The 56,763-nt window shown below is 32.2% G+C and carries 66 protein-coding genes, 1 tRNA gene, 1 pseudogene, 1 CRISPR repeat array and 1 riboswitch (2 of these 70 cut by a window edge); of the genes and pseudogenes, 37 read left to right on the top strand and 31 right to left on the bottom strand.

Going from position 1 to position 56,763, the window contains the following annotated elements:
• From bcp to U9966_RS07050, 10 genes are all read right to left on the bottom strand, one after another.
• On the bottom strand, positions 1–210 hold the beginning of the coding sequence (gene bcp / locus U9966_RS07095; protein WP_306346988.1) for a thioredoxin-dependent thiol peroxidase. 264 nt of this gene lie to the left of the window's left edge; only the first 210 of its 474 coding nucleotides appear in the window; its start codon is at positions 208–210; its stop codon lies off the left edge, out of view.
• Positions 211–391: 181 nt separating this feature from the next.
• Positions 392–1,051, bottom strand: coding sequence for a thiamine phosphate synthase (thiE, locus tag U9966_RS07090; RefSeq protein ID WP_306346987.1), 660 nt, complete (start codon positions 1,049–1,051; stop codon positions 392–394).
• On the bottom strand, positions 1,041–1,853 hold the full coding sequence (gene thiD, locus U9966_RS07085; protein WP_306346986.1) for a bifunctional hydroxymethylpyrimidine kinase/phosphomethylpyrimidine kinase: 813 nt from the start codon (positions 1,851–1,853) through the stop codon (positions 1,041–1,043). The genes thiE and thiD overlap by 11 nt, the downstream gene beginning before the upstream one ends.
• Positions 1,843–2,646 (bottom strand): hydroxyethylthiazole kinase, encoded by an 804-nt coding sequence (gene thiM / locus U9966_RS07080; protein WP_306346985.1) that lies wholly within the window; start codon positions 2,644–2,646, stop codon positions 1,843–1,845. The genes thiD and thiM overlap by 11 nt, the downstream gene beginning before the upstream one ends.
• Before the next feature lie 38 nt (positions 2,647–2,684).
• A complete protein-coding gene (locus U9966_RS07075; RefSeq protein ID WP_306346984.1) occupies positions 2,685–3,455 on the bottom strand; it encodes a 3-oxoacyl-ACP reductase in 771 nt (256 codons plus the stop codon).
• A gap of 228 nt (positions 3,456–3,683) precedes the next feature.
• A riboswitch (TPP riboswitch) is annotated at positions 3,684–3,774 on the bottom strand.
• A 246-nt stretch (positions 3,775–4,020) separates the two neighbouring features.
• Positions 4,021–4,215: a hypothetical protein gene (locus tag U9966_RS07070; RefSeq protein WP_306346983.1), complete on the bottom strand. Its 195-nt coding sequence runs from the start codon at positions 4,213–4,215 to the stop codon at positions 4,021–4,023.
• 31 nt (positions 4,216–4,246) lie between these two features.
• Positions 4,247–4,537 (bottom strand): YrhB domain-containing protein, encoded by a 291-nt coding sequence (locus U9966_RS07065; protein WP_306346982.1) that lies wholly within the window; start codon positions 4,535–4,537, stop codon positions 4,247–4,249.
• Positions 4,538–4,608: 71 nt separating this feature from the next.
• Entirely contained in the window at positions 4,609–4,830 is a 222-nt protein-coding gene (locus U9966_RS07060; protein WP_306346981.1) for a hypothetical protein, read from the bottom strand.
• Positions 4,830–5,018 (bottom strand): hypothetical protein, encoded by a 189-nt coding sequence (locus U9966_RS07055; protein ID WP_306346980.1) that lies wholly within the window; start codon positions 5,016–5,018, stop codon positions 4,830–4,832. The genes U9966_RS07060 and U9966_RS07055 overlap by 1 nt, the downstream gene beginning before the upstream one ends.
• A gap of 104 nt (positions 5,019–5,122) precedes the next feature.
• Positions 5,123–5,302 carry a hypothetical protein gene (locus tag U9966_RS07050; protein WP_306348167.1) on the bottom strand — a complete coding sequence of 60 codons (180 nt, stop codon included), beginning with the start codon at positions 5,300–5,302 and terminating at the stop codon, positions 5,123–5,125.
• A 256-nt stretch (positions 5,303–5,558) separates the two neighbouring features.
• Here U9966_RS07050 and U9966_RS07045 point away from each other — a divergent pair, with 256 nt between their 5' ends.
• Positions 5,559–6,278, top strand: coding sequence for an HAD family hydrolase (locus U9966_RS07045; protein ID WP_306346979.1), 720 nt, complete (start codon positions 5,559–5,561; stop codon positions 6,276–6,278).
• Between the two features lie 192 nt (positions 6,279–6,470).
• On the opposite strand, the gene hemW is transcribed toward U9966_RS07045, so the two are convergent.
• Complete coding sequence (gene hemW / locus U9966_RS07040) at positions 6,471–7,631, bottom strand: radical SAM family heme chaperone HemW (protein WP_306346978.1); 1,161 nt, start codon at positions 7,629–7,631, stop codon at positions 6,471–6,473.
• 257 nt (positions 7,632–7,888) lie between these two features.
• Here hemW and serC point away from each other — a divergent pair, with 257 nt between their 5' ends.
• The 11 genes and pseudogenes from serC to U9966_RS06985 all read left to right on the top strand — a co-directional run.
• Positions 7,889–8,971, top strand: coding sequence for a 3-phosphoserine/phosphohydroxythreonine transaminase (gene serC / locus U9966_RS07035; RefSeq protein WP_306346977.1), 1,083 nt, complete (start codon positions 7,889–7,891; stop codon positions 8,969–8,971).
• Positions 8,972–9,442: 471 nt separating this feature from the next.
• Positions 9,443–9,973 carry a hypothetical protein gene (locus tag U9966_RS07030; protein WP_306346976.1) on the top strand — a complete coding sequence of 177 codons (531 nt, stop codon included), beginning with the start codon at positions 9,443–9,445 and terminating at the stop codon, positions 9,971–9,973.
• Between the two features lie 20 nt (positions 9,974–9,993).
• A complete protein-coding gene (locus U9966_RS07025) occupies positions 9,994–10,614 on the top strand; it encodes a hypothetical protein (RefSeq protein WP_306346975.1) in 621 nt (206 codons plus the stop codon).
• Positions 10,615–10,617: 3 nt separating this feature from the next.
• On the top strand, positions 10,618–11,280 hold the full coding sequence (locus U9966_RS07020; RefSeq protein WP_306346974.1) for a hypothetical protein: 663 nt from the start codon (positions 10,618–10,620) through the stop codon (positions 11,278–11,280).
• A 20-nt stretch (positions 11,281–11,300) separates the two neighbouring features.
• Positions 11,301–12,260 carry a WG repeat-containing protein gene (locus U9966_RS07015; protein WP_306346973.1) on the top strand — a complete coding sequence of 320 codons (960 nt, stop codon included), beginning with the start codon at positions 11,301–11,303 and terminating at the stop codon, positions 12,258–12,260.
• Between the two features lie 180 nt (positions 12,261–12,440).
• The gene (locus U9966_RS07010; protein WP_306346972.1) at positions 12,441–13,319 is read left to right on the top strand and encodes a hypothetical protein; all 879 of its coding nucleotides are present in this window, start codon (positions 12,441–12,443) and stop codon (positions 13,317–13,319) included.
• A gap of 45 nt (positions 13,320–13,364) precedes the next feature.
• Positions 13,365–13,694, top strand: a complete 330-nt coding sequence (locus U9966_RS07005; RefSeq protein ID WP_090922632.1) for a hypothetical protein — start codon at positions 13,365–13,367, stop codon at positions 13,692–13,694.
• Between the two features lie 117 nt (positions 13,695–13,811).
• A complete protein-coding gene (locus tag U9966_RS07000) occupies positions 13,812–14,063 on the top strand; it encodes a hypothetical protein (protein WP_306346971.1) in 252 nt (83 codons plus the stop codon).
• Between the two features lie 33 nt (positions 14,064–14,096).
• On the top strand, positions 14,097–14,450 hold the full coding sequence (locus tag U9966_RS06995; RefSeq protein ID WP_306346970.1) for a hypothetical protein: 354 nt from the start codon (positions 14,097–14,099) through the stop codon (positions 14,448–14,450).
• A gap of 46 nt (positions 14,451–14,496) precedes the next feature.
• A complete protein-coding gene (locus U9966_RS06990; RefSeq protein WP_306346969.1) occupies positions 14,497–14,925 on the top strand; it encodes a hypothetical protein in 429 nt (142 codons plus the stop codon).
• A 33-nt stretch (positions 14,926–14,958) separates the two neighbouring features.
• Positions 14,959–15,384 (top strand): annotated as a pseudogene (locus U9966_RS06985) (Sir2 family NAD-dependent protein deacetylase); the annotation flags it as partial.
• Between the two features lie 171 nt (positions 15,385–15,555).
• On the opposite strand, the gene U9966_RS06980 reads toward U9966_RS06985, so the two are convergent.
• Together U9966_RS06980 and U9966_RS06975 are read right to left on the bottom strand one after the other, a co-directional pair.
• Positions 15,556–15,849 (bottom strand): single-stranded DNA-binding protein, encoded by a 294-nt coding sequence (locus tag U9966_RS06980; protein WP_090920831.1) that lies wholly within the window; start codon positions 15,847–15,849, stop codon positions 15,556–15,558.
• 14 nt (positions 15,850–15,863) lie between these two features.
• Positions 15,864–17,120 (bottom strand): phage/plasmid replication protein, II/X family, encoded by a 1,257-nt coding sequence (locus U9966_RS06975; RefSeq protein ID WP_090920833.1) that lies wholly within the window; start codon positions 17,118–17,120, stop codon positions 15,864–15,866.
• 87 nt (positions 17,121–17,207) lie between these two features.
• Between U9966_RS06975 and U9966_RS06970 the strand changes: the two genes are divergently transcribed.
• Entirely contained in the window at positions 17,208–17,597 is a 390-nt protein-coding gene (locus U9966_RS06970) for a helix-turn-helix domain-containing protein (protein ID WP_306346968.1), read from the top strand.
• 547 nt (positions 17,598–18,144) lie between these two features.
• On the opposite strand, the gene U9966_RS06965 is transcribed toward U9966_RS06970, so the two are convergent.
• From U9966_RS06965 to smrB, 5 genes are all read right to left on the bottom strand, one after another.
• Positions 18,145–18,792, bottom strand: coding sequence for a hypothetical protein (locus tag U9966_RS06965; RefSeq protein ID WP_306346967.1), 648 nt, complete (start codon positions 18,790–18,792; stop codon positions 18,145–18,147).
• A complete protein-coding gene (gene cysB / locus U9966_RS06960) occupies positions 18,793–19,776 on the bottom strand; it encodes an HTH-type transcriptional regulator CysB (protein WP_211596963.1) in 984 nt (327 codons plus the stop codon).
• 15 nt (positions 19,777–19,791) lie between these two features.
• On the bottom strand, positions 19,792–20,463 hold the full coding sequence (yjjG, locus tag U9966_RS06955) for a pyrimidine 5'-nucleotidase (protein WP_306346966.1): 672 nt from the start codon (positions 20,461–20,463) through the stop codon (positions 19,792–19,794).
• Positions 20,464–20,629: 166 nt separating this feature from the next.
• Complete coding sequence (locus U9966_RS06950) at positions 20,630–21,850, bottom strand: DUF711 family protein (protein ID WP_306346965.1); 1,221 nt, start codon at positions 21,848–21,850, stop codon at positions 20,630–20,632.
• Between the two features lie 59 nt (positions 21,851–21,909).
• The gene (smrB, locus tag U9966_RS06945) at positions 21,910–22,452 is read right to left on the bottom strand and encodes an endonuclease SmrB (protein ID WP_306346964.1); all 543 of its coding nucleotides are present in this window, start codon (positions 22,450–22,452) and stop codon (positions 21,910–21,912) included.
• A gap of 87 nt (positions 22,453–22,539) precedes the next feature.
• On the opposite strand from smrB, the gene prmB reads away from it, so the two are divergent.
• Genes prmB through U9966_RS06930 form a run of 3 tightly spaced genes read left to right on the top strand, consistent with a single transcriptional unit; the run spans position 22,540 to position 24,916 of the window.
• Positions 22,540–23,493, top strand: coding sequence for a 50S ribosomal protein L3 N(5)-glutamine methyltransferase (gene prmB, locus U9966_RS06940; protein ID WP_306346963.1), 954 nt, complete (start codon positions 22,540–22,542; stop codon positions 23,491–23,493).
• Between the two features lie 41 nt (positions 23,494–23,534).
• On the top strand, positions 23,535–24,098 hold the full coding sequence (locus U9966_RS06935) for a nitroreductase family protein (protein WP_306346962.1): 564 nt from the start codon (positions 23,535–23,537) through the stop codon (positions 24,096–24,098).
• Positions 24,098–24,916, top strand: a complete 819-nt coding sequence (locus U9966_RS06930) for an SDR family NAD(P)-dependent oxidoreductase (RefSeq protein WP_306347060.1) — start codon at positions 24,098–24,100, stop codon at positions 24,914–24,916. Before U9966_RS06935 ends, U9966_RS06930 begins: the two co-directional genes overlap by 1 nt.
• Positions 24,917–25,089: 173 nt before the next feature.
• On the opposite strand, the gene U9966_RS06925 is transcribed toward U9966_RS06930, so the two are convergent.
• The gene (locus U9966_RS06925; RefSeq protein ID WP_306346961.1) at positions 25,090–26,493 is read right to left on the bottom strand and encodes a DegQ family serine endoprotease; all 1,404 of its coding nucleotides are present in this window, start codon (positions 26,491–26,493) and stop codon (positions 25,090–25,092) included.
• A gap of 454 nt (positions 26,494–26,947) precedes the next feature.
• Here U9966_RS06925 and U9966_RS06920 point away from each other — a divergent pair, with 454 nt between their 5' ends.
• The 10 genes from U9966_RS06920 (at position 26,948) to U9966_RS06875 (ending at position 34,740) form a co-directional block, all read left to right on the top strand.
• Positions 26,948–28,111 carry an iron-containing alcohol dehydrogenase gene (locus U9966_RS06920; RefSeq protein ID WP_306346960.1) on the top strand — a complete coding sequence of 388 codons (1,164 nt, stop codon included), beginning with the start codon at positions 26,948–26,950 and terminating at the stop codon, positions 28,109–28,111.
• A 12-nt stretch (positions 28,112–28,123) separates the two neighbouring features.
• Positions 28,124–28,537 (top strand): organic hydroperoxide resistance protein, encoded by a 414-nt coding sequence (locus U9966_RS06915; RefSeq protein WP_306346959.1) that lies wholly within the window; start codon positions 28,124–28,126, stop codon positions 28,535–28,537.
• Between the two features lie 15 nt (positions 28,538–28,552).
• On the top strand, positions 28,553–28,966 hold the full coding sequence (locus U9966_RS06910; protein WP_306346958.1) for a COG4315 family predicted lipoprotein: 414 nt from the start codon (positions 28,553–28,555) through the stop codon (positions 28,964–28,966).
• 102 nt (positions 28,967–29,068) lie between these two features.
• The gene (locus U9966_RS06905) at positions 29,069–29,749 is read left to right on the top strand and encodes a type 1 glutamine amidotransferase domain-containing protein (RefSeq protein WP_306346957.1); all 681 of its coding nucleotides are present in this window, start codon (positions 29,069–29,071) and stop codon (positions 29,747–29,749) included.
• Positions 29,750–29,956: 207 nt separating this feature from the next.
• Positions 29,957–30,310, top strand: coding sequence for a hypothetical protein (locus U9966_RS06900; protein ID WP_306346956.1), 354 nt, complete (start codon positions 29,957–29,959; stop codon positions 30,308–30,310).
• Between the two features lie 28 nt (positions 30,311–30,338).
• Positions 30,339–30,977, top strand: coding sequence for an NAD-dependent epimerase/dehydratase family protein (locus U9966_RS06895; RefSeq protein ID WP_306346955.1), 639 nt, complete (start codon positions 30,339–30,341; stop codon positions 30,975–30,977).
• A gap of 227 nt (positions 30,978–31,204) precedes the next feature.
• Positions 31,205–32,065, top strand: coding sequence for a glyoxalase III HchA (gene hchA, locus U9966_RS06890; RefSeq protein WP_306346954.1), 861 nt, complete (start codon positions 31,205–31,207; stop codon positions 32,063–32,065).
• Between the two features lie 11 nt (positions 32,066–32,076).
• On the top strand, positions 32,077–32,703 hold the full coding sequence (locus U9966_RS06885) for a nitroreductase family protein (RefSeq protein ID WP_306346953.1): 627 nt from the start codon (positions 32,077–32,079) through the stop codon (positions 32,701–32,703).
• A gap of 110 nt (positions 32,704–32,813) precedes the next feature.
• A complete protein-coding gene (gene yghU / locus U9966_RS06880; protein WP_306346952.1) occupies positions 32,814–33,590 on the top strand; it encodes a glutathione-dependent disulfide-bond oxidoreductase in 777 nt (258 codons plus the stop codon).
• A gap of 964 nt (positions 33,591–34,554) precedes the next feature.
• Complete coding sequence (locus U9966_RS06875; protein ID WP_211596928.1) at positions 34,555–34,740, top strand: hypothetical protein; 186 nt, start codon at positions 34,555–34,557, stop codon at positions 34,738–34,740.
• A gap of 108 nt (positions 34,741–34,848) precedes the next feature.
• Here the strand turns inward: U9966_RS06875 and xseA are convergent, their stop codons facing one another.
• Complete coding sequence (gene xseA, locus U9966_RS06870; RefSeq protein WP_306346951.1) at positions 34,849–36,177, bottom strand: exodeoxyribonuclease VII large subunit; 1,329 nt, start codon at positions 36,175–36,177, stop codon at positions 34,849–34,851.
• Between the two features lie 100 nt (positions 36,178–36,277).
• Entirely contained in the window at positions 36,278–36,721 is a 444-nt protein-coding gene (locus U9966_RS06865; RefSeq protein WP_306346950.1) for a hypothetical protein, read from the bottom strand.
• Between the two features lie 194 nt (positions 36,722–36,915).
• Between U9966_RS06865 and U9966_RS06860 the strand changes: the two genes are divergently transcribed.
• From U9966_RS06860 to U9966_RS06840, 5 genes are all read left to right on the top strand, one after another.
• On the top strand, positions 36,916–37,554 hold the full coding sequence (locus U9966_RS06860; RefSeq protein WP_306346949.1) for a hypothetical protein: 639 nt from the start codon (positions 36,916–36,918) through the stop codon (positions 37,552–37,554).
• Between the two features lie 197 nt (positions 37,555–37,751).
• Positions 37,752–38,189, top strand: coding sequence for a hypothetical protein (locus U9966_RS06855; protein WP_306346948.1), 438 nt, complete (start codon positions 37,752–37,754; stop codon positions 38,187–38,189).
• 11 nt (positions 38,190–38,200) lie between these two features.
• Positions 38,201–39,262 (top strand): hypothetical protein, encoded by a 1,062-nt coding sequence (locus U9966_RS06850; RefSeq protein WP_306346947.1) that lies wholly within the window; start codon positions 38,201–38,203, stop codon positions 39,260–39,262.
• A gap of 295 nt (positions 39,263–39,557) precedes the next feature.
• A complete protein-coding gene (locus U9966_RS06845) occupies positions 39,558–39,914 on the top strand; it encodes a hypothetical protein (RefSeq protein ID WP_306346946.1) in 357 nt (118 codons plus the stop codon).
• A gap of 295 nt (positions 39,915–40,209) precedes the next feature.
• Positions 40,210–41,325, top strand: a complete 1,116-nt coding sequence (locus tag U9966_RS06840) for a hypothetical protein (RefSeq protein ID WP_306346945.1) — start codon at positions 40,210–40,212, stop codon at positions 41,323–41,325.
• 285 nt (positions 41,326–41,610) lie between these two features.
• Positions 41,611–42,000: a CRISPR direct-repeat array (repeat unit 28 nt; unit sequence GTGAACCATCGTGTAGATGGCTTAGAAA).
• A 133-nt stretch (positions 42,001–42,133) separates the two neighbouring features.
• On the opposite strand, the gene U9966_RS06835 is transcribed toward U9966_RS06840, so the two are convergent.
• Complete coding sequence (locus tag U9966_RS06835) at positions 42,134–43,141, bottom strand: lipoate--protein ligase (protein WP_306346944.1); 1,008 nt, start codon at positions 43,139–43,141, stop codon at positions 42,134–42,136.
• Positions 43,142–43,334: 193 nt separating this feature from the next.
• Here U9966_RS06835 and U9966_RS06830 point away from each other — a divergent pair, with 193 nt between their 5' ends.
• Positions 43,335–44,552, top strand: a complete 1,218-nt coding sequence (locus U9966_RS06830; protein ID WP_306346943.1) for a uracil-xanthine permease family protein — start codon at positions 43,335–43,337, stop codon at positions 44,550–44,552.
• A 452-nt stretch (positions 44,553–45,004) separates the two neighbouring features.
• Here U9966_RS06830 and U9966_RS06825 read toward each other — a convergent pair whose 3' ends face one another.
• From U9966_RS06825 to U9966_RS06815, 3 genes are all read right to left on the bottom strand, one after another.
• The gene (locus U9966_RS06825; RefSeq protein ID WP_306346942.1) at positions 45,005–45,271 is read right to left on the bottom strand and encodes a DksA/TraR family C4-type zinc finger protein; all 267 of its coding nucleotides are present in this window, start codon (positions 45,269–45,271) and stop codon (positions 45,005–45,007) included.
• A gap of 53 nt (positions 45,272–45,324) precedes the next feature.
• Positions 45,325–46,164, bottom strand: coding sequence for an S-formylglutathione hydrolase (fghA, locus tag U9966_RS06820; protein WP_306346941.1), 840 nt, complete (start codon positions 46,162–46,164; stop codon positions 45,325–45,327).
• 108 nt (positions 46,165–46,272) lie between these two features.
• The gene (locus U9966_RS06815; protein WP_306346940.1) at positions 46,273–47,382 is read right to left on the bottom strand and encodes an S-(hydroxymethyl)glutathione dehydrogenase/class III alcohol dehydrogenase; all 1,110 of its coding nucleotides are present in this window, start codon (positions 47,380–47,382) and stop codon (positions 46,273–46,275) included.
• A 187-nt stretch (positions 47,383–47,569) separates the two neighbouring features.
• On the opposite strand from U9966_RS06815, the gene U9966_RS06810 reads away from it, so the two are divergent.
• Complete coding sequence (locus tag U9966_RS06810) at positions 47,570–48,442, top strand: LysR family transcriptional regulator (RefSeq protein WP_306346939.1); 873 nt, start codon at positions 47,570–47,572, stop codon at positions 48,440–48,442.
• A 129-nt stretch (positions 48,443–48,571) separates the two neighbouring features.
• Here U9966_RS06810 and rlmM read toward each other — a convergent pair whose 3' ends face one another.
• From rlmM to U9966_RS06780, 6 genes are all read right to left on the bottom strand, one after another.
• Positions 48,572–49,687: a 23S rRNA (cytidine(2498)-2'-O)-methyltransferase RlmM gene (gene rlmM, locus U9966_RS06805; protein WP_306346938.1), complete on the bottom strand. Its 1,116-nt coding sequence runs from the start codon at positions 49,685–49,687 to the stop codon at positions 48,572–48,574.
• Between the two features lie 159 nt (positions 49,688–49,846).
• Entirely contained in the window at positions 49,847–50,074 is a 228-nt protein-coding gene (locus U9966_RS06800; RefSeq protein WP_306346937.1) for a hypothetical protein, read from the bottom strand.
• A 57-nt stretch (positions 50,075–50,131) separates the two neighbouring features.
• A complete protein-coding gene (gene tgt, locus U9966_RS06795) occupies positions 50,132–51,280 on the bottom strand; it encodes a tRNA guanosine(34) transglycosylase Tgt (protein WP_306346936.1) in 1,149 nt (382 codons plus the stop codon).
• Positions 51,281–51,338: 58 nt separating this feature from the next.
• Complete coding sequence (locus U9966_RS06790; RefSeq protein ID WP_306346935.1) at positions 51,339–51,479, bottom strand: hypothetical protein; 141 nt, start codon at positions 51,477–51,479, stop codon at positions 51,339–51,341.
• Between the two features lie 10 nt (positions 51,480–51,489).
• Entirely contained in the window at positions 51,490–52,359 is an 870-nt protein-coding gene (locus tag U9966_RS06785) for a VirK/YbjX family protein (protein WP_211596949.1), read from the bottom strand.
• Positions 52,360–52,563: 204 nt separating this feature from the next.
• Positions 52,564–52,640, bottom strand: a tRNA-Met gene (locus U9966_RS06780).
• Between the two features lie 173 nt (positions 52,641–52,813).
• Between U9966_RS06780 and U9966_RS06775 the strand changes: the two genes are divergently transcribed.
• The 4 genes from U9966_RS06775 to leuA form a co-directional block, all read left to right on the top strand.
• Entirely contained in the window at positions 52,814–53,920 is a 1,107-nt protein-coding gene (locus tag U9966_RS06775; protein WP_322631690.1) for an ISAs1 family transposase, read from the top strand.
• A 116-nt stretch (positions 53,921–54,036) separates the two neighbouring features.
• Positions 54,037–55,134 carry a murein transglycosylase A gene (gene mltA / locus U9966_RS06770; protein WP_211596950.1) on the top strand — a complete coding sequence of 366 codons (1,098 nt, stop codon included), beginning with the start codon at positions 54,037–54,039 and terminating at the stop codon, positions 55,132–55,134.
• A 172-nt stretch (positions 55,135–55,306) separates the two neighbouring features.
• Positions 55,307–55,978: a carbonate dehydratase gene (gene can / locus U9966_RS06765; RefSeq protein ID WP_306347142.1), complete on the top strand. Its 672-nt coding sequence runs from the start codon at positions 55,307–55,309 to the stop codon at positions 55,976–55,978.
• Between the two features lie 362 nt (positions 55,979–56,340).
• Positions 56,341–56,763: the start of a 2-isopropylmalate synthase gene (gene leuA, locus U9966_RS06760; protein ID WP_306347143.1), read on the top strand. The gene runs 1,140 nt beyond the window's last position; 423 of the gene's 1,563 nt are visible here — the first part of the coding sequence; the start codon lies at positions 56,341–56,343; the stop codon falls past the right edge of the window.

Genomic DNA, 56,763 nt, shown 5'->3' with positions numbered 1-56,763 from the left:
AATACCTAACACTGTCACGTTTAATTCATCTAATTCAGTTTTACTATCACGTAAACTACAGGCTTGTGTCGTGCAACCGGGTGTCATTGCTCGTGGATAGAAATAAACTAAGACTTTTTTACCTTTAAAATCTGTTAATGAGACTGCTTTTTCATTTTGATCTAAAAGTGTAAAAAGTGGGGCAGGGGAGTTGGGTTGTAGTATATTCATTTGGTTATCCTATAAATTAATTGTGCAATTTTACCACCTCCTAGCCTAGCTATATTCCCTCCTCCGTTTACGGGGGAGGGCTAGGGTGGGGGTAATAATTTTAATTCTACCACTATATTGTGATAAATTTAATGTTCTTTATAAAAAATCACTTTTTATGAACAATTATAGCTAGATTAATTTATTTTCCTTTTAATGCACAGACTGTTTTTTTACGATCAGTAGATGAAATCATCGAAGAGACAATAGCAATTCCATCAGTTTTTTTAAGTAAAACATCTGCTACATTTTGTTCATTTATACCTGCAATTGCAACCAATGGTTTAGTAATACCAGTTTCTTTAAGTTGATCTAAAAATTGTGTGCCTTTTGCTGAGCCTACATCTTTTTTGGTAAAGGTTTCATAAATAGGACCAACGCCTAAATAAGAAAGTCCATCTAAGTCATTAACACTTTGTGCAATTTCAAGGCTATTGCAAGATAAACCAATAAAACCAAGATGTGAAAAACGTTTAATGACACTTTTTATAGGTTCATCTTTTTGTCCTACGTGTACGCCATCAGCACCAACTTCAATCGCTAAATCTACATCATTATTCATTATAAAAGGAATCTGATAAGCTCGGCACAGATCACGACATTTTATTGCAAAAGACTTTATTTCTTCACGATCCTGTAACGAATATTTCCCTTTTTCTCGTAATTGAAAGCAAGTAATCCCTGCTTTTAGAGCGTCTTCTAAAATAGTGATTAAATTTCCAGTTGGATTGCCTTCAAGGTGGCGACAATCTTGTGTGCCAGCAACAAAATAAACTTGTAAAATGTCAGTATTAAATTTCATTTTCTTCTCCGTATGCCCAGTGATTAACAGGACCGTGTTGTGAACCTATATTAAGCGGATGACTAATTGCTGCACTAATAAATTGCTTCGCAGTTCGTACTGCATTTTCTATACTTTGTCCCTTAGCAAGTTCAGCGGTAATTGCAGCAGAAAGGGTACAACCAGTGCCGTGAGTATGTGGTGTGTCAAAACGTTTGGCTGTTAATGTTGTACAAGTACCATTATTAAAAAGCCAGTCATTTGATGTGCTTCCTGCAAAGTGTTCAGTATGCCCACCTTTAATTAAAACTGCTTTTACCCCCATATCTTGTAAAATTAAACTTGCTGTCAATGCTGTTTTTTCATCAACCACATCAATACCTGTAAGTACTTTGGTTTCAGGTAAATTTGGTGTAAGAACATCTGCAAAAGGTAATAATTTCTGTTTTAAGGCTGTAATTGCATTTTCTTGCAGTAGGGAAGTGCCACCTTTTGCAATCATCACAGGATCTAACACTAATTTTCCAAAATGATACTTTTGTAAAGCATTTGCTACACACTCAATCACATCAGCCGTACCAAGCATTCCTATTTTAAAGGCTTTAATATCAAAATCATCAGCAATTGCTTTTAGTTGTGATTCAATGGTTGTTAAAGGAATAGGATGAATATCAAAAACACCTGTTGTATTTTGAGCTGTAATTGCTGTAATAACAGACGTTCCAAACACTTTACGCATTTGAAAGGTTTTTAAATCAGCTTGAATACCTGCACCGCCGCCACTATCTGAACCTGCAATAGTTAAAACTTGATTAATTTTCATAACTTATCCTCGCATTTTTTCGTACCATTTCATCATTTAATGCACCAAGTGAGTTGATAAATTTCACATAAAAGTCACCTGTTTCTGTTAAATTTAGAGAAGTTGCAGCTATTTCACCTGCAATCGCATAAGCACAGCAACTATTGATAACAGCGGTAAAGTAATCTTTTTTATCTACAACACTTAAAAATGCACCACATACCGCACTTAATAAACAGCCAGAGCCTGTAATTTTAGGTAACATCGGTGTACCATTTTCAATTTTAGCCACTTGTTTACCATTACTGATATAATCAATTTCACCACTGATTGCGACAATACAATGATATTTTTGAGCAGCAATTTTGGCTATTTCACTTAAATCAGCGTCACCTTTCCCAGCATCAACTCCTTTGGCATTCCATTCAACACCAGCCAAATAGGCAATTTCACCTGCATTACCTCGAATAAGATCACATTTCACTTCATCAAGAATACGTTTAGCGGTATTTTTTCTAAATGATGTTGCACCTACCCCAACAGGATCAAAAACAACGAGAACATTTACTGAATTAGCCGTTTTTCCTGCCAAAATCATTGCCTGAATTTGTGGTTCACTCAATGTTCCCATATTGATAACCAAAGCATTAGATAAAGCAGGAAGTTCGTGCATTTCTTCTAATGAATCAGACATAATCGGTGAAGCACCTAATACCAACAAACCATTAGCAGAGAAGTTAGCCACCACAATGTTGATAATATTATGTATTAATGGATTTTGCTGACGTATTTTAGAGATTAATTGTGTTTCCATTCTATTTCCTTTTTAAAATTAATGTTTATAAGCACAAATTAACCAAAGACTAAGCCGCCATCAACAATCAGATTTTGTCCTGTTACGGCTCTTGCCCACGGACTTGCAAAGAATGAGACCGTATCTGCTAATTCATCAGGAGTAGTTACACTGCCTAAGGGAGTTGATTGAGCAATAAAATCAAATACTTCATCAGGTGTGCCTGAACTGGCATCTGTTGTTTTTAATAATCCCCCTGAAACCATATTGACACTAATACCTTTGCTACCCAAATCTTTGGTAGCAGTACGGGTAAGTGCCAATAATGCTCCTTTTGCTGATGTATAGTCGTGATACGGCACCACAGGATTTTGAAATAAGTTCGTACCAATTGTAATAATTCGACCAAAATGGGATTTTTCCATATATGGAACAACTGCTTGTATCATATTTAATGCGCCAACTACTGCTGTTTTATGTTGTTGCAGTAATCTTTCTTCAGTTAAACTTTCAATAGTGTCACGTAAATCACCATTAAAACGATAATCAGCAAGGGCGTTATGCACTAATGTTGTAGGCTCTCCCAATTTTTCTATCACTGTTTGTAACATTTGAGCAATACTTTCTCTATCTCTTACATCTCCTTGTACTGCAATAGCGTTATTGCCTAATTCGTCAGCAAGTAATTCAGCTTGTTCTTTACTATTACGGTAATTAATGGCTACTTTTGCCCCCTCTCGAGCAAAAGATTTTGCAATAGACGCACCTAAACCTCGCCCAGCACCAGTGATAATAACAACTTGTTCATTTAGTGTTTTTACATTTGACATAAATATTCCTCTCAGTCATTTAAAGTGTAATAAATTTAATTGAAAATAGCCGAGAGAGTAGTGTTTGAAAAACAGAAACAGAGCAGTGCTTGATCGAAATTAAGTATGAAGTAGTATAAGCTTGTAAGGTACAAGCCACTATATGAATAGAGAAAATGATAGACATATTAACCTACTAAATGTAAGTTAATAAGCATCATAACTATTTGAAAATAAAATTGAAAAGATAAGAATTTCATTCTAGTTTCCTACGTCAGTGCTAACTGTTTCAGGTTCAACGGGTATTTCTCAGCTTGTTACAGCACCCCGACTAAATTCTGCGTCATTATAGTGAATTAAAGTGTGATTGCAAGAGGTTTATTGTAAGGGAGTATATTTGTAAATTTTAAATGGGATGTGACCGCTATATTCTATTGGCTTTTAATATAAGTAATTGATATATAAATATATTATTGTGTAAGCAGGGCATAACCTGTCTATTATGAAATATTAAATTTGTAAATTTTTGATTTGATCTACCCGCTATATTCGAGACTGTCTCCTAAACTGTGTAACTGCACTTTAGTTAAAAATTGTCACAAAACTGATAGTATTCAGAAAATCCAGCAGACATACACGAATGCCAAAACATTATTGGATAAAAAATTTTCTCTTCCTTACTCCATTCTGATGGCGGTTTATGTCTTATATTTTCATCAATTAAATTAACCCAATCACTTTCATCATTTTCTTTTAGAAATTTCAAATCAAATTTATTCATTATTTACCTCCTTTTTATTACTTCTTTTATTTTATATTTTTGAACGTTTCATCTTATTTTCAAATATATCAATATAATGCGCTATATTATATGCTGTACCTGTTTCTTCAATAGCTCCATCTATTTTACTTACAATATAAGGTGCATTTCCTGCAAGCTGATATGAAAAATCTTGTGTTTCAATGTATTTTTTGGACTGATAAAAAAACACCCAACAAAATTTGCTTTCTATGGTAGCTTCTTCAAGAATAACAACTTGATCTTTAAAATCACTTTTTAATAATTTTTCTATTTTGTTTTGTGCGTATTGTTTCGTTATCATTTTATTCCTTCTTCTTTTTTACATTGACGAATAGCAGAGTAGAGTAGGATTAAACTTCCAAATATATGTATCTACATTGTTGTACATTTATTTTTAATTTCTTTCCATAATTCTCTTATATACAAAGTTATTTCCCAACAATCTGACTCTTTATAACCCCAAAAACACCAATAATAAATGGTGTATTCGTGAATATAAAAATCTTGGTTAATGATAGGTTTTAAAATACGCCAATTTTTGTCAAATTCTTCTTGATTTTCAATTTCATCCAACGCTTGAAGCATCATTTCCATTAAAACAAACTTTTTATCTTCATCTGTCTCTTCTTTATAAGAACTAAAAAATTTTCTATATCTTTTGGGTTAGCAACTTCATACGCCCAATCTTGCATACCTTTATGACAGGGATAATTAAACTTAATTGATAATTCTCTAATTGCCTTTTCTGTTCCATATCTAAATTGGGGTTCTATAGTGTTCATTCTTGTAAATCCTCATCAATTATTTGTTTGATATTTTTATTTTGCTTTGTTACAAAACAAATAGATAGCGGTTAGATTTTAATAAAAATTTGCAAATTATTTATTTACAAAAATCCCATTAATCTTTTCTTCTTAGGTTTATTTGGTTTATTAAATTGTACAAATTCTTCCACTTCATCATATTCGCCCGTTTCATTGGCATAATCTAGCACATTTTCGACCAATTTAAACCAATGGAGTACCGTTGAATTTGTGGTGGCAATCACTCCAAGTAAATCTTCCATCACAACGTCACGCTCTTTACCTGTTTCAAGAATTTCATCTAAAACGACTTCCGTTGTTTTATCGACAATCCCTTTTATATCTGCACCAGAATAGAAATTTGTTTCTTGGGCTAACTTGCCGTAATCAATATCTTTATGGGGAATGTTTTTTAAGAAAAAAACTCAAAAAATTTTGATAACACTGGCTCAGATAGATTTATAACAGAATTTAATTTGGTATATACTATGACTCAATATTATATAATTAAGGGGATTTATGTTTATTTTAGATATTGATGGTTGTATTACCGATGGAAAAGGACAACCTATTGATCTCATTTCTTTAAACCAATTAAAACAGCAAATACACAAAGCAGAGCGGGGAACAATGTTATGTACTGGACGTTCTGCACTTTATGTTGAAGCGATTGCACAAATGTTGGATTTAAAAACTTGGTGTATTTGTGAAAATGGGGCTTATATTTACCATACAGAAACGGAAGAGATTATTTATAATCCTAATATAACACCTGAAACAAAACAGCATTTAAAAGAAATTCAAGAAATTTTAACGATATCACCTGAGTTTACCAATATTTCTAAACTTGAATTAGGTAAAGAAATTTGTATCAGCTTAAATCCAATCGGCATAAGTATTGAACAACTATATAGCCTAATTTTAGATAAAATTGATCTGAAAGGAGTTAATATCGCACATTCAACAACCGCAGTAGATATTACGCCCCTTAATATTAACAAAGAAAATGCGTTGTTATGGCTAGCTGAAAAATTTAATATCAACCTTAAAGAGTCCGTTGGAGTAGGGGATTCAATGGGTGATTTTGGTTTTATATCACTTTGTGGGTATAAAGCTTGTCCGAATAATGCTAGTCAGCAAATAAAAGATATTGTTGATTTTGTTGCAGAGTCTTCAAGTACGAAGGGGTTGGTTGAGATTTATAAATACAATACATTGAATATATGGTTTTTAAGCTAATAAAATATTAGATTTGTAAATTTTGAATTTAATATCACCGCTATATTTCATAGTAAAATATAGCTCATTGATTAATAAATATATTGTGGGAGAGCTTTAGTAAACATAATTTGCGTATATGCTCCCGATCTTTAATTTATTACATTTTTATAGTCGGTTATTCCATTCGCTACATAGTACTAATCATAATTATCAATCTTTCAAAAAAATCGTTAAAAGCTCATTTAAAAATAATTTCCCCTTATGGGTAATTTGCCAGTGGTTAATGGTGTCTATTATATAGCCTTTTTCAATGGCTTTTTCAATTTCTAGCGTGACACTGTTTCGATTTAGTCCTGTATATTGTTCAAATTCTATTTTAGGTGTAGCTTCGAGCAAACGAAAGCGGTTCATAAAATATTCAAATGATCGGTCATCAATTTCTATTTGATTTTCTTCATATAAATAGTCACCACGCATATAGCCTTTAGGATGTTTGGTTTTGTTGAAACGATAAATCTCACCATTAGAATAACTGATTTTACCGTGAGAACCACAACCTATCGCAAGGTAATCACCAAATCGCCAGTAGTTTAAATTATGTTTACATTGAAACCCTTTTTTTGCATAAGCAGAGGTTTCATATTGCTCATAACCTGCATTCGTTAAAATTTGATGCCCTTGTTCAAAAATATCCCATAAATCATCGTCATCAGGTAACGTAGGTGGGCGATAATAATATAAGGTATTCGGTTCAATAGTCAGTTGATACCAAGATAAATGAGGCGGGGAGAGTTCAACGGCTTGTTTTAGATCGCTTAATGCTTGATCTACAGATTGATTGGGTAAACCGTGCATTAAATCCATATTAAAACTTTTTAAACCAAATTTTGCAGAATGTTGTGCAAATCGTACCGCTTGTTTTGCCTCATTACCATCGTGAATACGTCCCAATTTTAATAATTTTTCAGGCTCAAAGCTTTGAATACCCATAGAAAGACGATTAACACCTGCTTCTGCATAACCAATAAATTTTTCTGCTTCTGCCGTACCGGGATTTGCCTCTAAGGTAATTTCAATATTATCATCAAAATCAATTAACTGCTTAATTTCATTGAGTAAATAAGCAATAGATTGCGGTGAAAACAGACTTGGCGTTCCCCCTCCAATAAAGATAGAGTGTAGTTTACGTTGTTGTATTGCACTTTGATGACGGATTAGATCCTGATGTAAATCTTTTAACAAATGCTGAATATAATCCTCTTCGGGAATAATCCCTTTTTGAGCATGTGAGTTAAAATCACAATAAGGGCATTTTTGCACACACCAAGGGATATGGATATAGAGGCTTAAAGGAGGAAGAATAATGTTCATTAAAAAAGTTTATTTTATAAAAGGATAATTATACACAATACGGGGTATGACGTCCTAGTTTTATCCGTACTTAATTCAATGCCAGATATTTTTTATTCCTTCACATAATAATTTCTAAAATCAATAGGTAAAAGTTTGCGGTTGCCCTAAACTTGCTCTGTAATAAACTCAAAAAGGCATTGATTATCCCAGTCTAAGATGATAAAAATAGACTATCTTTTATAACAAAACATTTATAGAAAATAAAGAGAGCAAATATGGCACAAGTTTATAATTTTAGTGCAGGTCCTGCAATGATCCCTCAAGCGGTTTTACAACAAGCACAGCAAGAGTTGATGAATTGGAATAATTTAGGGGTTTCGGTAATGGAAGTGAGCCATCGAGGGAAACCTTTTATGGAGTTGGCAGAGCAGTCTGATAAAGATTTAAGAGCCTTATATGGTATTCCTGATAATTACTCAATTCTTTTTTTACAAGGTGGTGCAAAAGGGCAGTTCTCGGCTATTCCGATGAATTTAACCAAGAAAGGTAAGGCATTATATTTAACAAGTGGTCATTGGTCGAAAATGGCAGCAGCAGAAGGGCGTAAATATACCCAAGTCACAGAAGTTGATATCTTAGATCCTCAAAGTGAAAAAACAGCGGTAACAGAGTTAGATTTTGAAAATGTGGCAGAGCAGTATGACTATGTACATTATTGCCCGAATGAAACTATCAGTGGTGTAGAAATTTTTGACGTACCAAAAGTAGGGAATGGCGTGTTAGTGGCAGATATGTCTTCTACTATTCTTTCCCGTCAAATTGATATTTCTAAATTTGGGGTGATTTATGCAGGGGCGCAAAAGAATTTAGGTCCATCAGGCATTACCATTGTGATTATTCGCAATGATTTGATTAGCACAGCAATGCCAAACACTCCACAAGTTTGGGATTATGCGGTTCAACAAAAAGCGGATTCAATGATTAATACGCCACCGACTTTTGCGTGGTATCTCTGTTCATTAGTGTTTAAACATTTATTAGCCTTAGGTGGCGTAGGAGAAGTTGAAAAACAGAATATCGCTAAGGCTCAAAAGCTTTATGATTTTATTGATCAAAGTAAACTATTTTCAAATGTTGTTTCTCCTCAAAACCGTTCTAGAATGAACGTGACATTTGTCACAGGCAATCCTGAGTTAGACACAAAATTTGTGGCTGAAGCATTGGAAAATAACTTACAAGCGTTGAAAGGACATAAAGTACTGGGTGGAATGCGAGCCTCTATCTATAACGCAATGCCAATAGAGGGGGTTGATGCGTTGATTAGCTTTATGAAAGAGTTTGAAGAGCGTTATAGCTAATTCGCGTAGGGGCGTGATTAGCAAACGCAGTTTGCGTATATCCGCCCGTTGCTCGATATAAACTAAACGCCCATAAAAAGTCATTCTTGCTGATTCGGATAATGCGACATCTGGAGCATTATTATAAGCAAGTACCGATAGCATTCGAGTTTTATCGCCAACAGTAGGTATAACCCTATGTATTGAATTACGCCCACGAAATAGTATTAATGTGCCTGCTTCTGGCGAGATTGATTTTGCTGGAATTTTGCCATCAACAATTTTTTATTAACAATAGCTTGCAACCTTTTCATCATCATTATTACTCCTTTCACTTTACCTAGATGACCAAATTGGTATAACTTTCGAGCATAACGCAATCTTAACTAAATCACAATAAAATAAAATAGCAACAAGATTAACAATTTGGTAAGATGAAAGCAGTTAAATTTACAACAATAATAGTTTAAAGATAAACCAGTAGAGTATTAAATGAATAAAATTTATAAAAATATCTCAATAGTTTTAACAATATTGACAGCAGTCTATATGATGTCGATGATCTTTTTAGGGATTTCATTAATTGGCTTTTGGACGGATATCATCTGTTTAATGCTTCTTGTTTATTTCACCTTTAAAGAACGCTACAAAATTGAAACAGGTGTTGTTAAAGGCATTGTCTGTTTTATTAACACCTTGTATTCGCTGATTATTTTAGTTTATTTTATCGGTGCGATAATGAGTACTTTTTATAGAAATGATAGTTTTTATTTTATAAAAGTAGATGACAGACTATTTAATGCCTATGTGTATCGTCCATTTACCCTTCCTCCAAGCAGTGATACATTGATTATTAGTGAAACCTCTCTTTTCTATCCTTTTTTGGAAAGAAGAAAATGGTATAACAGAAAATTTATTAATTTTGAAGTCATAGAAACAGATGGAACGGGAACAAAAGAGGAAAAATTAGATAATTTAAAACGATATATTCAATATAAGATTAAGAATGAAAATACAGATTAATTCTACAAAAGAGTAATAAAATGAAAAAACTACTCATATTATCCACCACATTATTGTTATCAGGCTGTCAATTACTATTCAATGGCAGTGAGGTACGCGACATTCTGACAAAACAATTTTCGTATCATAGCATTGCAGTGGATAAGGAAGACCCACGCTATTTTAGGCTTACTTTTTGGTCAGATCGTGATTTACGCCAGCCTTTGTATAAGGATATTCGTAATATGCAGTGTTATGTAAAAGACAAGCCTAAAATCACAAAGCGAGATTGGACACATTCCCAAGAGGCAATGTACGCCTTGACGGATAAAAATTCTGTAAAACCCTATAATAATGGATTTCTTTATACTACAAGTTTTACTTATAACGAGGAGTTTATAATTCAGAGCAAAGAAGAAGAGGAGAAATTTATAGATGCTTGTGGTTGTTCTACCTATGAAGATCACTCATTACACGCCCAACATATACAAGAAAAAATTATCAAGCAATTACAACCTGCTGATAAGCAATTAACCTGTTCATTTATGCACGTGCCATTTTTCTCAATGTTTATTTATATTTCATCGCCGATGATTATCCCCAAAGATGATTTATTGCGAGTATTTGAGGAACAAAAACAATTGCACAGAGTAACGGAGTAAATAATGATAAAAAAATTTAAATTTAGCATAATTGGTTTAATGGTAGTTGCTTTTACTTTTTTGGCAATTTTTTATTTTCCTGAGGGAATTTTAAATATCAAACTTATTCCTGTTGAAATAAAAAATCAATTTTTCATCAAGTATTACACGGTTTTATATGGATATTATGTTTTGCTACTTGCTCTTATGAGCGTTTTATTTGGAATTTTATTTTTAGTTTTGATGTTTTTTAGAAATATTTGTAAGTGGCTTTTGGTCGTTTTTCTTATCTTACATATAGCTTTATTTTCACTCCAACTAACAAGTCCTTATCTGAGCAAAGAGTATTTAGATGGCAAGGTGTTTCGTTATACTGATGTTTTGGGAGAAAATCCTTCTCCAGATATGAAAAACTTTTCTATAAAACGAGTTTTTTATGTTAGATTTAGTAAAGGATTTGCTTACTTTTATGAACAATCAAGCGAAGAATATTTTGCTAAAAAATCCCATAAAAAGAATTTAAAATTTAAAGCAAAATACACTGTTGAAATCAAAGATAATGAGCAGTTTATTCATTTTGGCAATAAAGTATTAAAAGTAGCAAACCCAGAAAAGCTTTATTACCCAAATATAAAACCTAGTTTATTATTTTCTTCGTATGAGTTAATGAGTGAAAATAAAGAGTAAACCTAAAAGAGATTATCACAATGATTAAAAAACTAATAACATTTATCCTAATATGCTGTTCATTTTCAGCATTTGCACAAAATAAAGAAACGTTATTTTATTTTACTGACAATGCAAAAGATAAAATAGGCGTAAAAGATCAAAATGGTAATATTATTATTCCAGCGGAGTTTCTCAATTATAGTGGCACTGAAGATGGCACAGTGGTTGAAGATACCTTATTATCCTTTGTAGGCTGCCCTAAAAACATTAAACAAGAGCCACATACTTTTGGCTGTGTGTTTAATCGTAAAGGAGAGTATCTATACCAAACATTTTGGTACGATAATGGAGCAGATTATCGAGTGGAGGGCTATCAACGTATTGTTAAAAATGGCAAAATTGGTTTTGCAAATAGAGAGGGGGAAATTGTTATTCAACCTCAGTTTGATTTTTCCTCACCCTTTAATTATGGTTATGCCAGTGTTTGTGATGGCTGTTATTGGAAAAAAGCAGGAGAAGATCATAAAACAGTCGTGGATGGGAAATGGGGCTTTATTAATAAAAAAGGGGAAAAGGTTGCTCCCTTATCTAAACCAATTCAAGAGAAAGATGTAAAAATTCACGAAAATTATTACCCTTATCCTTTTAATTATTCAGAAAAAGAGCAGAAAATACTTAACGTCTTTCAACAAAAAATGAAACTATTGGCTGATATTTACTACGTTAATGTGTATTCATTAGCTAAACCAAAAGTTTTACACTTTGAAATTGTTGAACGACCGAGTAAATATTTTCCTTTTTATCTTGTGTATAGTTACGATAACCGCAAAATCCCTACTGATGGTGAGTTTTTAGTTTCACAAGATGGCAAATCAATTTTTGCTGTTGCATACAGCGGTAAGAAAATACCTTTTACAGAATGGTTACAAAAACAAACTCAAGCAGCAAGAGAATATCAACAAAAGCATAGCGATAACCCAAATAAATTTATTGAATGATTTAAGCGGGTAGATTAAGAGAAAAATTTGCAAATACTTGTAGATTTAAAGAGGATAGTTGAGTTTAATAAAAATGAACTTTTTAAGCATAAAAGACTAAAATACACTAACTCCAAATGAGAGTATTTTTTATTTACTATTTCATATACCTAAATTATTAGTAATCATTAAAGAGAAAAAATGAAAATATTTAAACAAGTAACAGCAAATAATATTGAATTAAAACCATACCCTTTCAAAAAAGAATTGGCAATGGAGGCTTATCTTATAGAAAATGAAGATATTTTAACGCTTGACCAAGAAAATTTTACAGAAGTAGCTATACTTGATGAAGAAATTGCTTTAAAAAAAGGAAGAAGAAATAGAGATGGGCGAATAGATATTCTAGCATCGTATGGTGCTGAATATTTAAGTATCGTCGAGCTTAAACTAAATGAAATTAATATTGAATCATTAAAGCAATTAGAAGATTATTTAGATGAAAGAAAGCAAATTCTTGAAATAGGAGAATATTGGGAAAATAATCAAGAACCAAAATGGATTGGTGTTTTAGTTGGAACATCAATAAGTGAAGAGTTACAAATAAAATTAAGAAATGGTTATAAATATAATGACGAGATACCAATAGCAGGAATAGTTTTGAGCAGATACAGGAGTGAAGATAATAATATATTTGTTATTTCAGATACCTATTTTTCTTTCAATTATTCAACAAAAGATTATTCAAGATTTATCTTTAAATCTAAAATTCTTAATAAAGCCCAGTTGGTTAATGAAGTTGTTAAGGCTTATGTTGAAGATAATCCTAATGTCACTTTTGCTGAATTAAAAAGTGTATTTCCAGATAAATATCAAAAAAATTATGGAATATTTGATAAATACGCTAAGGCTTATAATATTTATTCTGAATCAGGATATAAAAGGTATTATATAAAAGATGTTCAAACAATTAACTTAATTGATGAAAAGATAGCAACTTGTAATCAGTGGAATTCGCATAGCATTGCCAGTTTTATAAAGCTAGCAAAAGAGTTAGGTTATAGCATTGAATTGAAGTAAAAATTATATTTATTCAAGTGATTAACGTTTAAAAAGAAATAAGATATGAGCAGAGTAATCAAAAGAAAAATCAAAGTATTAGATAATGTTTATATTTGGACGTTAAAAAGACATTCTATTTATATTAAAAATGTATATATAAAAGTATTTAAGGAGAATTACCCAAATAGTATTTTATATATTGATCCTTACAGTTGGCATTTTGAAATTAGACCTAAAACAATTATGAATGCTATTATTTATGGTTTAGACAATGGTTGGCAACCTGAAATAAATAATTGTAGTTTATTTATCGGAATAAATGAGAATGGTTTTGTGAAATTAAAAGAGAATTCTTTTTATTTTGATGAAGGAAATCGAATTAATGAGGAATAAACTTAATTTAAAAAAGAAAAGTGTCATTAAAGCGGTATGATTTTAAATAAAATTTACAAAATGCCATAAAATATTTTAACGGTAAGTAAATATAACGAAACAAAAAGGACAATCAATATGAAAAGCAAGCTTATCACTCAATTAGAAAATGTATTGCCAAAGGATATGCGAATACCTGAAGAATTAAGATTACTTTATAAATGGATTGAGGAAAATAATTTTTATATTGATGATGAAAATGGTAAAAGAATTGGTTTCCTTTATTCTCCCCAAAGTGAACCTAAAGGGACTATTATTCGATTTACTTGTGATGAAAAAGATACTTGGTATTGGTTTGATGATAACCAAGATCTTGAATTTAAAGAGTGATTTTGTTGTTTTGCTACCAGTGCAGATGGTTCGATGTGTGGTTTATGGACATCAGATACTGATGAAATCAAGATAGTTCATATAGGCTCAGGTTCAGGATCTACATTGCTTTGTATTTTGGCAAATAATATGTTGGATTTTATTAGGTTTTTAGCAATCGGATATTCAGAGATTTGTTGGGAAGAGGAGTTTAGTATTTCACCTTATGAAGAAGACCCAAATTTAGAAAGAAATATATATTTTGAGAATTGGGTTACAAAGACGTTTAATATTGAAATACCACAAATAGCAATGGAAATCATTAAATATCCATCGACGATGGAGGATGATTACTCAAAGGATGGGTTTTTTAATTGGTGCAAGAGTAAATTTAGATTTTTAAAATAAAATTATGTATTGCAGGAATACTCAGTTAATAAGAGGTACGATAAAAATGAAAAAATACACACTCCCCATTATCTTATATATTGCATTAGGCTTAGTACTATCTAATCTCCTTGGTTTTTCTTATCAATCTATTGGTGATGAATGGTTGCCGACCTATTGGGCTAATCCTATTGTTTACAAAAAACAGGGGGCGGTATCTCTTGAAAATTATTATAGTGTTTATGGTGTAATCGTAAATGTACTTATCTGGAGTGTGATTTTATTCTTTATTGATAAAGTAGTTAAACAAATTAAATGTCCCTCAAAAGTTTATAAAATAGGGGTTATCTTCCTGTTAGTTTTTGCTTCTTTTTTTATTTTAGTAAATGGTTATTTTGTGGGTGATGGTTTTAGTACAGAACAAAATTATTGGCATTGGAATATTGACCAAGAAGCTAAAGATTGGGGTGGGGAGTATGGTGTATTTTTCAATTAAAAAGTATGAGTTAAAATATAATAAGGAAATAATATGAAAGTCGTTGTATTAACAGGTGCTGGAATTTCAGCAGAATCAGGTATTCAAACTTTTAGAGCCAGTGATGGGTTGTGGGAAAATCATCGTATAGATGATGTGGCAACCCCTGAGGGATTTTTGCGTGATCCTGAATTGGTGCAACAGTTTTATAATCAACGTCGTGAGAAGTTATTTGATCCTCAAATTCAACCTAATGCAGCCCATTTTTCACTGGCTAAATTAGAGCAGAGATTAGGTAAAGATTTTCTCTTAGTCACTCAAAATGTGGATAATTTACACGAACGAGCTGGCTCAAAAAACTTAATTCATATGCACGGTGAATTGTTAAAAGTGCGTTGTGTTAAATCAGGAAAGGTGTATCACAGGGAAAAGGCGATTACTTCTGACGATAAGTGCAGTTGTTGTAATACGCCACAAGTACCCATTCTGTTTTTAAACAAGGTTATTATGGATTAGCGAGCCAGATTGTGCCTGAGTTTGTTGATAAATTATGAACCAAAAATATAATGAAGATTAAATAATTATGAAAACACGACTTACTTGTTTAATTTGCCTATTTAACATAATATACATTATGCGAAGTTTAGGAGATTAATATTCATCAACAGGAATAAGTACAATATCATTAAGCTGTATATTATCTAAATAAGAACTTACTTTAAATGATAAAGGATGTAAATAATAAAATCCTTCAGGATAAGGCTCAGAGCCGTCAGGAACCTTTATCTTAAATTCTGAAGGGTAAGGTTTACCTAAATGAATATAAGCCTGCTGAGTCTTAATGTGCCACTCTTTGCCCGTTTTTTCACTTACCCCAGAACGCTCAACAACTTTTGAGTCAGGTAAAATTTCAACTTTTAACAAATAATTTGATAGATCTTTCATTAATTAACGCTCCTTTAAGCTGCTTTTAAATATGTGTAATTTGGTTCAATATACCAAGATGGTTTTTGATGGGTGAAATCAATTTCTACTAATTTCATAAACGGAATAATATTATTTTTTTCTTTAGATTTTAAATTTTGTAATTGTGCTTTTGTAAGACCGATCGCCATTAAATCATACAAATTACGTCTAAAAGTCTCACGAGACATAGAGCGATAAACGTTATCATAACCACGATCTAATAATCTCTCATAAAACCCATACAAACGATCTGCTTTTGAATAACTAACATTACCCTTAGGGGTGATTTTTAAATAATTTTTACGTAATAAATTAATAATTTTTTCTTCATTATAAACATTCATTTTTGTTTCTCCAATCGCATCAAATATATCTTTAAAAGCTTCTATCCATAAATCTTTTATTAAATCTTCACCATTTTTTTCATAAGCTTTTTGATAATTAATTAAATCAAACAAATTTCTTGGTATATGTTTATCATTTAAATAACGTTGTAATAATCTAGCTTCAAATCTAACACATTTCTTTGCAAATTCTTGTAATCTAATATCAGTTAAAATATTTAATGAGTTCATTAAATAAGGAGATTTACACTTCATCAATTGGTTTTGAAGCTCCCCTATTCTTCTATGTAATTCATAACCTTTTAAATAGGCTTTTAATGTTCTTCTACGGCTTCCTGTGTTCCAGCATACTGTTGTTTCATAATCACGGTTAAATCTAGTTTGTTTTGATTGACCTGAATGAATATTTTTTAAAAATGCAATTAACTGTTTTTGTAGGCTATCATTAGGAATATGAGCAGAATAAGTAACATCAATCCAATCAACTGTTGCAGAGGATATATCTAACATTTCATAAAGTTCAGGACGACCAACAGCAAGAGTATTCAACATTTCAAAAGCACAAAGTTCAATATTTGTCGAACCGAAAACATTATGACCCTGTAATAGTTTCGCTGGGCTTGCTTTTAATTCTAAAAAAGGCATTTTTGAAAGATTATCACTCCCCTGCCATATCTTTATTGCTAAAGTTGAAAAATGGCTTGGTAATTGTTCATAAGGATGGCGAAGTTCTGAAAGGTGTAAATCACCGTCAATTTCAAAAGAAACATTGCCAGCTGATAATTTTAATCCTGATTTTTTAGCAATAACTTCTAAAGACGTTTTTAAAAAAGCAGTCTCCCCATCATTAAGGATGAGCAATTCACTTTCTTTAAAACTAATAGAAATTTTCAAAAAATCAATCATTAAAATTCTTCATTTAGGAAACTTAATGTAAACAAGTATATTAGTAACATATTATAAATGCAAATTTTTGTATTAAAATAATAAAATATGAAAAAAAACTATAAAAAAACTATACTGAATAATACAAAAAAAAACATAAAAGAGAGTTATATGAAACATATCGGTGAAAATATCAAACATATTCGTAAATCAGCAGGAATAAGCCAACAAGATTTAGCAGATATGAGCGGAATATCAAAAGGGCAAATATCAAAATTAGAAAGCGGTGAACAAAATAACCCACAAATAAATACAGTAGTTTCAATAGCTGCTAATTTAGGAGTTGCAATAGAAGAAATTATCTATGGTGAAAAAACCGAAAGTTTCTCATATTTAGAAAAAGCATTAAAAGAATTACCTGAAGAAGATCAATACGCTATAAAACAGCTAATAAAAACTTGGTTAATAATGCGAAAATCTGAAAAGATAGAATTTTAGAATTGATTAAAAAAAAAGCTATTTTGTCTCAAAATGAGACAAGAGTCCACTTTTCACTTTTAAAGATAGTGGACGGAGCAAATTCAACTTAATTCTATAATTCAAACATTTTTTAAGATTATATATCGGAATTTGGTCTAATAGGGGGTGAGTATTTTCTTGTTTTCTGAAAAACATTTTTACGCACAACTAATTCATTTTTTCAAATAAATATCTAAGCTACGCTTACGCTATATCAAGGGGCAAGCCCCTTAATAATCCCCTTTATCATCAAAAATAAGTCATTTTTATACCGCTTTTGGCGTGCTGCGGCAAATCCGCTGCACGCTTAAAGCGGTATTTTTAACTATATTATTTATAAATATGGTTATATTTGGAAGGGAAAAAACATCGCATAATGCAGATTATGTATAAATTTTCGCACTATTAAAAAATGGTATAGCACTCAAATTCAACATAATCTTGATATACATTATGCGAAGTTATAGTTATAAATAAAAAAGGATGTATTTATATAATCATACATCCTTAAACTATATTTATAGCATTACTCAACAAAACCATCAAACTCTAATTTATAATTATCGCCATCTTTATTATAAGAAATATAACGAGGAAATTTCTCACCAAGATATTTTTTAACAGTAATATCTTTATGTCCTGTTTTAAATTTATAGGTAATTTGTTTATAAGCTTTCCCATCCTGTTTTACTGCTTTAACTATTTTCTTTACGGCAATATTTTTCATTAAATACATTTTTTTCCCATTTGTTATTTGAAAGTTTTTAGGTAACTTATCAAAATAACTTAATTGGTAAGCCATTGTAAATAAATCAAAAACAGGCATATTTATTTTCACCATTTCTAACTCTCTGCCTTTCTTTACTCGTCCATAAGTAATAATATTGTCATTCATTTCACTGATTGAATAGATTTTACCATTACGCAGATCTCGATAACTTGTCATATTAAAGCCATCTTTATGAGTTGTTCCCTGTGATGAAAAAATAATTTTATACAGTGGAATATTAATTTTGGCATTAATTTCATAGCTATGATCATCATTTTTAAAATGTACATACGCCGGCATTAAATAATTTGAACTATATTTTATATTAAAATCTTCTGCTGATACTGCACTACTTAATACCAAACTCCCCAGTACAACATATTTAATTTTTGTCCATAACTTCATCTATTTTTCCTCTAATTGAGTGTGTTCAAACAAACGAGCAATACTGTTATTATCACGTAATTGCTCTGCTGTTTCTACTAATGTTCGAGTTAAATGTGGTGCAAACTCCGTAATAAAATCATAAAGGTAATGCCGTAAAAACATTCCCTTTCTAAATGCTATTTGTGTCATACTTGATTGAAAAAGATGTCTAGCATCTATTCTAATCAAATCATCATCAAATTCAGTATAAGCCATTGATGCCATAATTCCTGCCCCCAGTCCTAAACGTACATAGGTTTTTATCACATCAGCATCTGTGGCACTAAAGACAACTTTAGGTAAAACTCCTGCTTGGCTAAAAGCATTATCAAGATCAGAATTTTCTGAAAAACCAAAAGTATAAGTAATTAAATCATACTTACTGAGTTCTTTGACTGTTAAAGCGGTAGGTTGGTTCACAAATTTTGCAAGTGGATGCTCTTTTTTTACAATAACTGATCTATTCCAAAGATAACAGGGTAATAAAATTGCACCTTCAAAAAGAGATTGTGCTTCAGTCACGATCACTAAATCTACCTCTCCTTCGAGCAATGCATTAGAAATCTGAGCAGGAGATCCTTGATGAAGATGAATACTAATATTGGGGTATTTCTTTTTAAATACGTCAATCACTTGTGGTAATACATAACGAGCTTGTGTGTTAGGTGCAGCAATACGAATTATCCCAATATCAGGTTGAGTTTGTTCTTCTGCAATCAACTTAATCCCCTGTGTTTTCACCAAGATTTCTCTGGCTATTTTCACAATTTTTTCACCTTCTTCGGTTAATCCTTTTAAATGTTTTCCATTACGTTCAAAAATATTCACACCAAGCTCTTGCTCAAGTTGTCGTACCTGTTTGCTAATACCAGGTTGAGAAGTATAAAGCACCTTAGCAGTATCTGAAATATTTAAATTTTGGTTCACAATTTCAACAATATACCGAAGCTGAATTAGTTTCATTTTTATGCTCTCTTATTACTTAATAATATCAATAAGTTGTCGCATATTATTGATTTCATAAGTAGCTTGAATTTGAGAATTGTTATCATCATTATGTGGATTAAACCAACAGGTATCAAACCCCGCATTATTCCCTCCTAAAATATCAGAGGCTAACGTATCGCCCACCATTAATACTTGCGATTTTTGAACATCATTCATTTTAGATAACGCATATTCAAATATTTTTCTATCAGGCTTTGCAATTCCCACTTCTTCTGAGACAACAAGTAAATCAAAAAAATGTTTAGTATTCGTATTCGTTAAGCGAGCATCTTGTATTTGCGTAAAACCATTGGTGACAATCCCCATTTTTACTTGTCCATAAAGATGATTAAGCATTTCGATAACATTTTCTAAAGGCTGACTCACTTTTGCCATCTCATTCATTAATTCTTTATTTAAGCTTAAAGGCGGTTGTCCTGTCTGCTCAGATAATTTTTGAAAGCGACGAATTTGAATATCTTCTGCTTGAATTTCTTTATTTTGATACGCCACCCATAATGGTTTATTGATTGCTTGAAATTCATCATAATCTTGCTGACTAAAATCAATATCATAATGCTTAAGCATTGCTTTTAATCCTAAATAAGAATTAAAAGAAAACAAGGTTTCATCTGCATCAAATAAAATCCATTTATATTTCATTGTTACCTCTTTGACGCCCCTCCCCTCTTAAGATCCCCTCCTCCGTTTTTACGGGGGAGGGTTAGGGTGGGGGCAATTAATATTTAAAAATTAATAGTTAAAAGTATATGGTCATTATACACTTTACAATAAAATGCAAAATTTTATTATAAAGTAACCGCTTGTTTTATGGTATTGCTAAAATTTTACTGTTACACAAATCATCACTTTCAAACTGAGTGCTATCGCCTGCTTTTGCATTGGGAATAGGAAACACTCGCACAGTGAGGGGCTTGTTTAAACGAAATGCCATTGTGCCAGTATCTCGCATTAAAGCACTAAGTTGTGGAATGGTCACATCTCCTGCAACAGGGACGGTATCTAATCCAATGCCACATACCGCACTATATGTAAGTAATGCTCGAATATCAAATTGTGCTAATTGTGAACCTTTAGCTAAACCTGTATCTTCTGTTAATGCGAGCATTAATCCAGAGAAACCAATAAGAGGCACATTTTTAACGGATTTAAACACTCGAGTAAGAAGGGCTGAGGCTTCTACTGTTCCTGCTGCACCAAAATAAGGTACGCCTAATAATTCATACACAGTTGCCATTGAGTTACAACTTTTAGACGGCGCTGCAGAACTGTCTATTCCTACAAATTTAAAACGTCCAGTAAGTTCAGTGGATGACACTGCATTTAAGACTTCATCAATATGATATTGCAATGCCTGTGACATTTTTTCATAAGCAGTATTAAAAAAATCATTATGTTCAGATTTTGATAAACTTTCTAATACTTCCACCAACAAATCAGGTGTTTCAAAACCAATCACAAAGCAATTTGGTAATTGACTAGAATGGTAACTAGCAGGAAAATAAGGGATAAATGGTTCACAGTTAAAATTAACCGTAAAATTAAAGTTGCCTTCACCTCGTTCAGTTATTTGGGCAATTTTTTTCACAGCCTGAGCTGATTGTTCTATTAAGTTGTTATCTAATACACCATTTTTATCCAATGGCACATTAACACAAGCATTGCATAAATCACCATAACTTTGGATAAGCTCAGGTAACAGGTTAATCTCTCGCTCTGTTTTTGCTTCTCCAATCGCAAATCGAATACGTAAACCACTGTCATTAAGTTGGTTTAACAGGTGTTTGAGATAACTTAAATCTGCTTTAGCAGTGTCAATGTTAGTGGTATCTAAATATTCACCAAAAGCATTAGTGACGATACGAATGGTTTGGATTTCATAACCTGCATTTTGAATACTTGGGATCAATAAATTAAATTCTTGTTTGGCTTCCTGTAAAGCCTGTTGCCATTGATTTTTATCTTGAGTTAAGGATAAAAATAACGTAATTGTCCGTACACGGCATAGTGATTTGTTTTTATAATTCATTAATTTTTATTTCCGTTATGATCCAAAAGAAACCAGTATAACATTTATACAGTAGCGGATCATTTCAAATCTTTTTTAAATGGTGAAAATTGATGGCTTTGCTCAACTAAAATCAAAATAGCTGCATCGCCACCCCATTCTCGTGGGGCTTGATGTAATGCCATTATTTTAGGGTGTTGCACTAACCAACGAGGAATTTGTCTTTTTAATGCAAAAGTGCCGTATCCTGTCATAATACTCGCACAAAACACCCCTTCTTTCTCACAGGCTAAAATAAGACTGGCCAATTCCATTTTAGCTTGTTTTCTGGTCAAACCGTGTAAATCTAAAAAAAGCTCAGGAGAAAAATCTCCACGGCGTAGTTGCTTTAACAAATAAGGATCAACATCTTCACGACGATATTTTACTTTTTCATTTTCTTCCGTTAACAAGGGTTCATATTCATCAGAAAAATAAAATAATGTATCCGCTTTCTCTTTTTGTTCTTTTAATTCAACTGCTTTTTGAGGTGTTTGTTTTTTTATTACTACTGTATCTTGTTTAATTTTTTTGATACCTTTTACGGCTTCTTTAAACAAAGATAACTCATCATCATTTAACATTTTATTTCCTTTTAAATTAACTATACCATTCTAACACAAAGCAAAATATGGTATAAATAGATTAAATTTCAAATTGGGAAAAAATTAATGTCAGAATATAAATACAATCTTGAACTTTTAGATGAAATTCAACAATCAAACGTTGCGGATGAACTACAAACTACATTAGATTTTATGCGTTGGGCATACAGTTGCTTTAATGCATCAGATCTTTATTATGGACACGGTTATGATAATGCTTGGGATGAAGCTCAACAACTTATTTTAGCAGCATTACATTTACCTTCTGATATACCAGAGAAACTATTTGATACTCGTTTAACATTAACGGAAAAATCACATATTATCAGTATGGTAAAACAGCGTTTAGGCTGGCGTAAACCTATTGCATATCTCACTCATTGTGCGTGGTTTGCTGGATTAGAATTTTATGTTGATGAACGAGTGATCGTGCCAAGATCCCCTATTGCAGAACTTATACAAAACCGTTTTGCAGGAATTCTTCATTCTGAACCTCTTCGTATTTTAGATATGTGTACAGGAAGTGGCTGCATTGCTATTGCTTGTGCAGAACAATTTCCAAATGCGGATATTGATGCCGTTGATTTATCTACAGAGGCATTAAATGTGGCAGAAATGAATATTGAATACCACAAAATGAGTGAACGTGTTATTCCTATTCAATCTGATTTGTTCGATAATGTACCTCAAGATCAATATAATCTTATTATCACCAATCCTCCTTATGTAGATAAAGAAGATTTAGAAGATATGCCAGAAGAATATCATCACGAACCAGAAATAGCATTAGGTTCTGGCGTTGATGGTTTAACATTGGTGAAACGTATCCTAGCCACGGCACCTAATTACCTAGCTGATCACGGTTCACTTGTTTGTGAAGTCGGAAATTCTATGGTTCATTTAATAGAACAATACCCAGAGGTTCCATTTAACTGGATTGAATTTGAACACGGTGGATTAGGTGTGTTTAGTTTAAATAAAGAGCAATTATTAGCTCACCAAGAAGCGTTCCAAAAATAGTTAGCACTACTATAGCGTTAAATTTTTAAAGGATATAGAATATGAATAGTACTTTACACTTACTTCAACATCGTCGCTCATCAAGAAAATTTAATGATGTTGCACCAAACCAAGCAGAACTTGACCATATTTTAAAAGCAGCCTTAAGAGCCCCTGATCACGGTCTATTAAAACCTTATCATTTTGTTGTGATTGATAAAAGTGGAATGCCTCAATTAAAACAGCATTTAATTGCAACGGTTAATGAGTTTGATATGGGAAGTAGTTGTTTAGATACAGCAGAAAGTATCACCAGTACAACACCGATGATTATTGGCGTTGTGTGTAAATATAGTGATAAGAAACCTATTCCAGAATGGGAACAAATGCTCACTGCTGGATGTGCAACTTATGCTATGCAACTTGCCGCTAATGCTCAAGGTTTTGAAACCTGCTGGATCACCAATAAATGGGTTGAAGGTTCTGCATTACGTCACGCATTTGGCTGTACCGAAAAAGATAAAATCATTGCATTAGTCAGAATAGGTAAGCCTGCTGAACAAGAGCAAATTTCGACCACTTCTCAAAGTGAAGCCATTGAATCTTTTGTGAGTTATATCAAATGATGAAAACAATTTTAATTACAGGCTGCTCTTCTGGTATCGGTTATGAAACAGCCAAACTACTCAAACAACAAGGCTGGAAAGTCTTTGCAAGTTGCCGTAAGCAAGAAGATGTTATTCGCCTACAACAAGAAGGGTTTGAGTCTTTATTACTGGATGTAAATAATTCTGAACAAATTCATAGCGCCTTTGAAAGCATTCAGACAAGCGGTCACTTAGATGCAGTTTTTTGCAATGCAGGTTACGGCTTGCCAAGTATGGTTGAAGATGTTTCACGTCAAGATTTACAAGCAATTTTTGAAACCAATGTATTTGGTGTTTGGGAAGTAATGAATGAAGCGTTAAAAATATTTCGCCAACAAAAGCAAGGTAAAATCATTATTACCAGCAGTATTTTAGGGTTTGCTGCAGTGCCTTTTCGAGGAGCATATAACAGCACGAAATTTGCCGTAGAAGGAATGGCGGATACATTACGTTTAGAATTAGCAAATACCGATATTTTTGTAAGCCTTATTGAACCCGGTCCTATACAAAGTAATTTCCGTTCAAATAGCAAAAAACAATTTGAAAAACTAGATGTTAGCGATTCAATACATCAAAAAACCTATCAAAAACATATCAAATATTTTAATACTAAAGAAAATAAAAATCCTTTTGCTTTGCCACCAAGTGCTTGTGCAGAAGTATGTTTAAAAATATTAAATACCAAGAAACCAAAAGCTCGCTATAGAGTGACTTTTCCAACAAAACTTTTTTGGATCTTAAAACGTATTTTACCTACATTTATATTTGATTTTATTTGTAGAAAATCAGCGGGTTAGAGATATTTACTTTTTCTGTTGCCCAATAATAAATGCTATTAGCTTGTTGATTAGTTAAAACCTGCTTTTGTTGGCGGGTTTGACTGGTTAAAGTTGTTGCGTATGAAATTGTACAGACAGTAAGAAAAAGCCCCCATTTCAGGAGGCATAAATAATTAAAAGTATGTCAAAAATTACTGAGTAATCACAAATAAATTAATATCACCACGCATAATATTTAGTGCAACTACTGATGGTTTTTTATCAAGAATTTTTCTTAATTCTCCCACATTTTTGACAGATTTACGGTTGATACCAATAATGATGTCACCTTTTTCTAACCCTCGCATTTCAGCCATTGATCCTTTTTCTACTTCTGAAATTTCGACACCTTTCGTACTGCCCTCACTATAGTTACTAAATTTAGCACCTTTTAATTCAGGTAATAAATCTTGTGATGCCGTTTGTGAATGTTCATCACTAGATTGTAATTTTACTTTCACAGTTTTACTTTCACTATTACGTAAATACGTAAGTTCAATCTCTTTACCTGCTCCAGAGGTTGCAATTTTGGCTCGCATTTCACTAAAGTTTGAGATTTTTTTACCGTTCATTTTTACGATAACATCCCCTGCTTTAATCCCTGCTTTTTCAGCGGCTGAATTTGGTAGTACTTCACTAACAAAGGCACCTTGTTGAGCGTCAACCCCAAATTCTTTGGCCAAATCAGCATTAAGTTCGCCCCCTTTAATACCAAGCATTCCACGTTTAACTTGACCAAATTCAATAATTTGATTTACCAAGTTGTGTGCCATATTACTTGGAATAGCGAAAGCAATACCAGCATTACCTCCACTTGGAGAAATAATGGCCGTATTGACACCAATTAGCTCACCTTTTAAGTTAATTAATGGTCCTCCAGAATTTCCTTGATTGACTGCTGCATCTGTTTGAATATAGTTTTCATAGCCTCGATCTAAATTACCCATCGAGCGACCTAACGCTGATACAATTCCAGACGTCACAGTTTGTCCTAATCCAAATGGATTACCAATTGCAATGGTGAAATCACCAACACGGGTTTTATCTGAATCTGCAAATTTAATTTCTACTAGGTTTTTAGGGTTTTCAATTTGAATTAACGCTACATCAGACATTGGATCTGCACCCACTAATTTTGCTTTAAATTTACGCCCATCTTCTAATAAAACAGTGATTTTTTCAGCTTTATCAATCACGTGATTATTGGTTAATACGTAGCCTTTTTCAGCGTTAATAATTGCACCAGAACCTAATCCTTTAAATTTGCGAGGAGCATTACTCCCTCTATGTCCAAAGAAATCATCACCAAAGAAAAATCGAAATTCATCAGGAATATTCTGCTGGAAAGATTGCTCTTTGGTTTTTCCTTCCACCTCAATACTCACTACTGCTGGTTTTACTTTCTCTAACATTGGTGCAAGGCTAACAGTTTGGGTATCATTCGAATTAGTTAAGGCATCTAAAATTGAGTTCGCATAGCTAACATTTGAAAAACTAAGAGCTGTCGTACCAATAATAATTGATGCTAACAATGATTTTCTTATTTTTTTATTCATATAAAATTCCTTATTATTTTTGTTTATATTTGAACACGTTTATTTACGGCAAAGTCGAACACTATGACTATAAGTTTTGTTAGTGGTTCAACATAATAGATTAAAGTGTCGATTATTTAGTCTTAAAATTGGGGCTTTATGATTTTTTTCAAGAAATAAGCGGTATGATATTTATCATTTTTTACATCTTTACTATTATGAACGCCCCTTCTGTTAGAGTAAAATCAACAGGATTTTTGTATGACTCCCCTACACTAATATAATTAATCTTCTTCCCACAACAAAGACATCATTGCGACATATTGTAAAAAATAACCCTTTTCTAAGATACTCTATTTCCATTGTTAAATTTTGTATAACAGAAAATATTTTGTACACAAAATACTTGCAAATAAATTTTTCCTCTATATAATTATTTGCATGCAAAATAAATTCAACTAATAGAGAGTATAAAATGAAAAATTTTCAATACAAAAATCCGACTAAAATCCTTTTTGGACAAGGACAAATAGCCAATTTATCTCAAGAGATCCCAGAAGATGCAAGAATCTTAATGCTTTATGGTGGGGGAAGTATTAAACGTAATGGTGTTTATGATCAAATTATCAATACATTAAAAGACTATACCCTTATTGAATTTAGTGGCGTGCCTGCTAATCCCGAATATGAAATTTTAATGGAAGCGGTTAAAACGATTAAAGAAAATCAGCTTGATTATATTCTTGCAGTAGGCGGTGGTTCAGTGATTGATGGTGCAAAATTTATTTCGGCTGCCACACACTATGAAGGCGATGCTTGGGATATTTTAGCCAAAAAAGCAGAAATAAAATTAGCCGTACCTTTTTCTGCCGTTTTAACACTGCCCGCCACAGGATCTGAAATGAATTCAGGTGCAGTTGTTTCTCGCCGAGCAACAAAAGAAAAATTATCTTTTGGTTCGCCACTATTGTTCCCTCAATGTTCTGTACTTGATCCTACGGTTATTCAATCCTTGCCTAAAAAACAATTGGTAAATGGGGTAATAGATGCTTTTACTCACGTTTTAGAACAATATATGACGTATCCAGCTGGTGGTTTACTCCAAGATCGTTTTGCTGAAAGTATTTTACAAACCTTGATCGAAGTGGGTGAAACTGTTTTGAATGATCCTAACGATTATCAAGCTGCCTCTAACTTTATGTGGTCGTGTACGATGGCATTAAATGGATTGATCAGTCAAGGCGTACCAAGTGATTGGGGCGTTCACGCCATTGGACACGAATTAACCGCATTGTTTGGTATTGATCACGCACGTACCTTAGCCATTGTTGCTCCACGCTATTATGAGCATTGTTTTGAAACTAAAAAAGAAAAATTAGCTCAATATGCTGAACGAGTTTGGCAAGTTACAGAAGGTAACCTTGAACAAAAAGCACAGCGAGGTATCTTAAAAACAGAACAATTTTTTAATTCATTAGGTATCGAAACGACGCTATCGGCTTATACGGAAGATTACAATGGTAGTGCCGAAATTATCGCTGAAAGATTTACTCAACGTGGTTGGTTAGGGCTTGGAGAACATCAAGCTATTACACCTAATGATGTACAACAAATTGTAAAAAATACTTATACAAAATAAAAGGAAAACAAAATGAAAACATTATATTCAACAACAGTAACTGCCACTGGTGGAAGAAATGGCAACATTAAATCGGATAATGGTGTATTAGATTTAGAAGTAAGAATGCCAAAAGCATTAGGTGGTCAAAATGATGACTTTACTAACCCTGAACAATTATTTGCTGGTGGCTATGCGGCGTGTTTTGATAGTGCGTTAAACCTAGTCGCTCAAAAATCCAAAGTGAAAATTGATAGTACCATTACAGCTACGGTAAGTATTTTACCAAATACAACAGGTGGTTTTGATTTAGCTGTTGATTTAGTGGCGGATATTCAAGGTGTAGAGAGAGAAACTGCTCAACAATTGCTTGAAAAAGCTCATCAAGTTTGTCCATATTCAAATGCCACACGTGGCAATATTGAAGTCAATATATCATTAAAATAAATTAGGAATAACACAATGAAAAAATTACTTTTAACCTCCGTTTTATTAGCTTCTGTTACTATGACAAGCTATGCCAACACCTCTGATAACGCATCATCAGTTAGCCAAAATAGTACTCAATCGGTGCCTGTCAGCACACTCAATGGCTTACTTACAGACAAAAATGGTATGACCCTTTATACTTTTGATAAAGACATTGCCAACAGTGGCAAAAGTGTTTGTAATGATGAATGTGCAATTTATTGGCCACCATTATTTGCTAAAGATAATGCAATCAATGATGGGGACTACTCCGTAATCATTCGTGATGACGGCAAAAAACAATGGGCATTTAAAGGTAAGCCCTTATATTATTGGATTAAAGATAAAAAAGTTGGCGACACCACTGGTGATGGATTTAGAAATATTTGGCGTATTGTTAAACCTTAATATTTAACCTTAGCGACTTTAAAGTATAGTAGTTGAAATAACTATTACTATTACTATTACTATTACTATTAAAAATTTACCATTTACAACAAGAGAAAAAATATGAAAAAAGTATTATTTGTACTAACAAGTCACGAAGATTTAGGAAATACTGGAGAAAAAACAGGATTCTGGATAGAAGAGTTTGCAACACCTTACTATGTATTGAAGGATAATGGCATTGAAATAACGCTTGCATCGCCTAACGGTGGACAACCACCGATTGATCCTAAAAGTGCATCTCCTGACTTTCAAACACCTGCAACAATCAGATTTAATGGAGATAAAGAAACACAAGCTATTTTAGCTCAAACCATTAAATTAGAAACGGTAAATCAAGCAGATTATGATGCGGTTTTTTATCCTGGTGGTCACGGACCTTTATGGGACTTGGCAGAAGATAAAAATTCAATTGCATTGATAGAAAGCTTTTATCAAAATAATAAACCTGTTGCTGCGGTTTGCCACGCACCATCAATTTTTAAATATACCAAAAATACAGATGGAACACCTTTAGTTAATGGTAAAAAAGTCACTGGTTTTACAAATGGTGAAGAAGAGGCTGTTCAATTAACTAATATTGTGCCATTTTTAGTAGAAGATATGTTAAAAAGTAATGGTGGTATTTACTCTAAGAAAGGCGATTGGGTTCCTTATGCAGTTGAAGATGATCTATTAATCACTGGGCAAAACCCTGCCTCATCAGAATTAGTTGCTGAACTTTTATTAAATAAATTGAAGTAAAAACTCAATCTTATAATATAAAAAATATAACAGTTTGAGTTTATACTCAGGCTGTTATTACGTTTAATAGCCCTTATTATATATTTAGTGATAATTGATATATCAGTAATTCCTTATAAAAAATTAAGTAATTTGGGTTAAAAACAGGATATAACAATGAGTAAAATAGATATAATTATTAGCAAAGGATTTATCCTATCAGGTATTATGAACCTGTCAGTACTTTTCTTTTCAAGATTTTTTACCAATGAAACAATCATTAAATACGATCCCATTGTAATGTCTAATTTTGGACTATTAATGATAATGGTATGGGGTGGTGTATTTTTATCCGTTTCCAAATCATTTCATCATCTAAAATGGCTAATTGGTATATTCGTTATTGAGAAATCTATTTATGGGTGTATGTGGATAAATTGGCTTATTCATCATAATCTTTCAGATGTATATCAAGAAGATATAATGGCAGGCATCTTTTACAGTATTTATGGAATAAATGACTGGCTATTTGGACTCTTCTTCTTTCTCGTATTTAGTTACTTAATCAAGTCTAAGAAATAACGAAATCAAAATGATAAAAGAGAAAAAAATGAAAAAAACTGCCATTCTACTTGGTGCAACAGGACTTACTGGTAGTTATTTGCTAGATTTATTACTAGCAAGTGATGACTACGAAAAAGTAAAAATATTTACTCGTCGCACAACAGGAAAAACACACCCTAAATTGGAAGAAATCGTTTGTAATATGTTAGAACTAGAGCAACAAACCGATAATTTCACTGCCGATAAAGTATTTTGCTGTATCGGAACAACAAAAGCCAAGACACCCGATAAAATCTTATATCGAGCTATTGATCACGGTATTCCTGTCACATCAGCAAAATTAGCAGAAAAAAACAATATACTAACGTTTAGCGTAATTTCAGCTATCGGTGCGAATACAAATAGTCGAGTATTTTATAGCCGAACTAAAGGCGAAATGGAACGAGATATTTTACAATACAATATTCCCAATATTCTGGTTTATCGTCCATCACTGATTTATGGTAATCGTTGCGAACAACGATTTGTAGAAAATATTGGTATTTTTTTAGTTAAAATTTTGAAATATATAATGAGAGGAAAATTTAAAAAATATGGTGCAATTACTGGTGAAAAGTTAGCAAAAGCTTTATTTTCAGGTGTTCATCGTAAAGGGAATCAAATTATTTTTAATGATAATTTCTAATAAAAAATAATTTGTACACAAACAACTTGCAAATATATTTTTACTCAATATAATATTTTGCATACAAGTTAATTGAGTACAAAAGAGTAAACAATGCCAACTTTAACCATAGCATTGAGTTATCACGCTGATGATGACTTTAATGCAAAATTACCCAAATCTCATTTTGAGTTAGACGAAATTTTTACACATTTCTAATACTCAATTATTACCTAAGGAAAAACATTATGTTAAAAAAACTACTCGGACTTGCACCACAACCTGCCAAAGACGGTGCATTTATTCCGTCAAAACTTGCTTTAAAGCTAGCAACATCAGACAAAACTGATTTTGACGGTTCAATTTATCCAAATACCTATCAAGGCACGAAAAAAATCTTAATGATCTGTACCGAACAGCAAAATATGACAATGGCAAACGGCACAAAATTTTCAACAGGAAACCACCCTGTCGAAATGCTATTGCCTATGTTACACCTTAAAAACGCAGGTTTTGATGTTGATATTTACACACCAACAGGAAAATCAGTAAAAATCGAAATGTGGGCAATGCCACAAAAAGATGAAAATGTTCAAAAAATCTATTCAGAATATCAATCACAATTTGAAAATCCAAAAAGTTTAGCTGATTTTGTACAACATAAAATGAATGATAATGATGATTATGTAGCTGTTTTTATTCCAGGGGGACACGGTGCAATGCTTGGATTACCCGAAGATAAAAATTTAAGCCAACTCATTCATTGGTCACACAAAAAAGATTTATATATGATGGCGATTTGTCACGCCCCTGCGGCTTTATTGGCTGCAAATTTAGACAATGATAAAGAGTTTATTTACAAAGGCTATAAAATGGCTGCCTTCCCTGATAGTGTTGATAAACAAACACCGATGATTGGCTATATGCCAGGGCATTTAACTTGGAAATTTGGTGAAACATTGGAAAATTTAGGTGTTACTTTTGTCAATAAAAAAGCCGATAAAACTTGTTATATCGACCGAAAATTGATTACTGGTGCAAGTCCACAAGCCGCTAATGATTTTGGGAAATTGTGTGCAGAAGAACTATTAAAATCAATCAACAAATAAAAGGAAAAAATATGAAAAATAATAATTTTGAAGATATTGTTTATAATCGAACGTCTATAAAAGTTTTTGATGAAAATATCAAAATAGATCGTGAAGAAATGCTAGAAATGCTTAATAAAGCAGTAAAAGCACCATCATCTGTGAATTTACAGCCTTGGCGATTTGTTGTCGTGGATACGCCGGAAGGAAAAGATATTTTAAGACCACTTATTCGCTTTAATACAAGACAAAATGATACATCCGCAGCAATGATTGTCCTTTTTGGCGATATGCAATGTTACCAAAAAGCGGAGGATATTTATTCAAGAGCAGTTGAAAAAGGGTTAATGCCTGAAAATATCAAGCAAGAGCTGATGGGAATGTTTATGCCATTTTATGAAAATGCTTCTAAACAAAAAATGAATGATATTGTTAAAATTGATACAAGTTTAATGGCAATGCAATTAATGTTAGTCGCTCGTGCTTATGGATACGATACCAACGCTATTGGTGGTTTTGAAGAAGATAAAATTGCCGAGTCATTAGGCGTTGATCCTGAAAGATATGTACCTGTAATGATCATTGCAATCGGCAAAGCAAATTATCAATCACACGGCAGTATTCGCCTTGATGCAGAAGAAATTACCACCTTTAAATAAATTTAGGACAAAATAAATACTTATCAGTTGATTTATTCCGTTAACGGGTTTGGTATTTTTACTTGTGACTTATTCTAAAACAAAGAAAGCAACAAAAAGAAGTAAATGTAATGACGACTTACACACCGCCAAAGGTTTGGAAAAATAAAGAAAATTCTCATCATTTTAACCGCCCCACTGCTGGGGCAAAATTTGAGCAAAGATTACCTCGTGGCGATAAGCCATTACAACTCTATTCATTAAATACGCCTAATGGCATAAAAATCAATATAATGCTTAAAGAGTTAGCACTTTTGAATGTAGCTGGTGCTGAATTTGATGCCTATCAGATCAATATTATGGAAGAACAACAATTTGGTTCAGATTTTGTGGCAATAAACCCTAATTCTAAAATTCCTGCCTTGATCGATCAGTCACTTGATGAACCGATAAAGTTATTTGAGTCAGGAGCGATTTTAATCTATCTAGCAGAAAAATATGGATACTTTTTACCAAAATCTGGCAAAGATCGAGCCGAATGTTTGTCGTGGTTGATGTGGCAAATGGGTTCTGCTCCGTATTTAGGTGGTGGTTTTGGGCATTTTTATCATTATGCACCAGAGCCGATAGAATATGCTATTGACCGCTTTACGATGGAAACAAAACGTCAATTAGATTTATTAAATAAGCATTTAGCGGATAATGAGTATATCTGCAAGTGTGGTTATAGCATTGCCGATATGGCGATTTGGGCGTGGTATGGACAATTAGCGTTGGGTAAGTTATACACAGGTTCAGATACATTTTTAGATATTAAATCCTATCAACACTTAATGCGTTGGGCTAAGCAAATTTCCGAGCGTGATGCCGTTCAAAAGGCAATGATTATGGAATTACAACCAATCTAAGATTAAACAAAGTGGTTTAAAAACCAAGTTTAGTTTGATGCCTTTTGATTTTGGACTTTTAAATAAATCTTGATAGCGGTAGCTTTCTGTTAAAAATTTGCAAATTTTTACAGTAATCATACCGCTTATTTAGAAATTCATACTATTTTTACGATTTTTCATTATTATATCTTAATTTATAATACTGAAGCATCATTTTGACGTCTCTGTTTTTTCTCCTCTAATTTTGCTTTATTCACTGCCTCAATAAAATTATTATGCAAGTAATCCAAATAAATTTGAAACCTCAGATGAGGTGCATTTAATATAATTTCAGATTTACTGCCTTTAAATCTAACAAATTTATCTCCAACAAAGGGAATTTTGAATATTATATAAATATTTAAACTTTTCAGATTTTTAGGTAGTACAGCACTTACTCCAACAAAATATCTTTTTCATTAAATTACCTTCAGCAATAGCAAGCTTCATTTTTAATATATACAAATCAAATATGTAAGTATTTACTTTCTTTTTATCCCTTCAGAAAATCAAAATTGGGCATTTGCACTAATTAGTTGTTTTTTGTTGTGGATAAGTGGATAACTTTATTTCCTTGTTTTTTGTTATTATTCTTCTATTTTTTTACTAAAAATAATCCAAGATCCACGCTTTAAATTTTTATATCTAATTAGTATAAAAAAGATCCTTTTAAAACAATCACGTGAGCAGATCTTTATTTTAACATTATTTTATAGATCTTTAAAAATCTATTTTTGCAAGTGGATGCTTACTTTATAACAAGAAAGGATCCTAAAAAAGTGAGTAGTTGCTCTCTTTAGCTCTATATTTCTAAGTTTATAATTTATTAGAAATGTTTATCAACTTATTTTCTCAGAAATTAGATGGATAAACCCTTTGTTTTTTATTAAAAAGTTGTTATTATTTCCTTTATTTATAATAAGTTATAGAAAGAGAGTTTAAGATGCCTACTAAACATATTGATAATTTAACTTGGGATCGTGTACAGAAAGAGCACGTAAAAGCCGTGATTTTAACTAAAACCAGTTTTAAAGATACGGAGATTTTAAAAATGTTAATTAATAAAGGATTGGAACATATCTCTGATAGTGACTACCAAAAATTTGCAGATCAAAAAGAAGGAAGATAACGATTTGTGGATCTCTATTAATGTTCTAGAAAAGGATCAAGCGGTAAGATCATTTTAGTTTTTTACAAATTGTTATTAGGATCTTACCGCTATAAAAATAAAAGGATCTTAATGATTTATCTTAATAACTTCACTGATTAATTCACCTTTTAATACTTTTGTTTTAATTTGATCGCCCATTTTAATTTGTTTTATTGATGTGATCACTTCATTATTCTCATTTCTAGTTACACTATAGCCTCTTGAAAGTACTTTTAAGGGGCTTAAACTGTCAAGCTGAGTACAATATTGTTGGAATAATTGTTGTTTTTGAGTGAATTTTTTTTCTATCGCATAGTTTAAACGTTGTGTTAAATAATCTTGCTTCTGCTGTTGTTTCATTAAATAAGAAGACAATGGATTTAGTTCTACCCTCTGATTTAGTTGTACAATGCTCTGCTTTTTAGTTTTAACAACCTGTTGAAATGCCTTTAATAACAATGTTTTTTGTTGTTCAAGCTGTGTTTTTTGATAGTCAACTTGACGCATAGGATGTTGAAAGCTTAAACGTTTTTGTAATTGTTCAAGCTGAGTGATCTTACTTCCCCATAAACGATCGAAAGCAAAATTGGATCTATCATAATATTGCTGTAATTGACGTAATAGATCTTGTTGATCTCGGCTCACTAATTCAGCGGCTGCTGAAGGTGTTGGAGCTCTTAGATCTGCCACAAAATCTGTAATGGTTACATCAATTTCGTGTCCTACTGCACTAATAATGGGAATATTCGAATTAAAAATGGCATAGGCAACGTCTTCTTCATTAAAACACCACAAATCTTCTAATGAGCCACCACCTCGCCCTACAATAAGTACATCACATTCTTTACGGCTATTTGCTACATTAATACTTGTGACAATGTCACGTTTTGCTTCACTCCCCTGCACCAAAGTTGGATAAATAATGATATTTAAACTAGGATCGCGACGTTGTAACACATTTAATATATCTTGTAATGCTGCACCTGTTGAAGATGTCACAATTCCCACTGTTTTTACAAATGATGGGATCGCTTTTTTATATTGTTGTGAAAATAACCCAGCCTCAGATAACTTTATTTTCAGCTGTTCGAATTGCTGTTGTAATAAACCATCCCCTGCCATCTGCATACTTTCAATAATAAGTTGATAATCCCCTCTTGGCTCATACAAACTGATTTTGGCACAAACCAATACTTGCATTCCATTTTGAGGCTGAAAATTAACGGATCGATTTTTCATTCTGAACATCGCACTACGAACCTGAGCCTTATCATCTTTTAAAGTAAGATACCAATGCCCTGAAACAGGTTGGCTAAAATTAGAAATTTCTCCTGTCAGCCAAATATGCCCCAGCTCCATTTCAAGTAGATTACGAACGGTATAGTTAAGTTGTGTAACAGTTAGAATATTACTCATTGCAAATATCGGTGATTAAAATAATAGGGTAAGTTTACTAAAATATGGAAATAAAGAAAGAGGTATTTAAAAATTACAAAAAAACGTGACAATGTCACAATTAAAGTATTGGAACAAGATTTTGAATATTTCTTTGACTGTTATAATAAAAACGATAACCAGAAGCTATTTGTTGGTATTTATTTACGACTAATCCATTCATAAAGATAATATATTCAGAGTTAACTTTTAAAGGAGCCGAAAGTTGCTCAGAAAAATTAGTACAAACTTCTTCACCTAAATATTGCGAATTATCATAAAATATAGTCCAAATATAACTTACAGAGTGTGATTGTTGACTTTCAGGCAGTTTTTGTAAAGTGAAACTTACATCTTTAACTATAAATTTTTTAGATATGCTAGGTTTAAAGCACAATTCCTGTTTTTTTGTATATATCAACATATCCGCCTTTATAGGAGACTTATGCGAAGGATTTCTTCCATCACAAGACATTAGTAAACTCATACATACAGTGAATAAACTAATTTTGTAAATATTTAACATCAAAATGCTCCACTAATAAGTTAAAACGTTATTTATATATCATTTTTCAGATGATAGACTATACACTTCTGAGCCATCATAACATATAAAAAACAATCAGCAATAATGTCTCCTTGTTATGGTTCAAAAAGAAATTGATAGTAATATAATGCAAATTGTTGTACAGATACACCATAATAATAATGGAGATTTTAATGAAACTTGCCATACCTAATATAATTACGCTGGTTTATAAATTATTATTATCTTTTGGAGCTCTCCTTTTAGGATTATTATTTTGTTATAGATTCTTGCCAGAGGGTGAGATCGTTTTAATAGTTGCAATTATCCTTTTAGTGACCTCTTTAGGTTTTTTCTTTTTATATAAGTCTAAAATTATTTGGGTTAATAAAAAAGGGATTTACTGTTTTCATCTATTAACAAGAAACTATAAGCAAATACTATGGGAAAAATCTCACCGTATTGATTGTTTGATACGTCGCTACAATGGTGGATTCTCTTATCGACATATTAAAATAACAAATAAAGATAATGTCGAAATAAGATTATCAGATGATGAATTTGAAAATTTTAATACTTTAATAACATACATAAAGAACGGACAAAAACAGCTTGATAAAATGAATATAGAATTTGCTCAGTTGATTAAAATGAGATCTATCCTAATAACATTATGTCTTCTTTCTTTTATCCTATTTTATTTTACTTTTTCATATCAATATATAACTTACAAAAGTTATTTTATTATTCCAACTGTTTGTTTTTTATTAAGTATTAGATCCTTTAATAAGGTGTTGTGGTGCTATAAAGTTATTAAGGATCAAAAACAATAGAAATCATTGATATTATGAAAAATACAAAAATTAAGTACTAAAATTAACCCTTATTTTGCAAATTTTAATTAGGATCTGACCGCTATAACATCGAATAACAATAGGAAAAATAGAAAATGAAAACAAAAATAACCTATACACTTATATTGACCTTGATTCTTTTCTTGACGAGTTGCAGGAATAACGACAATGAGATAATGATTAAAACTAAAGGTGGCTTGCAAATTGAAAAAGTAGCGATCAAATATGGATTTGTTTCTATAAACCGAGAAAATGACTCTGAACTCTTCTCAACAAAGATGAAAACGATATTTAATAGAAAAGAAAAACAGATCTTTTCAACAAACTTTGGAGAGAATGACTTTTTAATTGTTTATGATAACAAATATTATTATTCATTTAGACACTTTATCCCCTCTGATTTTGTAAATGATGATCCCACAGGACATAATTATAATTTTTTACTCTATAAACGAGATGGCAAAATATTCTGTGATATTGAGATTAAAGGTGAAATGCCAATGAAATTTACTCACGTTATGTCTGATGTTAAAACAGCAAAAAATAGACGTTGTAATACACCAAAAGAAAAAGCAGGTGTGATGTTTAATATGATAGAAATGGAAGAAAAATAAAAGGAATAATTATGCAAACAAAAAAATTATCAAAAATTTTTACGATGAAAAATATAGGAAATATTACATATATATCAGGTATTGTTGTATTAATTATAGCGTTAATTTTAATAAATCATAAAATCATTTCAAACGGTATAGATTTATATAATTCAGGATTAGTTATTATTACTTTTGGAGTTACTTTAAGTTATATTAAACTTACAAATAATGACAAACATTATACTAAATCGAGGCATAAATTTTTAATTATTTCACTAGGTGTTTTATCCACTTTAATCACTATTTTAATTTTTATTAATTTGTTCAAAAGTCGTGTGGAACTAGTAAGGGTTAACTTCTCTGAACTTCTACTTACGAATTTTCACTTATTATTTGGTATGTTAGTGTTAATTTTAATACTCATTTTAACGATATTTTTATTACTAAATGTAGTGTACATACTTTTATCATTTATAAAATTATTGAAAAATAAAAATCAACAAAACCCAAAAGTAATAATAAGCAATAAATCATATAATAAAAACTCACAAAAAAACAATCATTTTAAGACTATCTTATTTTTATTTATATCGTTAAGCATATTAATTGGGGTCATTACATTAACGGATATAAAATACATTCTAATTTATCAAATAAATAAATCAGATTTAGAATTTATTTATAAAGAAAGTATTAACTCTAAAATTAGTTATTTAAATACATCTTATGATGGTGTTCATTTTACTGATGCATCAGGAATATCAAATATTTATATTAAATTAAATAACGAAGTAGTTTTACCCACTAATTACAATATGACAACATTAGAAAAAAACAAATTGAAGAAAATTGATAATAAATTAAAAGATTTATATGCTCTTTCAGAATTTGAATCACGAGAAAAGTATGTTGAATTTAAACTGTCTCGAGGTTTTGTAAGAACACCTGATGGTCTCTATGGTTGTCGTAAAGGATATATTAAAATTGATAGTAATATAAAAATAGGCGACTGGATAGGACATTATAAAATCACTAAATTAATTGAATTTGGAAACGGATGGTATTTTTATGAAGGATTAGATTATAAATAAATATTTTATACCATTTTCCCGTTGCTCGATAATTCGGTGGATACAAACGTTAGCATCAAGGTATGCCTTGACAAATAAATATTTTGACTAATTGATAGTTGGAAATTATGAATAATGTAAATTGTAAAAACACATAGAAAACAGGACATTCCCTGATTCTAATATACTTACACATCATTGGTTATATGAAAAAATAAGCTCTGAATATTAACAACAATTTTATTAAGTATAAATTTAACAGATCAATTTGATAAAAATATCTAATATTTTTAGAATAGGAAAATATATAATAGTAATGAAAATAAATACGCAAAAAATACCAGAAAGTTTTATCTTTGTTTCAGAAACATTTGACGAGTTTGAAAAACGTTATGTTGGTTTTGGAAAGGAACTTTATTTAAATATTAAAGAGAAATTCCCCGATATTTTCAATCATCTTGTATTTTACAAGAGTATCAATTATCAATTAGAAGACAGCTATGCAGAATATAAAAATGACAAGTTTTCATTTAGTATTCAACTTGACCCATTATGTGAAGTAATAGTTTTATCTAATAGTACGAAACAAATTGAAATAGGATATTGGTCAAAAAATGAACTTGTTGAAGCAATTAACTTTATTCAATCAGAATTATTGAATAATAAAAAATAGTACATAAATAGTGTATAAATACAACGGATAAGCTACTTACTCAAAATTTTAAGGTGGCATATATAAAGAATTGATAACAAGAGTTATAATTAAATGAAAAATGACAAGGAATAGATTATGAACCAACGGTAGAAAAAATAGTTGAAAAATTGATGTAGATAATTAAAAACGAACACATATTAAAATTGATAATTTTAAAGGAGATTATTATTTTAAGTAGACAGCTACCAACATAGCAGGTAAAGGTTTTTGTTTTTTGAATCCTTTACTCCCTCATAATTCCATAGGAGAAAAAATGTACCAGAAGAAATTATTTATTATATTCTTATTGTTGATATCTTGTTCATCTAAAGCTGAAAAAGACACCTCCCTCGTTGAGGATATCATCAGTGAGGCACGTGAATTAATGAAAGATGAAGAAGACAAATACCCTGATATGCCCTTTTTTAAAGATATCATCAATCAGGAATATAAATTAACCAAAGTAGAAAACCAACCAATACCATTCGATTGTTTTAACGAGTTTTATCTCTCACAGCCTTATTACTATAATCACTATACCTTTTCGATTTACAAAAAAGATAAAGACACCAAAGAGGTGAAATTATTTAAAACGATCAAAAACGTAAAAGCCTACTCAGTGTCTGATACAGGTATAATTGTATTAGCTGTCAATAATGGTAAAACAGCTAATATTGATGAGGATTTCATCGGTTATGAGATGAGTTATCCCTATGACAAAATGAAAGAAATTCAACCCTTAAATTTAGAAGATTACTTTGAAAAAAATGTCTTAATACAAAAATTTAAAGATGAATTTAATCAAAAAGACATAAAAGATAATGAGGAAAAATTTAACAAATTAGTTGAAGAAAAGCAAAGACTTATGGTTAAACAACACTTCTCTGGGAAATTACAATGTATTAGAGAGATACAGTACGCAAACTCATACTACTTATTTGAATTCAATAAAAACAAAAGAATTGTTAAGGGACTTAGATACACCACAAATGACGGTAGTAGGATAGCATCATTTCTTCGCTCGCCAAATAATATTATGTTTTACGGTTCATCAGAAAAATTTCCTTTTTGTGATGATACCCATAGGGCATTTAGAGTTAGAGAAATAAAACCTGAGGATGAAAATGCCAAACCCAAAAATTGTGCGTTTTATAAAACAAAACCACAATATCAATTAAAGCTGACAGATAGAGTGAAACTTGGATACTATTTTAGCGGCAGTAATCATTTTGCGATAGGAATAGGTACTAAGGAACTTTACTATTATGAATTAACCTTTAAAAATAAAACAATAAAGTTTAAGAGCGTAGTTCCCGTTGTCGCACTCCCTGATAGCCCGAATTATAAAAATCTCATAGAGTACAATGGCAATACTTACCATTTAGAGTAAAGCAACTAAAAAATACTCCATAGAATTAACGTTACAGCATAACGATAAAATGGAAGAATATATCTAGTTTTTGGTAAGGTAATGAAAATTTAAAGGGATATTTGCAAATTTTTGATAACATCATACCGCTTGTATCCCCTATTTACTCAAAAAATACCCTTTATTTTTAGCTATTTTAAAATTACTTTATTATCAATAAGTTACAAATACACTCAAAAAAAGGGTATTTTTCATATTTTTTCACTTCAGATATTGCAAAATAAGGATTTATGAATAAAATCTCTAGTGAACCATCGTGTAGATGGCTTAGAAAACAAAGCACCAGTATTAGCTGTAACAGTTTCAGTGAACCATCGTGTAGATGGCTTAGAAATACCCATTGAGATTTATGAGTAATAAAATATAGTGAACCATCGTGTAGATGGCTTAGAAATTTTGTTGTATATTGCTGAAGCAAATATACAAGTGAACCATCGTGTAGATGGCTTAGAAATTCTACCTTCTCTAACGCTAAGGTAGATAGTTGTGAACCATCGTGTAGATGGCTTAGAAAAACAGGTAAATTCAGGCAATGTAACGACCACTGGTGAACCATCGTGTAGATGGCTTAGAAAAACAGGTAAATTCAGGCAATGTAACGACCACTGGTGAACCATCGTGTAGATGGCTTAGAAACTTTGCAGTGCCAAGCCATCTTTCATCAAATAGAAGTGAATTAATACGATAGTGTAGATCAGTTTAGAAACAATGCAAGAACAGGGCATGCCCTGTTCCTACGTAGGATGGTTATTTTTCAGCGATATAAAAATTAACGAACTTCATCACTTAACCATTCAATAAATTCTTTAATTGACTGCTCCCAATCATTATTTTTGTGAGAAGTTGAAATTAAAGCTTGTTTGATAGCTTCAATTTGGTAATTACAATTTATTAAGCTGGTTTTGATGGCTTCAATTAAATTTACATCTAGCGCATCAGAAAAAATAGTTACATCACTAATCATTGCATTTTTCACATTTAAATGTAGATCTACAATTCCCCAATCAAAACGAGTTTCCATTTGATGGGTAAATTCTGGTGTTTTACCAAATCGCCACTCCCAATCTGCCATCATCTCATAGTATTTATTAAGATGATTATTGGTCTCTAATTCATTTTTATCTAGAATTTCGACCTCTACTGTTTGTCCATAGTGTTGACAAAAACTCTCAATAATCGCATTACAAATTATTTGATGGTTAATGTGCGGATTATATTCAATTAAGTTTGCCACACGAGATCGAACAGATTTAATTCCTTTTGCAGCAAGTTTTAATGGATGAGGGTTCAGATAATCACTCAATTTTGTCATATTGGTATTAACCAGTAATGTACCGTGATGAAAACTACGATCAATTTTATGCTTAAAAGCACTACCTGATATTTTCTTATTATCAACTAAAATATCATTTCGTCCTGAACACTTCGCGTCAATACCTAGGGATTTTAATGCATTGATAATAATATTAAAATTAACCTGCTGATCATAATCTTGCTTAGGAGATAAGAACGTAAAATTAGTATTTCCTAGATCGTGAAAGACTGCTCCACCACCACTTTGACGCCGTGCAAGATACACGCTATCCTGCTCCATTTTATCTGTTCTACACTCTACCCAAGGATTTTGGTTACGCCCAATTACCACAGTTTCAGCATTTCTCCATAAAAATAAAGTATGGCAATCTGCATCTAATTCACTAAAAATCCAATCTTCAGTTGCAAGATTAAACCAAGGATCAGTGATATCTGAAATCATTATTCGCACTTTTTTAGTCATTATTTCATCTCATTATTTAGTATTAATTTAAGTTATTATAATAATTATCATTCGCATAGTAAAATATAAAATAACATTTTATACTCCAATAATTTTTTATAAATTTCATTTTTAAACAAATACGAAAACGTTTGCATTATTATTTCTATTCTGTATAATCCCTCAGATTTTTTAACTAAATGGAGTGTAAATTATGTCATCTTCTGAAAATATGAGCCCACCGAAACAGGCTTTTATGGGGCTCCAAATGCTCTTTGTCGCCTTTGGAGCATTGGTTTTAGTCCCCCTTCTGACAGGACTTAATCCCAATACTGCATTACTTACCGCTGGAATTGGTACTTTGTTATTTCAAGTTATTACGAAACGACAAGTACCAATTTTTTTGGCCTCTAGTTTTGCCTTTATTGCGCCTATTCAATATGGTGTACAAACTTGGGGAATACCTGTAACCTTAGGTGCACTTGCTTGTTCTGGATTAGTATATGTAGTTTTAAGTACTTTTGTAAAACTACGTGGCAATGATATATTGATGAAGCTCTTTCCTCCTGTAGTGGTTGGTCCTATCATTATTATTATTGGTTTGAGTTTAGCACCTGTCGCCGTAAATATGGCAACAGGAAAAGCAACAGGGACAGATTATAATACATCTATCATTATTTCAATGACTACCCTTCTCGTTACTTTGATTGTATCGGTGTTTGCAAAAGGAATTTTACGTTTAGTTCCTATTCTATGTGCTATTATTGTGGGTTATATTCTTTCCATTTTTATGGGAATTGTTGATTTTACTAAAATCATTGAAGCACCTTGGTTTTCTCTACCTCAAATTACGACACCTGAATTTAAGTTAGAAGCCATTTTATATATGCTCCCTATTGCTATTGCACCTGCTATCGAACATATCGGAGATATGATGGCGATTAGTCAAGTAACAGGTAAAGATTTCTTAAAGAAACCGGGACTAAATCGTACATTGTTAGGTGATGGTATCGCAACAATTACGGCCTCATTCTTAGGTGGACCACCTAATACCACTTATTCAGAAGTAACAGGTGCCGTAATGCTGACTAAAAACTTCAACCCTAAAATTATGACTTGGGCAGCTGTTTTTGCTATTTTAATGGCTTTTGTCGGAAAAATTGGTGCATTCTTACAAACTATTCCTGCAGTTGTGATGGGGGGAATTATGATGCTTGTCTTTGGTGCAATTGCTGTTGTTGGTATTAATTCTCTGATTAAAAACAACGTTGATTTAAATCAACCTCGTAATCTGTGTATTGTCTCAGTCGTTCTCACATTTGGTATTGGAGGAATGCTTATTGATGTTGGCTTCTTTGCCATTAAAGGAATTGCTCTTTGTTCCGTGATTGCTATTTTAATGAATCTGTTACTGCCAAAAGAAGAAAATTAATTTAATATTAACTTTTTAATCAACACCGCCTATTTTACAGACGGTGTTTGTGTTTTAAATGTTTGATAAAATTTGCAAAAAAGTAAAATGATCTTTCCGCTCCTAAACTATTTTGTAGTCGCACTATTTAATTTGGTGTTGGTAATTTATAAAATAAATAACAATTTTTAAGTATTGTAGCTGGTAATTTTTGACCCCCTTCATCAGGGCAATATCATACTTGAATAAAAAAATATACTTATTAGCAAAATGACTATTTATTTGAATTTGAAAATAAACTTTATTTATAACATTTAAGTATAGAACGACATTAATTAAACAGGTTTTGTTTGGTATTCAACCTTTTAAATAAGATAAATAATGAACATATTGTAAGTTTACAAGTATAATCTTGCCTTGTACCTTTACCTAAAATACCATCCCCCTGAACGAATAGTTTAAGAGATTTTTATTTATCGTAACTGACTATCTTTACTACCACGACGATTATAGGTACTAAGATCTCTTTGAACTATTTCCAACTCTTCTTGACAATGAATACACAAACGAACACCTTGTATCGCTTGACGACGAGCTTGAGGAATAGCATCACCACATTCATCACAAAACTCAGCACTTTCACCTTTAGGAAGCTGATTTAATGCACTTTTTATGGCATCATTAATGCTTGCATCAATTTGCTCTTGAACCGCACCATCTTGAGACCAACCTCCCGCCATCATTTACTCCTATTTTTTTAAACACTATTTCTTAAAATTACCGTTCTACTATTCTAAGAAAGCATTTTATGATGATAAGCTAAATGCTCTCCAATAAAACTTGCAATAAAATAATAGCTGTGATCGTACCCTTTACGACGATTAATTGTTACATCAGCTTTCATTAATTTAGCAACATTTTCTAGTAACTCTGGTTTAAGTTCTTTTTCTAAAAAACTATCATCTAATCCTTGATCAATTAACATTGGCAAAGGATTTTTTGCTTGTTCCAACAAAGCACAGGTATCCCATTGTTGCCAATTTTCATAATTTTCACCTAAATAAGCCGTCAATGCTTTTTTTCCCCACGGCACTTGGCTTGGTGCAACAATAGGAGAAAATGCCGATACACTACTATAGGTTTCAGGATTTTTTAATGCAATCATTAACGCACCGTGTCCACCCATTGAATGTCCACAAATACTTTGTTTACCATTCGTTGGAAAGTGATTATTAATTAAATCAGGTAACTCTTGGACTATATAATCGTACATCTGATAATGCTTATCCCAAGGTGATTGAGTAGCATTAAGATAAAACCCGGCTCCCTGTCCCAAATCATAACTTTCATCATCAAAAACACTTTCACCTCGTGGGGAAGTATCAGGTGCAACAATAATTAAGCCAAGTTCAGCAGCATAGCGTTGAAATCCTGATTTTTCTATAAAGTTGCGTTCAGTACAAGTTAAACCTGATAACCAATAAATAACAGGACAAGCCTGAGGATTTTCCTTGTTAAGTACTTGTGGGGGTAAATAAACTGCCACATTCATTGCACAATTTAGCGTTTCACTATTATGTTGCCAAATTTGTTGTTTGCCCCCAAAACTAAAAAAACTTTCTATTTTTTGCATTTTTATATCCTCTAAAATAACACGATAAATTCTTGGAAATAAAAAACTTGTGATAACAGCTATTTTAACGCCATTATCACAAGTTTCAATTTTTACTTGTAAATCATCTTAAAAATGCATTACTGTACGAATAGACTCACCTTTTTCAAGTAATTCAAAAGCATAATTAATCTCTTCAAATGGCATCGTATGGGTCACATAAGGATCTAAATCTAGTTTACCATTCATATATTCTTCAACCATTTTTGGTAATTCACTACGTCCTTTCACACCACCAAATGCTGTACCACGCCATACACGCCCTGTCACCAACTGAAATGGTCGAGTAGAAATTTCTTCACCACCAGCAGCAACACCAATAATCACACTTTCTCCCCAACCTTTATGACAACATTCTAAAGCTTGACGCATTACATTCGTATTACCCACACAAGCAAAACTGTATTCCACTCCCCCATCCGTCATTTCAATAATTGCTTGTTCTGTTGGTTTATCAAGTTCTAATGGATTAATAAAATCCGTTGCACCCATTTGTTTTGCAAGTTCAAATTTATCCGCATTCACATCAACCGCAATAATTTTATTCGCACCAGCTTTAACTGCACCTTGAATAACACCCAAGCCGATTGCACCTAATCCAAATACAGCAATATTATCGCCTTTTTCAACTTTTGCAGCATTTTTTACTGAACCTAACCCTGTCGTTACACCACAACCTAATAAACAGGTTTTCTCTGGATTCGCATTTTCAGAGATTTTTGCAACTGAATACTCAGATAAAACTGTATATTCTGAAAAAGTACTTGTTCCCATATAGTGATAAATCGGTTTTCCTTGATAAGAAAAACGAGTAGTTCCATCTGGCATTAAGCCTCTTCCTTGTGTTTCACGCACCGATGAACATAAATTCGTTTTGCCTGATTTACAAAATTTACATTTACCACACTCAGCAGTGTAAAGAGGAATTACGTGATCACCTTCTTTAACACTGGTTACTCCTTCCCCAACTTTAACCACAATTCCAGCCCCTTCATGTCCTAAAACTGCAGGAAATATACCTTCTGGATCAATACCAGATAAAGTATAAGCATCAGTATGGCAAAGAGCAGTATGCGTAATACGCACCATTACTTCACCAGCTTTTGGATCTTCAACATCAATTTCGACAATTTGTAAAGGTTTGTTCGGCTCAAAAGCCACGGCTGCGCGAGATTTCATAATAATGTCCTCAAATAATAAATAATTTAACCTAAAACATATTCTATATTGCAATGATTTTACTCACTCAGTATAGGTTAAGTTTCTGAAAAAATAAGCACATTGTAACTACTTTATAATGAAACAAAAGTGATTTATAAGAAAAACAGTGTTACCATACAGAAACAATTAATTAGGAGCGTTTATTATGCAATCATTAGAAGGGTTGATTATTTTTATCCACGTTGTTGAGCAAAAAAGTTTTTCTTCTGCAGCTAAGATGATGAAAACATCCAAAGCAAATGTAAGCCGACAAATTGCAAGATTAGAAGAGCGTTTAGGCGTGCAATTATTTCAACGTAATACTCGAAGTGTACACCTTACAGAAGTGGGGGATACCCTATATCAAAGTACTAAAGATAATATCTATAATCTAGATGAAACTCTCTGTAATATTATGAAAATGCAAGCGATACCTCGTGGTACACTACGAATTTCAACTGCGGGATTATTCGGTGAAACTAAAGTCACTCACGCTGCCGCTCGTTATATGCAAACTTATCAAGATGTGAAAATAGAACTACATTTTTCTGACCGTAATATTGATATTATTAATGAAGGGTATGACCTAGCCATTCGTACTGGTACATTAAAAGATTCTGCTTTATTTGCAAAACGAATTAGCTCAAGACGTCTCATTTTATGTGCTAGCCCAAATTATCTTTCACAAAATGGTACGCCACAAACAATAAACGAATTAAAAAATCATCTCTGTTTAAAAAGTGCATCGTCCACTTGGACTTTTTCTGATAAACGTAGCAAAAAGCTACAATATAAAGTCAATGCAAACTGGGTAAGTAACAATGCTCGAGCAACATTACAAGCCTGCATACAAGGATTAGGTATTGCTCAACTGCCTGAATATTATGTTCAAGATGCTATCAATCAAGGACAACTTATTCCCTTATTAACCGAGTATGAACCTGCCGATGAAGGTATTTGGGCGGTCTATTCAAATAAATACCATCTATCAACAAAAGTACGGACATTTATTAATTTATTAATAAAAGAAGTCAATTAATTCATTAAGCTCTTGATATTTTAGCAATTGAAGTATTTAAAAAATTACCTAGCAAAATAGCTATACGATAAAAGTAAAGCCATACTGACTACTTATTCAATATGGCTTTACCTATTTGCAAAAAACTCGCTACATCTCACCGCTTCCAAATTGTTTTTTCACCTTAATAAAAACCGTGATCTCTTCCCTATCGTGATACAAATGTTTAGCTTGAATGGTGAATTGAAACCCTTTTTTAGTTAACGTTTCTGTAATAAAATTTAAGCAACGTTGCACTTCTTGATAGCGTTTTTTCATCGGTAATTTAAGATTAAAAATACTCTCTTTACACCATCCATTCACGAACCATTTTGTGATCAATTCACTAATTCGCATTGGTTGTTCCACCATATCACAGACCAATAAGTCAATGGTAGTGCGTTTTGGTGGTTTAAACTTAAAACCGTCTTCAGGACAATGATCAATACGCCCTGTATTATGTAAACTGTCTGCCATTTTTCCGTGATCGACACAATAAACAAACACATCTCGTTTGACTAATTGATATGTCCAACCTCCAGGGCAAGCGCCGAGATCTACTGCTTTTACATTTTCATTAAAATGCCAACTTTCTTCGGATTTTGGAATAAAGGTTAAAATCGCTTCTTCTAATTTTAAGGTTGAACGACTAGGGGCTTCCATAGGGAATTTTAATCGCATAATGCCCATAGGATTTGATGATCGGTTATCATTATAGGCATAGCCTACATAACAACAGCCTGAGCCAACAAAGAGAACTTGTAATGTAATGCTATTTTGACGTTTTGAGCCACTATGTAACCAACCTTGTTTTTTTAAGGTATTACGCAATGGGACAGTAAACTTACGGCAAAATTTAGAAAGTTCTTTTGCTTCATTGGTATCTGGTGTTTCTACTACAAGATCACTGCTCTTTTTAAAATCAATACCTTGATCTTGTTGAGCAAGATATTGTTCTAAAATAGGGGTAATACGGTCATTTTCAGGTAAATTTTCTAGCAACTTCCCTACTACAATCATTTGACGAACGAAGATCAATTCAGAAAGTGGTAGTTCTTGTGCTAATCTATCTGCATCTCCCTGCTGATAGCATTCAAAAATGACATAGCCCGTATTTTCTTTTAATTTTGTAAAACCATAAACACCGAGTTCAACGGCTTTATCTGAGATTTCACCCGCCACTTCTTTTTCAAATCCAGCTCGGCAATAAAGAGCAAGTTTATTCATATTATTCCTTTTCTGTGTAATAAAAAACCACTTGTATTGCTACAAGCGGTTAGTTTCTGTTAATTTTTTGCACATTTTAGTCTTTAGTTAGGTAATTTGCACCAAATAAAAAAACTAGACCTATTAATACAAATACAATTAAAGGTAATGTAAATTGACTCATAATGCTATCTCCTTAAACTTCTTCCTGAAAATTCTCCCCATTGCTAAAAATATATAAATTAAGCTTAGCAATAATAAAATATCCATAGTTTTAGATAAAATGGTACCAGCTCCATAAATAATTACAGGTATAGCCAAAATTGCCACTTTTGCTATATCATCGGACATTTTCGACCACGCTTCAAATGATGATTTTTCAATCGGCTTTTTAAATAAATTCCACATTTATAAACTCCTTGATAAATCATCTTAGACTTATTGTATTAGCTTGTCAAATAATGATTACGCCTTACATTCTGATTGCAACGGTGGTACTTCTCTGCCCATTCGTTGATAAAATTCAACCACAAAATCATCAAAGCGATCTTCATCAATAGATTGACGAATTTCTGCCATTAAACGCTGATAATAACGTAAATTATGGATCGTATTTAATCTCGCCCCTAAAATTTCGCCACATTTATCTAAGTGATATAAATAGGCTTTGGTGTAGTTTTTGCAAGTATAACAATCACAATGTGGATCTAACGTGGTTGTATCTTCACGGTATTTTGCGTTACGGATTTTTACCACACCATCTGTAACGAATAAATGACCATTACGGGCATTACGTGTTGGCATTACGCAGTCAAACATATCAATCCCACGACGCACACCTTCAACTAAATCTTCAGGTTTACCTACGCCCATCAAATAACGAGGTTTGTCTTTTGGTAGTTGAGGGCAAACATATTCTAAAATACGGTGCATATCTTCTTTTGGTTCACCAACAGCTAAACCTCCGACTGCATAACCATCAAAGCCAATTTTAACCAATTCATCAATAGAGACTTTGCGTAACTCTTCAAATACGCCACCCTGTACAATACCGAATAACGCATTTTTATTGCCTAATTCATCAAAACGCTGACGGCTACGCTGTGCCCAGCGGACTGACATTTCCATTGATTGCTTAGTATAATCAAAAGTTGAGGGATAAGGTGCACATTCATCAAAAATCATTACAATGTCAGATCCTAAATCATATTGAATTTCCATTGATTTTTCAGGAGATAAAAAGATCTTGGATCCATTGATAGGGTGACGAAAACTAACGCCCTCTTCAGTAATTTTACGCATTTTCGCAAGGCTAAATACCTGAAAACCACCTGAATCCGTTAAAATTGGAGCGTGCCATTGCATAAAATCGTGTAAATCACCGTGTTTACGCATCACTTCTTGCCCTGGTCTTAACCAAAGGTGAAACGTATTTCCTAATAAAATTTGAGCTCCTGTGGCTTTCACTTCTTCAGGTGTCATACCTTTTACTGTGCCATAAGTTCCCACTGGCATAAAAGCTGGGGTTTCTACGTGAAACTCACCTTTAGGGCGAGAAAAAGTCATACAACCACGGCGAGCATTACCGTTTGTTTTTTTTAATTGATACTTCATTTTTTTCCTTATAGATAAACAGTCTATAGATATAATTTTTATTGTTAATTATTTTAAATTAAAATTTAATGCCAGTACCAATGCCTAAACTGACACCAACACCATTAGACCCACCACCTACACTGCCGGTTCCTGATATTGAAGAACAAGCAACTACTGTTGTGAAGACTAAAACTAAAAATAAGATTTTTTTAATCATTTTGATTTCCTTAAGAGAGCGTTAATTTCTCTTTCATTGATAATTGTAATTGTTGCAACATTGCATAGCGTTTACGATACATTGAGCGTTTTTTACTTGGAATGTCTTCTAAATTTTTACTTTCTACGTTGAGAGGTAATTCCCAATAATCATTTAAAACACCATTACTTTCTCTAAAAATAGCATCATAATCAACAATAAAACGTTTACTTCGAACAAAACGAGATTTATTTTGATATTTTTGAGGAATACCAAATAAAGACGGATAACCCAGTACTTGAGTGAATAATTTCATTGCATCTACCATTAAATAGGCAGGTCTTAAACCGTGACACTTTTTGGTTAATTGTTTTACAATCTCTTTAGAGCCTTCTTGATTAGGCCCTTGAATAACACCAATCAATAAACCTTGTTTTATTTCGCCAAATGTCAGTAAGTAAATTAATTGTTCGCTTGGTTTATGATATAGCTCTAAATTCCAATACCCTTCCATTGGTTGAAATTCATTAATTTTAAGACGAAGATCAAAATCGGCAATCACTTCACCAAAATTAATTTCTTCTTCCCATAATGGTCGATGCCCTAGTTCTGACAATTTGTTCGGTAAAAAAGTTAGATTTTCACACATTGAATTTAAACGCTCTGTCGCATTAAAACGCTTATCTAAAAAACGATGCGCGACAGGGTAACTATAGTTTGGGTATGTATTCAGTACTTCTATTAAATGAGGATTTTGATTAACAAATTCTTCAAATTTTTTGATTTTCGAACGATGTAGCAACGAACGCAGTTGATAACGAAATCGTTTTAAACGATAAGATTTGTTATGTCTATCTGGATAAATTGCGTGAGGCAAAGGCCATTGATATATATTTTGCATAATAATTTATTTCATTAATTTGAGATCTGAACATTATACTAAATTTCAGTATACTTAGCATTGAATTATTTTCGTTAAAATATATGGGTTTAGGTATTAAATTTAACTTTGCAAAAAATATGACAAATCATACCGCTATCATTTTAGATAAAGATGTTATATTTTTAAATTTGAAAGATAATTGAAATGTCTGTTTAGAAGAAATGGTTGCGGGGGCTGGATTTGAACCAACGACCTTCGGGTTATGAGCCCGACGAGCTACCAAGCTGCTCCACCCCGCGTCTGAGATGTGCATAGTACACTTATTTTTTAAGATTACAATAAGAAAAAAATATTTTTTATTTGTTTGATGAAAATTAATACATTGCTTGGTTAGATGTTCAGGGCAAGATCGCACTTTTCTTAAAAATATGATCTAATAGCACCTATTATTCAATAACAAATAGGTGTAAAAATGAATATATTATCAGCTTTTAAAGATTTAGAAGACCCTCGCAAAGATATAAACAAAAAATATGACTTCTTAGATGTTATTTTTCTTGTCGTAAGTGCGGTAATATCAGGTGCAGAAGGATGGAGTGAAATTCATCAGTTTGGTAAATTGAATATAAAATGGTTACGAAAATACCGAGATTTTGAAAATGGTATTCCTGTTGATGATACGATTGCTCGTATTGTAAGACGGATAAATCCTGAGAAATTAAATTATATTTTTATTAATTTTATCAATGAGATACGAAAATCACAAGGCAAAGAGTGTATTGCAATAGATGGTAAAACATTAAAAAACAGTTCACATTTAGAGCCTCATAATGCGCTACATAGTATTACGGCTTGGAGTTGTTCAAGAGGATTAATTTTAGCTCAAAATAAGTCCAAAGGTAAGAAAAATGAGAATGAAAGCATTCTAGAAATGATAGATATTTTAGAGCTAAATCAAGCCGTCATTACGGTAGATGCGATGAATACGCAAAAGAAAATAACGAAGAAAATCATAGAAAAGAAGAGTGATTATGTGATGCCATTGAAAAATAATCATAAGAAATTTAGAAACGAAATAGAAAGTTATTTTCATAAAGTAGTGCGAGAAAAATCAATAAAAATAGATAAGTTTCAAGAAGTTAACTGTGAAAGAAGTCGAATAGATCAACGGTATTATTCAAAATTACCAATAAGTGATTGGCTTTTGGAATCTCAAGGTTGGACAGGAATTAAAAGCCTTATTCAAGTTCATAGGATAAGAGAAGACAATGGCAAGAAAAGTGAAGAAAAAGTATTTTATATCAGTAGCTTAGATGTTCCTTGCGAAGACTTTGCGAAATATATTAGGGGTCATTGGGAAGTTGAAAATAAAGCGCATTGGGTACTTGATGTTGTTTTTAAAGAAGATGATAGTACGATTTATTTGGGGGATGGCGTTGAAAATATGGCAATAATTAGGCGTTTAGGGCTTAATTTAGCACGACTACATCCAGCTAAAAATAGTATGAAAAGCAAGCTGAAATCAGCTGGCTGGTCTGATGAAATGAGGTCTGAGCTTATTTTTGGTGTGTGTGATTAATTTATAGACAAAGTACGCGGTTGCCCTGGTTAGATGTTATTCTCAAATGATTTTTAATACCTTTTTAAATAAAATTTTGTTATTCTTATCCGTTGTTTTTAATTAAAAGGATATTTATGATTTATAAAGTGCATAAAAAATGGATCGTGTTAATCAGTTGTTCGTTGTTTATAATTGGTTGTTCTAATAAGCCTCATCAATCAACACAAAATTATACAGAAAAAGAGAAATTAGGTGCTAAATATAAAAATCGTCAATATTTTCCTTATGCTCCATATATAATAAGAGACGTTATTCCAACACGTAAACCCGTTGTAAATCGCCGTAGTTTCTTACGTCAACTTGCTAACGTGAAAGATTATTCAACTACTCTCTCTACAAAATACTCAGATACTTATAATAAAATCGCTTCTTGGGTCTATTCGGGTGCAAATATTCATCGTTTAAGTGCTTATGGTATTAATATTCAACAAATGAGCGGTGAAGAGGGTTTTCAAAATGTATTAATGACAGGCTATTACTCTCCTGTTATCAAAGCTCGTCATACTCGAAGTGGTAGATTTCAATATCCAATTTATGCAAAACCTCGCTATAGAAAGCAGTTTACTCGTAAACAAATTTACGATGGCGTATTAGCAGGAAAAGGATTGGAACTTGCTTATACGGATTCACTATTGGAAAATTTTTTATTAGGTGTGCAAGGTAGTGGTTATGTTGATTTTGGCTATGGGCGTTTAAATTATTTTGCTTATGCGGGTCAAAATGGCTTTAAATATGTCAGTATTGGGCGTTTACTGGTTGAAGATGGCGAAATTCCAAAAGAAAAAATGTCTATTCAAGCAATTAGAGAATGGGGGCAACGTTATCCTGATCGTGTTCAAGAATTATTAGAAAGAAATCCCTCTTATGTTTTCTTTAAAAATGATGCTTCAGGAAAAGTAAAAGGTTCTGCTGGTGTACCACTTATCGCCTTAGCTTCTGTTGCTTCAGATCGTCGCATCGTTCCTTCTGGCACTCCTCTACTTGTCGAAACCCCAATTATTGATGATGATGGTAACTGGACTGGACGTCACGAAATTCGATTGATGATTGCTTTAGATGTAGGCGGTGCAATAAACGGTCAACATTTTGATATTTATCAGGGAATAGGTAAGAAAGCAGGACATAAAGCTGGATTAATGAAACACTATGGACGAGTTTGGATTTTACAATAATCTATAACGTCATTCTCGTATGCATAAGCCACTATTCTATTAAATAGATGGTGGTTTTTTCTTGCTCCTTACAAAAATATGAACTAACCAGTATATCTGCATTAATTTACAAAATAAACTGGACAACTTTTATGTTATTATAAAATTCATTTTCAATATTATGAGTAACCTTATGAAATCAGTAGAAGAAATTTTTGAACAAAACCACCATTGGGCCGTTGAGATGAAACAAAAGCAGCCTGATTATTTTGAAGCAATTTCAGAACAGCAAAAACCACGTTTATTGTGGATTGGTTGTTCTGATAGTCGTGTACCCGCTGAAAAGCTAACAGGATTAGAATCAGGAAAACTCTTTGTACACCGCAATATTGCCAATCTCGTTATTCATACCGATTTAAACTGCTTATCTGTCGTGCAATATGCGGTTGATGTGTTAGATATTGAACATATCATTATTTGTGGACACACTAATTGTGGAGGTATTCAAGCCTCTTTAAATAATGAAGATTATGGTTTAGTGAATAACTGGTTATTACATATTAAAGATATTCGTTTTAAATATAGTTCGCTTTTAGGCAAGCTTCCTACTGAAAAACGAGCAGATATGTTAGTACAATTAAACGTGGCTGAACAAGTGTATAATTTAGGACGTACTTCTGTGGTTCGTGCAGCGTGGAAACAAGGTAAAAAATTATCATTACACGGTTGGATGTATGACGTTCACGATGGTTATTTGAATGATCAAGGTGTAATGGCAACCAGCTCAGAAACCTTAGAGATCACTTACCGCAATGCCATTTCTAAATTAATGGTAGAAGTAGAAGAGAGTGAGGGTATTGAATAAATATAGTAGTTTGATTTGCAAATTTTAATCAAGAACTAACCGCTATAGACTCACTTAAAAAACATTATTTGCACTATTCCCTGCTAAAATACAATCATTTTGTAAAAAAAATAGTTGACAGCTGGTTACAAATACGCAATATTAAGGTTGTTTTTAATTCAAAGGATTTTTTATTTTATGTTTCATTTTATGTTTTTACTCAGTCTATTACTTATTATCACATTTTATATGTGCGGTTGGACTGTAGATAAAAAACACTAAAATAATTATCAAATCAAAAGTTCAATAAACCCGCACTAGAATGCGGGTTTTTTTATGGCTTTTTTATGGCTTTGTACTTTATAAATAATAAGGATAATAATATGCAAACAAACAACATCATTATTTTTGACACTACATTGCGAGATGGGGAGCAGGCGTTAAAAGCCAGTTTAACAGTAAAAGAAAAATTACAAATCGCGTTAGCTTTAGAACGTTTAGGTGTGGATGTAATGGAAGTGGGATTTCCTGTTTCATCACAAGGGGATTTTGAATCAGTACAAACTATCGCTAAACATATAAAAAATAGCCGAGTTTGTGCATTATCAAGAGCAATAAATAAAGATATTGATGTGGCAGCGGAAGCATTAAGTGTTGCTGAAGTGTTTCGTATTCACACTTTTATCGCCACCTCCGCCCTACACGTTGAAGCAAAATTACGTCGCTCTTTTGATGATGTCCTTGAAATGGCAGTAAATGCGGTTAAACGAGCCAGAAAATATACCGATGATGTGGAATTTTCTTGT

It is taken from the genome of Pasteurella atlantica, assembly GCF_963693435.1.
GTDB classification, from domain to species: Bacteria; Pseudomonadota; Gammaproteobacteria; order Enterobacterales; family Pasteurellaceae; genus Phocoenobacter; species Phocoenobacter atlanticus.
This window is presented reverse-complemented; position numbering and strand designations above follow the sequence as displayed.

Bases quoted from the DNA above. Each gene is read 5' to 3' on its own strand.
- thiE (WP_306346987.1), bottom strand. From the start codon at position 1,051: ATGAAATTTAATACTGACATTTTACAAGTTTATTTTGTTGCTGGCACA.
- thiD (WP_306346986.1), bottom strand. From the start codon at position 1,853: ATGAAAATTAATCAAGTTTTAACTATTGCAGGTTCAGATAGTGGCGGC.
- thiM (WP_306346985.1), bottom strand. From the start codon at position 2,646: ATGGAAACACAATTAATCTCTAAAATACGTCAGCAAAATCCATTAATA.
- U9966_RS07075 (WP_306346984.1), bottom strand. From the start codon at position 3,455: ATGTCAAATGTAAAAACACTAAATGAACAAGTTGTTATTATCACTGGT.
- U9966_RS07070 (WP_306346983.1), bottom strand. From the start codon at position 4,215: ATGAATAAATTTGATTTGAAATTTCTAAAAGAAAATGATGAAAGTGAT.
- U9966_RS07065 (WP_306346982.1), bottom strand. From the start codon at position 4,537: ATGATAACGAAACAATACGCACAAAACAAAATAGAAAAATTATTAAAA.
- U9966_RS07060 (WP_306346981.1), bottom strand. From the start codon at position 4,830: ATGGAAATGATGCTTCAAGCGTTGGATGAAATTGAAAATCAAGAAGAA.
- U9966_RS07055 (WP_306346980.1), bottom strand. From the start codon at position 5,018: ATGAACACTATAGAACCCCAATTTAGATATGGAACAGAAAAGGCAATT.
- U9966_RS07050 (WP_306348167.1), bottom strand. From the start codon at position 5,302: ATGGAAGATTTACTTGGAGTGATTGCCACCACAAATTCAACGGTACTC.
- U9966_RS07045 (WP_306346979.1), top strand. From the start codon at position 5,559: ATGTTTATTTTAGATATTGATGGTTGTATTACCGATGGAAAAGGACAA.
- hemW (WP_306346978.1), bottom strand. From the start codon at position 7,631: ATGAACATTATTCTTCCTCCTTTAAGCCTCTATATCCATATCCCTTGG.
- serC (WP_306346977.1), top strand. From the start codon at position 7,889: ATGGCACAAGTTTATAATTTTAGTGCAGGTCCTGCAATGATCCCTCAA.
- U9966_RS07030 (WP_306346976.1), top strand. From the start codon at position 9,443: ATGAATAAAATTTATAAAAATATCTCAATAGTTTTAACAATATTGACA.
- U9966_RS07025 (WP_306346975.1), top strand. From the start codon at position 9,994: ATGAAAAAACTACTCATATTATCCACCACATTATTGTTATCAGGCTGT.
- U9966_RS07020 (WP_306346974.1), top strand. From the start codon at position 10,618: ATGATAAAAAAATTTAAATTTAGCATAATTGGTTTAATGGTAGTTGCT.
- U9966_RS07015 (WP_306346973.1), top strand. From the start codon at position 11,301: ATGATTAAAAAACTAATAACATTTATCCTAATATGCTGTTCATTTTCA.
- U9966_RS07010 (WP_306346972.1), top strand. From the start codon at position 12,441: ATGAAAATATTTAAACAAGTAACAGCAAATAATATTGAATTAAAACCA.
- U9966_RS07005 (WP_090922632.1), top strand. From the start codon at position 13,365: ATGAGCAGAGTAATCAAAAGAAAAATCAAAGTATTAGATAATGTTTAT.
- U9966_RS07000 (WP_306346971.1), top strand. From the start codon at position 13,812: ATGAAAAGCAAGCTTATCACTCAATTAGAAAATGTATTGCCAAAGGAT.
- U9966_RS06995 (WP_306346970.1), top strand. From the start codon at position 14,097: ATGTGTGGTTTATGGACATCAGATACTGATGAAATCAAGATAGTTCAT.
- U9966_RS06990 (WP_306346969.1), top strand. From the start codon at position 14,497: ATGAAAAAATACACACTCCCCATTATCTTATATATTGCATTAGGCTTA.
- U9966_RS06980 (WP_090920831.1), bottom strand. From the start codon at position 15,849: ATGAAAGATCTATCAAATTATTTGTTAAAAGTTGAAATTTTACCTGAC.
- U9966_RS06975 (WP_090920833.1), bottom strand. From the start codon at position 17,120: ATGATTGATTTTTTGAAAATTTCTATTAGTTTTAAAGAAAGTGAATTG.
- U9966_RS06970 (WP_306346968.1), top strand. From the start codon at position 17,208: ATGAAAAAAAACTATAAAAAAACTATACTGAATAATACAAAAAAAAAC.
- U9966_RS06965 (WP_306346967.1), bottom strand. From the start codon at position 18,792: ATGAAGTTATGGACAAAAATTAAATATGTTGTACTGGGGAGTTTGGTA.
- cysB (WP_211596963.1), bottom strand. From the start codon at position 19,776: ATGAAACTAATTCAGCTTCGGTATATTGTTGAAATTGTGAACCAAAAT.
- yjjG (WP_306346966.1), bottom strand. From the start codon at position 20,463: ATGAAATATAAATGGATTTTATTTGATGCAGATGAAACCTTGTTTTCT.
- U9966_RS06950 (WP_306346965.1), bottom strand. From the start codon at position 21,850: ATGAATTATAAAAACAAATCACTATGCCGTGTACGGACAATTACGTTA.
- smrB (WP_306346964.1), bottom strand. From the start codon at position 22,452: ATGTTAAATGATGATGAGTTATCTTTGTTTAAAGAAGCCGTAAAAGGT.
- prmB (WP_306346963.1), top strand. From the start codon at position 22,540: ATGTCAGAATATAAATACAATCTTGAACTTTTAGATGAAATTCAACAA.
- U9966_RS06935 (WP_306346962.1), top strand. From the start codon at position 23,535: ATGAATAGTACTTTACACTTACTTCAACATCGTCGCTCATCAAGAAAA.
- U9966_RS06930 (WP_306347060.1), top strand. From the start codon at position 24,098: ATGAAAACAATTTTAATTACAGGCTGCTCTTCTGGTATCGGTTATGAA.
- U9966_RS06925 (WP_306346961.1), bottom strand. From the start codon at position 26,493: ATGAATAAAAAAATAAGAAAATCATTGTTAGCATCAATTATTATTGGT.
- U9966_RS06920 (WP_306346960.1), top strand. From the start codon at position 26,948: ATGAAAAATTTTCAATACAAAAATCCGACTAAAATCCTTTTTGGACAA.
- U9966_RS06915 (WP_306346959.1), top strand. From the start codon at position 28,124: ATGAAAACATTATATTCAACAACAGTAACTGCCACTGGTGGAAGAAAT.
- U9966_RS06910 (WP_306346958.1), top strand. From the start codon at position 28,553: ATGAAAAAATTACTTTTAACCTCCGTTTTATTAGCTTCTGTTACTATG.
- U9966_RS06905 (WP_306346957.1), top strand. From the start codon at position 29,069: ATGAAAAAAGTATTATTTGTACTAACAAGTCACGAAGATTTAGGAAAT.
- U9966_RS06900 (WP_306346956.1), top strand. From the start codon at position 29,957: ATGAACCTGTCAGTACTTTTCTTTTCAAGATTTTTTACCAATGAAACA.
- U9966_RS06895 (WP_306346955.1), top strand. From the start codon at position 30,339: ATGAAAAAAACTGCCATTCTACTTGGTGCAACAGGACTTACTGGTAGT.
- hchA (WP_306346954.1), top strand. From the start codon at position 31,205: ATGTTAAAAAAACTACTCGGACTTGCACCACAACCTGCCAAAGACGGT.
- U9966_RS06885 (WP_306346953.1), top strand. From the start codon at position 32,077: ATGAAAAATAATAATTTTGAAGATATTGTTTATAATCGAACGTCTATA.
- yghU (WP_306346952.1), top strand. From the start codon at position 32,814: ATGACGACTTACACACCGCCAAAGGTTTGGAAAAATAAAGAAAATTCT.
- U9966_RS06875 (WP_211596928.1), top strand. From the start codon at position 34,555: ATGCCTACTAAACATATTGATAATTTAACTTGGGATCGTGTACAGAAA.
- xseA (WP_306346951.1), bottom strand. From the start codon at position 36,177: ATGAGTAATATTCTAACTGTTACACAACTTAACTATACCGTTCGTAAT.
- U9966_RS06865 (WP_306346950.1), bottom strand. From the start codon at position 36,721: ATGTTAAATATTTACAAAATTAGTTTATTCACTGTATGTATGAGTTTA.
- U9966_RS06860 (WP_306346949.1), top strand. From the start codon at position 36,916: ATGAAACTTGCCATACCTAATATAATTACGCTGGTTTATAAATTATTA.
- U9966_RS06855 (WP_306346948.1), top strand. From the start codon at position 37,752: ATGATTAAAACTAAAGGTGGCTTGCAAATTGAAAAAGTAGCGATCAAA.
- U9966_RS06850 (WP_306346947.1), top strand. From the start codon at position 38,201: ATGCAAACAAAAAAATTATCAAAAATTTTTACGATGAAAAATATAGGA.
- U9966_RS06845 (WP_306346946.1), top strand. From the start codon at position 39,558: ATGAAAATAAATACGCAAAAAATACCAGAAAGTTTTATCTTTGTTTCA.
- U9966_RS06840 (WP_306346945.1), top strand. From the start codon at position 40,210: ATGTACCAGAAGAAATTATTTATTATATTCTTATTGTTGATATCTTGT.
- U9966_RS06835 (WP_306346944.1), bottom strand. From the start codon at position 43,141: ATGACTAAAAAAGTGCGAATAATGATTTCAGATATCACTGATCCTTGG.
- U9966_RS06830 (WP_306346943.1), top strand. From the start codon at position 43,335: ATGTCATCTTCTGAAAATATGAGCCCACCGAAACAGGCTTTTATGGGG.
- U9966_RS06825 (WP_306346942.1), bottom strand. From the start codon at position 45,271: ATGGCGGGAGGTTGGTCTCAAGATGGTGCGGTTCAAGAGCAAATTGAT.
- fghA (WP_306346941.1), bottom strand. From the start codon at position 46,164: ATGCAAAAAATAGAAAGTTTTTTTAGTTTTGGGGGCAAACAACAAATT.
- U9966_RS06815 (WP_306346940.1), bottom strand. From the start codon at position 47,382: ATGAAATCTCGCGCAGCCGTGGCTTTTGAGCCGAACAAACCTTTACAA.
- U9966_RS06810 (WP_306346939.1), top strand. From the start codon at position 47,570: ATGCAATCATTAGAAGGGTTGATTATTTTTATCCACGTTGTTGAGCAA.
- rlmM (WP_306346938.1), bottom strand. From the start codon at position 49,687: ATGAATAAACTTGCTCTTTATTGCCGAGCTGGATTTGAAAAAGAAGTG.
- U9966_RS06800 (WP_306346937.1), bottom strand. From the start codon at position 50,074: ATGTGGAATTTATTTAAAAAGCCGATTGAAAAATCATCATTTGAAGCG.
- tgt (WP_306346936.1), bottom strand. From the start codon at position 51,280: ATGAAGTATCAATTAAAAAAAACAAACGGTAATGCTCGCCGTGGTTGT.
- U9966_RS06790 (WP_306346935.1), bottom strand. From the start codon at position 51,479: ATGATTAAAAAAATCTTATTTTTAGTTTTAGTCTTCACAACAGTAGTT.
- U9966_RS06785 (WP_211596949.1), bottom strand. From the start codon at position 52,359: ATGCAAAATATATATCAATGGCCTTTGCCTCACGCAATTTATCCAGAT.
- U9966_RS06775 (WP_322631690.1), top strand. From the start codon at position 52,814: ATGAATATATTATCAGCTTTTAAAGATTTAGAAGACCCTCGCAAAGAT.
- mltA (WP_211596950.1), top strand. From the start codon at position 54,037: ATGATTTATAAAGTGCATAAAAAATGGATCGTGTTAATCAGTTGTTCG.
- can (WP_306347142.1), top strand. From the start codon at position 55,307: ATGAAATCAGTAGAAGAAATTTTTGAACAAAACCACCATTGGGCCGTT.